The organism is Blastococcus sp. URHD0036 (assembly GCF_000701365.1).
Lineage (GTDB): Bacteria > Actinomycetota > Actinomycetes > Mycobacteriales > Geodermatophilaceae > Trujillonella.
In genome coordinates this window covers 450500-507059 of sequence record NZ_JNIK01000011.1, presented here as the reverse complement: position 1 = coordinate 507059, position 56560 = coordinate 450500, and the positions used below count along the sequence as shown (strand labels likewise).

The 56560-nt window shown below is 73.9% G+C and carries 58 protein-coding genes and 2 tRNA genes (1 of these 60 only partly in view); 40 read left to right on the top strand and 20 right to left on the bottom strand.

From position 1 onward, the window contains the following. A protein-coding gene (locus N555_RS0109530; protein WP_081866091.1) for an SGNH/GDSL hydrolase family protein crosses the window boundary here: on the top strand, window positions 1-29 show its end. The gene continues 655 nt to the left of window position 1, outside the view; 29 of the gene's 684 nt are visible here — the last part of the coding sequence; its start codon lies beyond the left edge, outside the window; the stop codon is at window positions 27-29. Window positions 30-1469: 1440 nt separating this feature from the next. Further along, window positions 1470-1613, top strand: coding sequence for a GPGG-motif small membrane protein (locus N555_RS28250; protein ID WP_197028945.1), 144 nt, complete (start codon window positions 1470-1472; stop codon window positions 1611-1613). A gap of 290 nt (window positions 1614-1903) precedes the next feature. Here N555_RS28250 and N555_RS0109505 read toward each other — a convergent pair whose 3' ends face one another. Together N555_RS0109505 and N555_RS0109500 are read right to left on the bottom strand one after the other, a co-directional pair. Then, complete coding sequence (locus N555_RS0109505) at window positions 1904-2950, bottom strand: PHP domain-containing protein (protein ID WP_029431280.1); 1047 nt, start codon at window positions 2948-2950, stop codon at window positions 1904-1906. Then, window positions 2947-3507 (bottom strand): DoxX family membrane protein, encoded by a 561-nt coding sequence (locus N555_RS0109500; protein WP_029431256.1) that lies wholly within the window; start codon window positions 3505-3507, stop codon window positions 2947-2949. The genes N555_RS0109505 and N555_RS0109500 overlap by 4 nt, the downstream gene beginning before the upstream one ends. 177 nt (window positions 3508-3684) lie before the next feature. Between N555_RS0109500 and N555_RS0109495 the strand changes: the two genes are divergently transcribed. Both N555_RS0109495 and N555_RS27855 read left to right on the top strand, forming a co-directional pair. Beyond that, the gene (locus N555_RS0109495; RefSeq protein ID WP_029431255.1) at window positions 3685-3870 is read left to right on the top strand and encodes a hypothetical protein; all 186 of its coding nucleotides are present in this window, start codon (window positions 3685-3687) and stop codon (window positions 3868-3870) included. A gap of 111 nt (window positions 3871-3981) precedes the next feature. Further along, window positions 3982-4122, top strand: a complete 141-nt coding sequence (locus N555_RS27855) for a hypothetical protein (RefSeq protein WP_156036285.1) — start codon at window positions 3982-3984, stop codon at window positions 4120-4122. Between the two features lie 46 nt (window positions 4123-4168). Here N555_RS27855 and N555_RS0109485 read toward each other — a convergent pair whose 3' ends face one another. From N555_RS0109485 to N555_RS0109460, 6 genes are all read right to left on the bottom strand, one after another. Further along, window positions 4169-4393 (bottom strand): helix-turn-helix domain-containing protein, encoded by a 225-nt coding sequence (locus tag N555_RS0109485; RefSeq protein WP_029431254.1) that lies wholly within the window; start codon window positions 4391-4393, stop codon window positions 4169-4171. A 37-nt stretch (window positions 4394-4430) separates the two neighbouring features. Further along, a complete protein-coding gene (locus N555_RS28650; RefSeq protein ID WP_231502673.1) occupies window positions 4431-4919 on the bottom strand; it encodes a hypothetical protein in 489 nt (162 codons plus the stop codon). Between the two features lie 413 nt (window positions 4920-5332). Beyond that, window positions 5333-5914 (bottom strand): DUF6318 family protein, encoded by a 582-nt coding sequence (locus tag N555_RS0109475; protein ID WP_029431252.1) that lies wholly within the window; start codon window positions 5912-5914, stop codon window positions 5333-5335. A 241-nt stretch (window positions 5915-6155) separates the two neighbouring features. Next, on the bottom strand, window positions 6156-7592 hold the full coding sequence (locus N555_RS0109470; RefSeq protein ID WP_029431251.1) for a bifunctional phosphatase PAP2/diacylglycerol kinase family protein: 1437 nt from the start codon (window positions 7590-7592) through the stop codon (window positions 6156-6158). Between the two features lie 9 nt (window positions 7593-7601). After that, window positions 7602-7745 (bottom strand): GPGG-motif small membrane protein, encoded by a 144-nt coding sequence (locus tag N555_RS28245; protein ID WP_197028944.1) that lies wholly within the window; start codon window positions 7743-7745, stop codon window positions 7602-7604. Window positions 7746-7836: 91 nt separating this feature from the next. Further along, window positions 7837-8367, bottom strand: a complete 531-nt coding sequence (locus tag N555_RS0109460; RefSeq protein ID WP_029431250.1) for a CGNR zinc finger domain-containing protein — start codon at window positions 8365-8367, stop codon at window positions 7837-7839. Window positions 8368-8463: 96 nt separating this feature from the next. Here N555_RS0109460 and N555_RS0109455 point away from each other — a divergent pair, with 96 nt between their 5' ends. The 3 genes from N555_RS0109455 to N555_RS0109445 all read left to right on the top strand — a co-directional run bounded on the left by N555_RS0109455 (window position 8464) and on the right by N555_RS0109445 (window position 9923). Then, window positions 8464-9669: an MFS transporter gene (locus N555_RS0109455; RefSeq protein ID WP_029431249.1), complete on the top strand. Its 1206-nt coding sequence runs from the start codon at window positions 8464-8466 to the stop codon at window positions 9667-9669. Between the two features lie 72 nt (window positions 9670-9741). After that, a tRNA-Ser gene (locus N555_RS0109450) sits at window positions 9742-9830 on the top strand. Window positions 9831-9850: 20 nt separating this feature from the next. Further along, window positions 9851-9923, top strand: a tRNA-Arg gene (locus N555_RS0109445). A gap of 321 nt (window positions 9924-10244) precedes the next feature. Here the strand turns inward: N555_RS0109445 and N555_RS0109440 are convergent. After that, a complete protein-coding gene (locus tag N555_RS0109440) occupies window positions 10245-11603 on the bottom strand; it encodes a right-handed parallel beta-helix repeat-containing protein (protein WP_197028943.1) in 1359 nt (452 codons plus the stop codon). On the opposite strand from N555_RS0109440, the gene N555_RS28240 reads away from it, so the two are divergent. Together N555_RS28240 and N555_RS0109435 are read left to right on the top strand one after the other, a co-directional pair. Continuing rightward, the gene (locus N555_RS28240) at window positions 11596-11745 is read left to right on the top strand and encodes a hypothetical protein (protein ID WP_197028942.1); all 150 of its coding nucleotides are present in this window, start codon (window positions 11596-11598) and stop codon (window positions 11743-11745) included. The genes N555_RS0109440 and N555_RS28240 overlap by 8 nt on opposite strands. A 702-nt stretch (window positions 11746-12447) precedes the next feature. Then, window positions 12448-14673 (top strand): MMPL family transporter, encoded by a 2226-nt coding sequence (locus N555_RS0109435; RefSeq protein ID WP_029431247.1) that lies wholly within the window; start codon window positions 12448-12450, stop codon window positions 14671-14673. A gap of 72 nt (window positions 14674-14745) precedes the next feature. Here the strand turns inward: N555_RS0109435 and N555_RS0109430 are convergent, their stop codons facing one another. Continuing rightward, window positions 14746-15255, bottom strand: coding sequence for a MarR family winged helix-turn-helix transcriptional regulator (locus N555_RS0109430; protein ID WP_029431246.1), 510 nt, complete (start codon window positions 15253-15255; stop codon window positions 14746-14748). Between the two features lie 106 nt (window positions 15256-15361). Here N555_RS0109430 and N555_RS0109425 point away from each other — a divergent pair, with 106 nt between their 5' ends. The 21 genes from N555_RS0109425 to N555_RS0109325 all read left to right on the top strand — a co-directional run bounded on the left by N555_RS0109425 (window position 15362) and on the right by N555_RS0109325 (window position 33738). Then, on the top strand, window positions 15362-16495 hold the full coding sequence (locus tag N555_RS0109425) for an FAD-dependent monooxygenase (RefSeq protein WP_029431245.1): 1134 nt from the start codon (window positions 15362-15364) through the stop codon (window positions 16493-16495). Window positions 16496-16544: 49 nt separating this feature from the next. Then, window positions 16545-17774, top strand: a complete 1230-nt coding sequence (locus N555_RS0109420) for a purine-cytosine permease family protein (protein ID WP_029431244.1) — start codon at window positions 16545-16547, stop codon at window positions 17772-17774. Between the two features lie 150 nt (window positions 17775-17924). Further along, window positions 17925-18716 (top strand): ABC transporter permease, encoded by a 792-nt coding sequence (locus tag N555_RS0109415; protein ID WP_029431243.1) that lies wholly within the window; start codon window positions 17925-17927, stop codon window positions 18714-18716. Beyond that, the gene (locus N555_RS0109410) at window positions 18713-19627 is read left to right on the top strand and encodes an ABC transporter permease (RefSeq protein ID WP_197028941.1); all 915 of its coding nucleotides are present in this window, start codon (window positions 18713-18715) and stop codon (window positions 19625-19627) included. The genes N555_RS0109415 and N555_RS0109410 overlap by 4 nt, the downstream gene beginning before the upstream one ends. After that, window positions 19620-20432, top strand: coding sequence for an ABC transporter ATP-binding protein (locus N555_RS0109405; RefSeq protein ID WP_051683872.1), 813 nt, complete (start codon window positions 19620-19622; stop codon window positions 20430-20432). The genes N555_RS0109410 and N555_RS0109405 overlap by 8 nt, the downstream gene beginning before the upstream one ends. A gap of 98 nt (window positions 20433-20530) precedes the next feature. Continuing rightward, complete coding sequence (locus N555_RS0109400; protein ID WP_034509436.1) at window positions 20531-21532, top strand: ABC transporter substrate-binding protein; 1002 nt, start codon at window positions 20531-20533, stop codon at window positions 21530-21532. A 6-nt stretch (window positions 21533-21538) separates the two neighbouring features. After that, window positions 21539-22387, top strand: a complete 849-nt coding sequence (locus tag N555_RS0109395) for an aspartate dehydrogenase domain-containing protein (protein WP_051683871.1) — start codon at window positions 21539-21541, stop codon at window positions 22385-22387. Between the two features lie 112 nt (window positions 22388-22499). Further along, window positions 22500-24065: an aldehyde dehydrogenase gene (locus tag N555_RS0109390; RefSeq protein WP_081866090.1), complete on the top strand. Its 1566-nt coding sequence runs from the start codon at window positions 22500-22502 to the stop codon at window positions 24063-24065. Beyond that, window positions 24062-24433 carry a RidA family protein gene (locus tag N555_RS0109385; protein ID WP_029431237.1) on the top strand — a complete coding sequence of 124 codons (372 nt, stop codon included), beginning with the start codon at window positions 24062-24064 and terminating at the stop codon, window positions 24431-24433. Before N555_RS0109390 ends, N555_RS0109385 begins: the two co-directional genes overlap by 4 nt. 36 nt (window positions 24434-24469) lie before the next feature. Then, the gene (locus N555_RS0109380) at window positions 24470-25015 is read left to right on the top strand and encodes a cupin domain-containing protein (protein ID WP_029431236.1); all 546 of its coding nucleotides are present in this window, start codon (window positions 24470-24472) and stop codon (window positions 25013-25015) included. 40 nt (window positions 25016-25055) lie between these two features. Further along, window positions 25056-26027, top strand: a complete 972-nt coding sequence (locus N555_RS0109375) for a PDR/VanB family oxidoreductase (protein ID WP_081866089.1) — start codon at window positions 25056-25058, stop codon at window positions 26025-26027. A 26-nt stretch (window positions 26028-26053) separates the two neighbouring features. Then, window positions 26054-27067: a VOC family protein gene (locus tag N555_RS0109370; protein WP_156036282.1), complete on the top strand. Its 1014-nt coding sequence runs from the start codon at window positions 26054-26056 to the stop codon at window positions 27065-27067. Between the two features lies 1 nt (window position 27068). Continuing rightward, on the top strand, window positions 27069-27857 hold the full coding sequence (locus N555_RS0109365; RefSeq protein WP_034509434.1) for an alpha/beta fold hydrolase: 789 nt from the start codon (window positions 27069-27071) through the stop codon (window positions 27855-27857). Next, window positions 27854-28597: an SDR family oxidoreductase gene (locus N555_RS0109360; RefSeq protein ID WP_029431232.1), complete on the top strand. Its 744-nt coding sequence runs from the start codon at window positions 27854-27856 to the stop codon at window positions 28595-28597. Before N555_RS0109365 ends, N555_RS0109360 begins: the two co-directional genes overlap by 4 nt. An 11-nt stretch (window positions 28598-28608) precedes the next feature. Further along, entirely contained in the window at window positions 28609-29391 is a 783-nt protein-coding gene (locus tag N555_RS0109355) for an SDR family oxidoreductase (protein ID WP_029431231.1), read from the top strand. A gap of 12 nt (window positions 29392-29403) precedes the next feature. Next, a complete protein-coding gene (locus tag N555_RS0109350; RefSeq protein ID WP_029431230.1) occupies window positions 29404-31080 on the top strand; it encodes a thiamine pyrophosphate-binding protein in 1677 nt (558 codons plus the stop codon). A gap of 1 nt (window position 31081) precedes the next feature. Next, on the top strand, window positions 31082-31648 hold the full coding sequence (locus N555_RS26740; RefSeq protein WP_051683870.1) for an alpha/beta fold hydrolase: 567 nt from the start codon (window positions 31082-31084) through the stop codon (window positions 31646-31648). Beyond that, window positions 31641-31859, top strand: coding sequence for a recombinase-like helix-turn-helix domain-containing protein (locus N555_RS0109340; RefSeq protein ID WP_029431228.1), 219 nt, complete (start codon window positions 31641-31643; stop codon window positions 31857-31859). Before N555_RS26740 ends, N555_RS0109340 begins: the two co-directional genes overlap by 8 nt. A gap of 1 nt (window position 31860) precedes the next feature. Continuing rightward, a complete protein-coding gene (locus N555_RS0109335; RefSeq protein WP_029431227.1) occupies window positions 31861-32973 on the top strand; it encodes a Rieske 2Fe-2S domain-containing protein in 1113 nt (370 codons plus the stop codon). A 61-nt stretch (window positions 32974-33034) separates the two neighbouring features. Further along, window positions 33035-33346: a hypothetical protein gene (locus N555_RS0109330; RefSeq protein WP_029431226.1), complete on the top strand. Its 312-nt coding sequence runs from the start codon at window positions 33035-33037 to the stop codon at window positions 33344-33346. Next, the gene (locus N555_RS0109325; protein ID WP_029431225.1) at window positions 33343-33738 is read left to right on the top strand and encodes a RidA family protein; all 396 of its coding nucleotides are present in this window, start codon (window positions 33343-33345) and stop codon (window positions 33736-33738) included. The genes N555_RS0109330 and N555_RS0109325 overlap by 4 nt, the downstream gene beginning before the upstream one ends. A 48-nt stretch (window positions 33739-33786) precedes the next feature. Here N555_RS0109325 and N555_RS0109320 read toward each other — a convergent pair whose 3' ends face one another. Next, on the bottom strand, window positions 33787-34353 hold the full coding sequence (locus tag N555_RS0109320; RefSeq protein WP_051683869.1) for a MarR family winged helix-turn-helix transcriptional regulator: 567 nt from the start codon (window positions 34351-34353) through the stop codon (window positions 33787-33789). Window positions 34354-34654: 301 nt separating this feature from the next. Between N555_RS0109320 and N555_RS0109315 the strand changes: the two genes are divergently transcribed. Beyond that, window positions 34655-35863 carry a glycosyltransferase gene (locus N555_RS0109315; protein WP_197028940.1) on the top strand — a complete coding sequence of 403 codons (1209 nt, stop codon included), beginning with the start codon at window positions 34655-34657 and terminating at the stop codon, window positions 35861-35863. A 36-nt stretch (window positions 35864-35899) separates the two neighbouring features. Here N555_RS0109315 and N555_RS0109310 read toward each other — a convergent pair whose 3' ends face one another. Next, window positions 35900-37378 carry an NAD-dependent succinate-semialdehyde dehydrogenase gene (locus tag N555_RS0109310; RefSeq protein ID WP_034509431.1) on the bottom strand — a complete coding sequence of 493 codons (1479 nt, stop codon included), beginning with the start codon at window positions 37376-37378 and terminating at the stop codon, window positions 35900-35902. 227 nt (window positions 37379-37605) lie between these two features. After that, complete coding sequence (locus tag N555_RS0109305) at window positions 37606-38937, bottom strand: alpha-hydroxy-acid oxidizing protein (protein WP_029431221.1); 1332 nt, start codon at window positions 38935-38937, stop codon at window positions 37606-37608. Window positions 38938-39173: 236 nt separating this feature from the next. On the opposite strand from N555_RS0109305, the gene N555_RS0109300 reads away from it, so the two are divergent. From N555_RS0109300 to N555_RS0109260, 9 genes are all read left to right on the top strand, one after another. Further along, entirely contained in the window at window positions 39174-40058 is an 885-nt protein-coding gene (locus N555_RS0109300; protein WP_029431220.1) for a hypothetical protein, read from the top strand. A gap of 25 nt (window positions 40059-40083) precedes the next feature. After that, window positions 40084-40578: a MarR family winged helix-turn-helix transcriptional regulator gene (locus tag N555_RS0109295; protein WP_051683868.1), complete on the top strand. Its 495-nt coding sequence runs from the start codon at window positions 40084-40086 to the stop codon at window positions 40576-40578. A 99-nt stretch (window positions 40579-40677) separates the two neighbouring features. After that, the gene (locus N555_RS0109290) at window positions 40678-42183 is read left to right on the top strand and encodes an HAD-IIIA family hydrolase (protein ID WP_051683867.1); all 1506 of its coding nucleotides are present in this window, start codon (window positions 40678-40680) and stop codon (window positions 42181-42183) included. Further along, window positions 42180-43181, top strand: a complete 1002-nt coding sequence (locus N555_RS0109285) for a glycosyltransferase family 9 protein (RefSeq protein ID WP_029431217.1) — start codon at window positions 42180-42182, stop codon at window positions 43179-43181. Before N555_RS0109290 ends, N555_RS0109285 begins: the two co-directional genes overlap by 4 nt. Further along, window positions 43178-44158, top strand: coding sequence for a glycosyltransferase (locus N555_RS0109280; protein ID WP_029431216.1), 981 nt, complete (start codon window positions 43178-43180; stop codon window positions 44156-44158). Before N555_RS0109285 ends, N555_RS0109280 begins: the two co-directional genes overlap by 4 nt. Next, on the top strand, window positions 44155-45381 hold the full coding sequence (locus N555_RS0109275) for a glycosyltransferase (protein ID WP_029431215.1): 1227 nt from the start codon (window positions 44155-44157) through the stop codon (window positions 45379-45381). The genes N555_RS0109280 and N555_RS0109275 overlap by 4 nt, the downstream gene beginning before the upstream one ends. Beyond that, a complete protein-coding gene (locus N555_RS0109270) occupies window positions 45378-46043 on the top strand; it encodes a D-sedoheptulose-7-phosphate isomerase (protein ID WP_029431214.1) in 666 nt (221 codons plus the stop codon). The genes N555_RS0109275 and N555_RS0109270 overlap by 4 nt, the downstream gene beginning before the upstream one ends. After that, entirely contained in the window at window positions 46040-47410 is a 1371-nt protein-coding gene (gene rfaE2, locus N555_RS0109265) for a D-glycero-beta-D-manno-heptose 1-phosphate adenylyltransferase (protein ID WP_029431213.1), read from the top strand. The genes N555_RS0109270 and rfaE2 overlap by 4 nt, the downstream gene beginning before the upstream one ends. A gap of 89 nt (window positions 47411-47499) precedes the next feature. Continuing rightward, window positions 47500-48408, top strand: coding sequence for a glycosyltransferase family 9 protein (locus tag N555_RS0109260; protein ID WP_029431212.1), 909 nt, complete (start codon window positions 47500-47502; stop codon window positions 48406-48408). Here the strand turns inward: N555_RS0109260 and N555_RS0109255 are convergent. The 7 genes from N555_RS0109255 to N555_RS0109225 form a co-directional block, all read right to left on the bottom strand. Beyond that, window positions 48405-50057: a substrate-binding domain-containing protein gene (locus N555_RS0109255; protein ID WP_029431211.1), complete on the bottom strand. Its 1653-nt coding sequence runs from the start codon at window positions 50055-50057 to the stop codon at window positions 48405-48407. The two genes, N555_RS0109260 and N555_RS0109255, sit on opposite strands and share 4 nt — an antisense overlap. 97 nt (window positions 50058-50154) lie before the next feature. Continuing rightward, window positions 50155-51132 carry a UDP-glucuronic acid decarboxylase family protein gene (locus N555_RS0109250; RefSeq protein ID WP_029431210.1) on the bottom strand — a complete coding sequence of 326 codons (978 nt, stop codon included), beginning with the start codon at window positions 51130-51132 and terminating at the stop codon, window positions 50155-50157. Between the two features lie 168 nt (window positions 51133-51300). Beyond that, window positions 51301-52674: an ABC transporter substrate-binding protein gene (locus N555_RS0109245; RefSeq protein WP_029431209.1), complete on the bottom strand. Its 1374-nt coding sequence runs from the start codon at window positions 52672-52674 to the stop codon at window positions 51301-51303. Window positions 52675-52787: 113 nt separating this feature from the next. Beyond that, window positions 52788-53966 (bottom strand): branched-chain amino acid ABC transporter permease, encoded by a 1179-nt coding sequence (locus N555_RS0109240; protein WP_156036280.1) that lies wholly within the window; start codon window positions 53964-53966, stop codon window positions 52788-52790. A 2-nt stretch (window positions 53967-53968) separates the two neighbouring features. Beyond that, window positions 53969-54856: a branched-chain amino acid ABC transporter permease gene (locus N555_RS0109235; RefSeq protein WP_029431207.1), complete on the bottom strand. Its 888-nt coding sequence runs from the start codon at window positions 54854-54856 to the stop codon at window positions 53969-53971. Between the two features lie 29 nt (window positions 54857-54885). Further along, the gene (locus tag N555_RS0109230; RefSeq protein WP_081866086.1) at window positions 54886-55674 is read right to left on the bottom strand and encodes an ABC transporter ATP-binding protein; all 789 of its coding nucleotides are present in this window, start codon (window positions 55672-55674) and stop codon (window positions 54886-54888) included. Next, window positions 55667-56560, bottom strand: coding sequence for an ABC transporter ATP-binding protein (locus N555_RS0109225; RefSeq protein WP_051683866.1), 894 nt, complete (start codon window positions 56558-56560; stop codon window positions 55667-55669). The genes N555_RS0109230 and N555_RS0109225 overlap by 8 nt, the downstream gene beginning before the upstream one ends.

Sequence of the window (56560 nt, the reverse complement as noted above, 5' to 3'; positions counted from 1 at the left end):
AACTGGTCGCGAAGGCGCTCGGGGCCTAGACCCGGAAGGGCGGCGTCGAACCGGTCTGGGGTCGGTCGCCCACCCACATGGGCGACGTCGTGATCTTGCGAATGCGCAGGTGGGGGACCGGCGTTACGGTCGATCCGCTACGCCAGCGGGGGCTGTGTCGTCGTGTGGCGGGAGGAGGTCGACGGGTGCCCCATGCCGTCGCGCGCTCTTCCCGGGACGGGCTGCTGATCCTCCAGCGCCTCCTGCTGCTGATCGCCTTCCTCTTCACGCTGGCCGTGCTGTACCTGCTGGCGGCCGGCGCCGCCCGTGCCGACCAGCCGGATTCCGTAGGCCCTCCGGACGGCGCCGCCTCGGCTCCCGGCCACGAGCAGGGACCGCCGGCGTCGCACCCGGGGCCGGACGCGCGTGCCGCAGGTGGCAACTCCGCTGCGGCCGACCAGACGCCGGCCGCGCAGCCCCCGGCCCAGCCCGTGCCGCCGCCGGCCGCGCAGCCCCCGGCCCAGCCCGGGCCCCCGCCGCACGCACAGGGCGGGCCGCCGCTGCACGCACAGGCCCCCGCCGAGTCCGGCCCTCCGCCGCAGGCCCAGGGCGGCAACCGCCCGGCCCAGCCCGGCCCTCCGCCGTCCGCGCAGGCCCCCGCCGAGTCCGGCCCTCCGCCGCAGGCCCAGGGCGGCAACCGCCCGGCCCAGCCCGCCGCCGCGTCGTCGCACGGCAATTCCTCCGGTGCATCGCACTCGGGGCCGCCCGCAAATGCTGCAGCGGACCAGTCGGACGAAGCGGAGCACGGGGAGCCCAGCGGCCCCGGGCCCCAGCCCGCCACGCCGCCGGCCGCGCCCGCCGCACATGCCGGCCAGGGCGCGATCGCCGTCGTCGATCCGGTGGTGCACGGCTCGCCAACTGCCGCAGGTCCTGCTCCGGCCGACTCCGCTGCTGTCGATCCGGCGCCCGCGCCCAGCGACCGAGCTCCCGCTCTGGCGGGTCCGGCCCGCGCCGCGGATCACCCGGCGCCGCCCGCAGCCCCTGCCGCGGAGGACTCCGCAACTCCGACTGCGTCGTCCGGCACGCCGTACGCGCCGCTGCCCGTTCCCCCTCCCGCACCCGCAGCGCCGACGGCGTCGGCCACCACGGGCGGCGTGACCGGCGGGCACCCCGGCGGTACCGATCTGCCGCTCGCCTGGTCGGCGCCGTCCGACCGGACTCCCGCCGGTGCCGTTCCGGCGTTCCGCCCGCCGGCCGATGGCGGAGCTCTGCGCGCCGGCGCCGGCGGCATCCTCCCCGCGCCCGACTGACGCGCGTTCCCGGGGCGTAGTCCGCCCTGCGCCGGCCGATGAGCCGGCGCCTCTCCGGCGCATTCCCGCGCCACTTCGACGACCGTCCGCTCCCGGCGATCTGCCCGGCGACGGCGGTTGCTGGCACTCCGGCACACCGGGTGTCAGTGCTCGCTCACCACCAACACGGAGGTATCTCTCATGGACACCCTGCTCTGGATCATCGCCGTCGTCCTCGTGATCGCCGGCATCGTCGCGATCGTCCGCAAGGAGCTCCTGTGGGGCATCGTGCTGATCGTCGTGGGCCTCCTCGTGGGCCCGGGCGGGGTCAGCATCTTCAACTGACGTCGCCCGAGGGGGTGGCACACCTCACGGTGTGTCACCTCCTCGGGGGCGGTTTCACCACGTCGGTTGCAGTTCGGCGCCGTTCGGGGGACTGTGTCGCCGATGAACGGGGTCCTGCAGTGGACGGCGCGGGTGCTCGACACCCGACGTCGGTGCGAGTGGTGCGGCCGTGAGCTGCCGTCGGCCCGCCACCGGGTCCGCGGCCGCCGGGTCTGTTCGGTCGAACACGCGCATGCGCTCGACGACTGGTGGTCCCTCGGCCCCAGCTGACCGAGCGGGTCCGGGCGAGGTCACCCGAGCCGGTCGAGGAGCTCCTCGGCGGTCAACGTGTTGATGACCCGCTCGGCCGGGACGCCGGTCTCCACCGCGCGCTCGCAGCCTCCTGCCTGCCAGTCGAGCTGACCCGGGGCGTGGGCGTCGGTGTCGATGGCGAAGTCGCAGCCGAGCTCCACGGCGAGGGAGAGCAGCCGCAGCGGCGGGTCCAGCCGCTCGGGCCGGGAGTTGATCTCGACGGCGACACCGTTCTCGACGCAGGCGGAGAACACCGCCTCGGCGTCGAACTGGCTCTCCGGCCGCGGCCGCTGGGTGCCGTTGCGCTGCGTGCGCCCGATCACCAGCCGTCCGGTGCAGTGCCCGAGGACGTCGGTGTGCGGGTTCGCGACCGCCGCCAGCATCCGCTGCGTCATGGCCGAGCGCTCGGCCCGCAGGTCGGAGTGCACGCTGGCCACGACGACGTCGACCCGCTCCAGCAGTTCGTCGGTCTGGTCGAGGCTGCCGTCGACGTTGATGTCGCACTCGATGCCGGTGAGGATCCGGAACGGCGCGAGCTCCTCGTTCAGCTCGGCGACGACGTCCAGCTGCCGCTCCAGCCGGGCCGCCGTCAGCCCGTTGGCGACCGTCAGCCGGGGCGAGTGGTCGGTCAGGGCCAGGTACTCGTGCCCGATCGCGATCGCGGCCTCGGCCATCTCGCGGATGGGGCTGCCGCCGTCGGACCAGTCGGAGTGGCTGTGCAGGTCGCCGCGCAGCAGGGCGCGGAACTCGGCGACGTCGTCGGCCATCGGGACGAGGTCCGCGTGGGTCTCCTCGAGCTTGGCCAGGTACTCGGGCACCTCGCCCTTGTGCGCCTGCACGATCGCCGTCCCCGTCTTGGGCCCGATGCCCTTGAGATCGGTGAGCGTCTTCGTGCGGATGCGCCGCTCGAGCTCGGCCTCGTCGAGGCCGTCCAGGACGGCCGCGGCAGTGCGGAACGCGGCGACCCGGTGCGAGGGCTCGCGGGCGCGCTCCAGGAGGAAGGCGATCCTCCGGAGCGCGGCCGCGGGCGGGAGTGGCTCGGTCAGCTCTTCGCCTTCTTCTGTGCCTTCTTGGCCTTCTTCGCGGCCTTCTTCTGGCTCTTGGCCGCGCGCTTGCTGGCCTTCTCGTAGCCCTCCTCGGTCGCCTTGGCGGCGAGCTTGGCGGTCTTCCGCGCCCGGTAGCCGACGGACGGCTTGCCCTCCGTGTCGACGGCGGCCAGCAGCAGCCCGCCCAGCAGGCCGGTGTTCTTGAGGAAGTTGGAGATCTGGCCGAACTTCTCGGTCGGGTCGTCGTGCTCCCAGAAGCGGTGGCCGGCCAGCGTGGTCGGCACGATGGACGCCGAGAGCACCAGCGCGGTCAGGCGCGGCGCCTTGTTGAGCGCGAACAGCGAACCGGCGGCCACCTTCACCGCGGCGTCGATCTTGACCCACTGCTCGACGTCCCGCGGGACCTCGACCGGCAGCTGCTTGTCGGCGGCCCCGGCGATCTTCTCCACGACGGGAGCGGCGCCGGGCACGCGGTCCTGCGGCTTGCGCAGCGTGCTGATCCCCCCGTAGACGAAGGGTGCGGCGAGCAGTGGCCGGGCGATCCGGCGGACCAACATGAGCAGACCTCTTCCGTGAGCGGAACCGTGTCGATGTCCTCATGCCCAGCTGAGCAGGCGGGACACCCCACCCCGGACCGTAGTGAGGGTTCCCGGCCGCCGCACGGTCGGCGGCACCCTGCCCGGGCGGGTGAGGGCCCCTGTCGTCCGGCGGCCGCACCCGGCACGCTGGGCGGCATGGGGAAGGCGCTGCTGGGGCTGCTGCTCGTCGTGGTCGCCGTCGAGATGATCGCGGTGGTGGTCGTCGGCGTCGTCCTCGTGCTGCTGGGCACCACGCAGACCACGCTCATCGGTGTCGGCATGATGTTCGCCGCCGTGCTGGCCGCCATCCTGACCTGGTGGTTCGCCCGCCGGCGTGTGTGAGGGGACTCGCCGTCCCACCTCGCTCGTCCTGCGGCACGAAGTGCCAGCATGGGATGGGTGGAGACGAGGCGACGCAGGACCTCCCTCGGTCCCGGCTCGCGTCCCTGTGACGTGTGCGGGAGCGAGGACGTCTCGCTGACCGAGTCCCGCCGCGTGCGCCAGGGGCTGGACCGGCTCAACCCGGCGTTCAAGGCCGAGGCGCGCCGGTACGAGCTGTGTGCCGGCTGCGGGTCCAAGCGCGAGCCGGCCTGACCCCCGCGCTGCCGCCCCGGTCTGCCGCCCCGGTCTGCCGCCTCTGTCAGCCGAGCAGGCGGGCCGCTGCGCTGATCAGGTCGGTCAGGTCGACGCTCAGCGCGTGGGCGATGGCCTGCAGGTCGTCGAGGTCGAACGGGCTGTCCTCGCGCAGCTTGCGGGCCACGCTCGCCTGGTTGATCCCGGTCTCGCGGGCCAGCTGCCGCCCCGACCAGCCCCGGTCGGACAGCAGCGACCGGATGACGTCGGCCATCGCGGTGGAGAGCTGCACGGTGACACGGTATTGCAGCGCGTCGCGGCTCTGGTGCTCAGTCGTACGGGTTCGTCAGGACGGCGCGCGCCTCGACCACGGTGAAGGTGACGGGCGGGCCATCGGTGGTCGTGCTCCCGGGGACGTCGACGGCGGCGCTGCCGTCGACGGTGAAGGTCCCGCCCCACGTCGTGGTGAGCGAGGCGGTGTAGGTGCCGGAGGCGTAGTCGTGCGTGATCGTGTGCGCCGGGTACGGGGCGCCCCGGTCGATCGTGGTCAGGTGCGCGCCGTCGCCGGTGTGCCAGGTGAAGCCCTGAGCGGTGGCGACGATGTCGACGGTGAAGCCGCGGATGTCGAGGCTGTAGGTCTGCGTGGTCGGACCGTCGGTGAAGAAGATGACCGGCAGTCCGACGAGGCCGTTCCCCGGCGGCTGCTGGCGGGTGGGCAGCTGGGGGAGCGGGAGCCGCTCGAAGTAGCGGAACACCTCGTCCGGCGACGGTGCCGGGTTCAGCGCCGTGATGTCGATGCACTCCCGCGGAAACGCCAACCAGTCCCCGAACTGCGTCCCTGCCGGGACGCCTGCCGGCACCGGAAGGCCGTCGATCTCCGTGAGGCCTGGAACGACTACTCGGCGCTGCTGGACCACGAGCTCACGGACCAACTGCTCGGGTCCAGATGGGCAGGCGCGGTCATCCGAGTCCTGGCATGGCTCTCCGGCGGCCTCGGCCGCGGCGCACGGGCTCAGCAGTCGGTAGGTATAGGGGTGTGCCTCCGGTGCGGCATTGCTCGCAATGCGGAGACCACCGACGTCCGCGGCGACATAGGCCGCGGTGAGGCTTCCCTCGCCGACACCGACGCTCGGCTCTTCGCATAGCCGCCGGCAGTCGTCCGCTCGCGCGGACAATGCCACGACAGAAGGGAAGAAGGCTGCCGCGGCTATCACGAGCACCAGGCGGCGGCTCATCCGAGCGTCAGGCTGATGAGAACCCACGTCGATCGCTCAGCGTCCCACCTCATGGTGGCGCCGCACGACGCCTGTTCTTGAGCGGTGAACGTCAAGTCGGGGACCGGCTGTCCAGAAGCATCGACCACGCTGAGGGCCGCTTGATCGACGAAGAATGCGACCTCCGTCGAAGAGCCCGATGACGAAGACTGCATCGAGGTGACCGTCAGATCGCCGCCCTCGTAGTGGTAACCGGCTGCTGCGTCTTGCTCCGTGTCCGAAGCAATGCGGATGCAGTCAGCGCAGCCGTCGCTGAATTCGCGCAACGGGGCAGCGTCCATGACGGCGGAGGTCCGATTGATGAGGTCGATGTAATAGCGAGTAAAGGCTTCTGCCCCGGCGGCGTCCCGGGTGCGAGCCTCTGCGGGCATCGGGAAATCGCTCGGGCCCAGGGGTGGGAGCGCCTCGGACGAGGTCGACGCACTGCTGCTCGCGTCGGGCAGCGTCTCGGCGGGCTTCTGCTCGTCGCTGCAGCCGCACAGCACCGCCGCGCTCACCGCCAGCACCGCCGTCGTCCGTCGGGTGAACCCCGCCGCCATGCGTTGCCTCCCCGTCCTCACGGACTGGGGACACTAGCTACTGCCCTCGCGCCGGCGCAGTCATCACTGTGGACAACCGCCCGATCGGGCCCATTGCGGGTCGAACTCGCGGGTCGAGTGCCCTGCAGGACCGGTAGAGCACGGGGAACACCCGCATTGGCTCGCTCTTGCGGTCGAACTCCCGCCTCTGCGGCGCTGCAGCACCGCAGGAGCACGGGGAACACCGCAGAAGCGCCGCCCCTCACGAGGTCCGGCAGCAGTACACGGTCAGCGAGCCGCTCTTCGCGAAGAGGAACTCGGTCGCGGCGTCGCCCATCTCGCCGTCGTAGGCCACCTGCTGCGGACCCGACAGCGAGCGCACCTTCACCGACGTCCCGCTCGACTCCGCGTACCCGGACACCCGGTCGGAGACGCCGAGCAGCGTTCCCAGCACCGCCCGGGTCCGGCTGAACGGGATGTCGGCCCGCAGGTACTGGACGTCGAGCAGCCCGTCCTCCAGCCGCGGGCGCCAGGCCGGCGCCAGCCCCCGCGGGGTGTAGAGGCAGTTGCCGATGAAGAGGATCCAGACCTTCACGTAGCGGCCGTCCAGCGAGAGCTCCACCGGCGTCCCGACGCGCAGGGTCCGCGCCGCGGCCACGGTCATCGCCGCCCACTTGCCCATCCGGCCGGCCAGCGCGTCGCGGCGGCGCACCATCTCCGGGTAGCTGCCGATCGCCGCGGTGTTGAGGAACGGCGTCCCGTTGAGCGAGGCGACGTCGACCTTCACGGCGGCGCCCGAGGTCACCGCCCCCGCGGCCTCCTCGGCGGTGTCCACCCCGACGTCCCGGGCGAAGTGGTTGAGCGTGCCGGCCGGGATGACCGCCAGCGGCAGGCCGTGCTCGAGCGCGATGGCCGCGGCTGCGGCGACCGAGCCGTCACCACCGGCCACGCCGAGGGCCTTCGCCCGACCGGAGGACGCCGGCTCGCCCAGGAGCTCGGCGACCCCGCGGTCCTCCGACATCTCGAGCACCTCGGCCTTCGGCAGCAGCCGGCGGATGTCGGACGCGGGGTCGTAGTTCTCGTCGCCCGACCGCGGATTGACCGCGATGAACAGGCCCTCACCGTCGGCCAGCGCCGGTGCGGAGAAGGCCGGTCGCACCCGGGCCGGCGTCCGCGGCCGGACCGCCCACCACTTCCGGCTGGCCGCCGCAACCGCCGTCCCCACCGCGAAGCCGGCGACCACGTCGCCCGGGTAGTGCACGCCCACGTGCACCCGCGAGTAGCCGACGCCGAGCGCCAGCGGCGCGAGCGCGGCGCCGGCCAGCGGGCTCTCCAGGGCCACCCCCGTGGCGAAGGCGGCGGCCGACGCCGAGTGCCCGCTCGGGAACGAGTGCGTGGTCAGGTCCCGCCGCAGGAGCCGGTGCGGGCCGTGCCGGCCGAGGTCCGGACGGCGACGCGCGAACACCTGCTTGAGCAGGGCGTTCACCACCGAGCTGGTCACCGCGAGCGAACCGAGCCCCCGGATCGCCGCACGCCGGGTCTCGCCCTTGCGCGTCGCCAGCAACGCCGCGATGACGAACCACAGCTTGCCGCGGTCGGCGAAGGTGGAGAGCCGGCGCAGCCAGCGGTCGGCGGGTGAGGCCGGGATCGTGCCGATGGCAGCGTGCAGACGGGCGTCCCAGTGCCGCGGTGACTTCACGCGGCGACGCTAGTTGAAGACGCTCACCCCGCCGGGGCCGACGAGCAGCCCGACGACGATCAGCACGATGCCCCAGAGCAACTGCTTGCGGACGATCGCCACGATGCCGGAGACGACGAGGACGACGGCGAGGATCCAGAGGAGCAGGTCCATGGTGTTCTCCGATGCTGAGAGGGGGCCCCGCGGAGGTGGTCACTAGGCAGCGGCCGGGCTGCCCAAACCTCTCCGACCAGGAGTCACCCGTTCAGGCCTTGCGGCGCGCGCGGTAGGCGGCGACGGTCGACCGGCTCGCGCAGGTGTTGGAGCAGTAGCGCCGACTGGCGTTGCGGGAGGTGTCCACGTACACGTCGTCGCACCCCTCCGCCGAGCAGACCCCGAGCCGCTGCCACCCGTGCTGGGTCACCACCTGCGACAGGCCCATGGCCACCGTGGTCGTCATCTGGTCGAGCACCGGGGCGTCGTCGGGCGTGTAGTGCAAGTGCAGGTCGCCGTCGTGATCGGTGGCGTACGGCTGCGGACGGGCGCGGGTCAGCAGCGCGTTCAGGCCGTCGAGGACCTCGGCCGGGCTCTGCGCCAGGGCGACGGCGCGCACGAGGTCGGCGGTCTCGGCGGCGGCCCGGGCCTCGCCGGCGTCGAACTCGAGGACGGCGCCGGGGGAGAACCACTCGTGGTGTGCGCGGAGGAAGTCCGGCGCCCACGACTCGACGTCGCGGTCGGTGTTGGCCAGGTCGATGGCCAGCTCGACGGCGTTCGACGCGTAGGTGTCATAGTTCATTTGACTCCCTACCCCTGTCTCGATACCGTGGCTCGTAGGTGGTCAACGTCGAATGACCGCCTACATCTTCCTCGAACTCCTGAAACGAGCTCCACCGTGCGTGCGTACCTCTCCGTCTGGCGGCTGCCGTCCGCCCCGGCCCTCCTGGTCGGCGGCTTCGTCGGCCGTCTGCCCTCCGCGATGGTGCCTCTGGCGCTGCTGCTCATGGTGCAGGAGCGAACCGGGTCCTACGCGGTGGCGGGCCTCGCGTCGGCCACGCTCGGCATCGCGATGGCGGGCATGGCGCCGGTCCTCGGTCGTCTCGCCGACCGCCGCTCGCCGCGTCCGATCCTGCTCGCGCAGGCGGTCGTCTACCCGCTGCTGCTCGCCGTCCTCGTCGCCGTCGTCCTCGCCGGCGCGCCGGCACCGGTCGTCGTCGCGGCGTCCGCCGCGGCCGGCGCCGCGACGCCGCTGGTCAGCGGCACGGTGCGGGCGCTGTGGTCGCGCACCGACCCGCGGGTGCGCCAGACCGCCTTCGCGCTCGACGCCACGACCACCGAACTCGTCTTCGTCGTCGGCCCGGCGGTCGTGGCCGCGCTCGCGGTGCTGGCTGCACCGGCCGTCGCCGTGGGGACGGCGGGGCTGCTCGCCGTCGCCGGGGCCGTGTCGATCGCCACCTCGCGTGCGATGCGCGCCTGGGAGCCGGCACCGCACGTGCAGTCCGGCGTCTTCTCCACGGTGCGCGCCCCCGGGATGCCGCGGGTGCTGATCAGCGGCGCCGCGCTCATGGTCGGCTTCGGCGCGATCGAGGTCGCCGTCCCGGCGTTCGCCCAGGACGCCGGCTCGCCCGGCATGTCCGGCGTGCTGCTGGCCGTCTGGTCGCTCGGTTCGGTCGCCGGAGGGCTCTGGTTCGGCGCGCGCGTGCTCAGTGCCTCGCTGCCCCGCCAGTACCGTTGGTTGCTGCTCGGCACGACCATCGGCCTCGCACCGCTGGCCGCCGTCTCCAGCCCGTGGGTGCTCGGTCTGCTGCTGTTCCTCGGCGGCTCGGTGGTCGCGCCGACGCTGACGGTGCAGAACTCGCTGGTGGGGTCGATCGCCCCGGCGCAGGCCACCACCGAGGCGTTCACCTGGCTGTCGACGGTCACGGTGGGGGCCTCGGCGGTCGGTGCGGCGCTGGGTGGTGCGCTGATCGAGGGGTCCGCCGGTGTGCCCGGGGCCCTGGTGCTCGCGGTCGCCGGGGCCGCGGTGGCGGTCGCGGTGACGCTGGTGCCGGGTCGCCGCGTCGTCGTCCCCGCCGTGTCGCGGGAGCGGCTCGCGGCCTGACGGGGGCCTGCGAGGAGCTGTCGGGCCGCTGGTAGTCTCTTCCCCGGTGGTTCCGAGGGGACTCGGACCCCGGGAGGCTTCGCCTAGTCCGGTCTATGGCGCCGCACTGCTAATGCGGTTTGGGTTAATCCCCATCCCGGGTTCAAATCCCGGAGCCTCCGCGCGACACAACTGAACACAGGCACCCGTAGCTCAACGGATAGAGCATCTGACTACGGATCAGAAGGTTAGGGGTTCGAGTCCCTTCGGGTGCACGTCTGGTTGAGACACCGATCTGCCGCGCCGCCCCGACGGGGGAGGCGCGGCAGATTCGTCTCCGGGACCACACGAGCCTCGCGACGGAGAGCGTGCCCGCCGGAACCCATGGCCTCACCCGCGGCGGGCGCCCGGAAGGGCCGGGAGGCATGGCCCGCCCGCCGGCTCCCGTGGTCGACCGGTGACGGCCGTTCGCGACCTCGACGGGCCGGGCATGGCGGGCAACCTGCACCGTAGCGCCACGGGCCTTCGAGCCGCCGGTCACGACCGGCGCCCCCGGGACAACGCATCCGGGGGCGCCGGTCGTCCGACGGCCGAGCTCAGGGCGCGAAGGCGAGGCTGCCCATGGACGGCCCGCACGTCGGCAGCCCGATCCCGGCGAAGGTGTTGCCGGCGACCGTCGGCGACCCGACGGCCCCGCCTTCGAGGTAGACCGCACAGGCCGAACCGCTGCCGGCGGTCCGGGTGATCCGGTTGCCGTCGACCCGGATGCCCGAGGCCGCGTAGCTCTCGAAGCTCAGGGCGATCGCCGGTGCGCCGGTGCTGCCCACCCAGGTGGCGCTGTTGTCGGTGAACGCGACGTCCCGCGTGTCCCACGGCGAGCCGCCCAGCTGGAAGACGGCGCTGGACATGTCGTGGAAGCGGTTCTGCTGGATGACCCCGCTGTGGATCTGCGACAGGCGGATGCCGGCGTCGCTGCGTCCGTCGGTGTCGTAGAAGTCGTTGTCGCGGACCGAGAGCTCCGTGATGATGTGGTGGTAGGTCCAGTCGCCGTCCGGCGGGCTGTCCTGGTCGATGCCCCGGCCGGCGCCCAGCTCGGGGAACGACGTCATCCGCACCGTGTTCCCCGAGAAGTCGACGCCGTCGATCGCGCCGGTGCCGCCGGCGTGGAAGATCAGCGCGCGGCCGGCGTCGAGGAACTGGTTGCCGGTGACCACGGTGTTCTCCATGACCTCGAGCCCGGACGTGACGTCGGGCCCGACGTAGACGCCCGGCCAGCTGCGCTCGATGACGCTGTTGGTGACGGCGTTGTGGGTCCCGTGCAGCTCGATGCCCCCGCTGTAGAACCACGGCAGCCGGTCATGGGAGATGTGGACGCGGTCCACCACCACGTTCGACCCGGTGAAGTACATCGCCGAGAAGTCGACCTGCTCGCGGTTGGCCGACAGGGAGGTGCCGCCGTTGAGGAAGGTGGAGTTGTCCACGCGGAAGTCGTCGCCGCGGTTCTGCATGACGATGTAGTTCTGCCCCGGGGTGTTGCGCATCGTCAGGTCACGGACGGCGATGTGGCTGGCGCCGTAGGTGTAGACGCCGTAGCCGGTGATCGTGCGGCCGGCCGGGACGAGGTTGTTGGCGCCGTTGAAGTCCCAGGTGCCGCCGGAGATGGTCACGTCCGACGCGCCGTCGATCATGAAGAGGTTGCCGCCCCACAGCGTGGGCGAGCCCGCGATGATGCCGTCGGCGAAGGTGAGGACGGCGCCCGGGTCTGCGGTCACCGTCTGGCCGCTGCGCAGCGAGAACATGAAGTCGGCGTTCAGCCGTGTCTGCCGCGGGCTCTCGAACGTCCGGAGCACGTACCTCCCGGCCGGGATGTAGACGTGCTGATTGGCCGCGAGGGCCGCCCGGATCGCCGGGGCGTCATCGGTCCGGCCGTCACCGCGGGCGCCGTAAGTGGCCACGCTGACACCGGTCGGCGCAGGGGCCGCGGCCGGTGCCGGCGGCGGGCTGCTGCTGCTGGACGGCGCCGACGCGGGCGCAGGCGGAGGCGACGCGGGAGCCGGTTCGGAGGCCGTCGCCGGCGGTGCTGTGGCCGGCGGCTGAGCGGTGACCACGCTGCCGGCGCGGGGGGCGTGGGGGCGCGTCGCGCGTGCCCCCGACCATGCGCGGTGGCGGGCGGCGTCCGACACGCTGGTCCCGCCGTCGTCCGCCGGGTCCATCCGCGTGACCAGGAAGGACGCCCCACCCAGGACCGTGAGGGTGGCCAGCACCAGGGAGATGAGCCGGCTCCTGCGTCGGCGGGTCTGCGCCCGGCGGACGCTGGCCCGCGAGGTGGTGTTGCGCACGGGGTCCACATCCCGGCGGCTGGGCCGGGGGGGTGCTGTCGTCGACACTCGCCGTACGTCCTCTCGATCCTGTCTCCTGGCCGGACGCCGGATACCAGAACTTTCGGGGGCAGACGGTAATCACACCGCTGTAATGCGTCACGAACTAGTTGGCTGATCGCCAGCTCAGCCCCTTCCGTCACACCCGTCACACGAACGTCGCCGGCGGCTCCTCGCCCGCCGTCCCCGCACGGGCCCACCCGAGGGGAGACCCCCAGCCCCCGCGGCGCAGGACCAGGGACGGATGGGGGCACTCCCCGATGGGCGAGCGGCTGTCCCGTCGACAGGCTCGTCGCGGCGCGCGGTCCGGAGGTTGTCGGGCTGGCCCGACACCGTCTCCGCCAGCTGGCGGGATGGGTCCGCGCGCCCGTGACCAGCAGATTCAGGGCGGAAGATCCCGCACCCCAGACAGGAGACGGCCATGCAGAGATCGGGCAACCTCGCCGGACGGGTCGGGCGGTGGAGCGCCCGGCACCGCAAGACCGCGATCCTGGGCTGGCTGGCCTTCGTCCTGGCTGCCCTCGCCGTCGGTGCGCTCGTCCCCCAGGGCGAGGTCACCGACAGCGAGGACAGCCTCGGCTCGTCCCGGCAGGCGCAGCAGATCCTCGACGACAACGGCTGGGAGGACCCGGCCGCGGAGATGGTCCTCGTCCAGCGGGACGCCGACGTCCCCCAGGCCGCCTCCGACGCCGCCCTCGCCGACCTCGTGGCCGCCCTGCGCGCCACCCCCGAGGCCACCAACGTCGTCAGCCCGCTCGACGGGGCGCCGCTGGTCTCCGAGGACGGCCGATCCGCGCTGGTCACCCTCGACATCACCGGTGACCCCGAGACGGCCGACGAGCGGCTCGCGCCGATCCAGGACGCGGTCGCGGCGGTCGCCGCCGACCACGGCGACGTCCGCATCGAGCAGTTCGGCGACACCAGCGCCGACGTCGCGATCGGCGACACCCTCGCCGACGACTTCTCCCGCGCCGAGCTGCTGTCGATCCCCATCACGCTGCTCGTCCTGCTGCTGACCTTCGGCGCCGTCGTGGCCGCCGTCGTGCCGCTGCTGTTCGCCCTCAGCGCCTTCATCGCCGCGCTCGGGCTGCTCAGCCTGACCAGCCACGTCTGGCACGTCGACGACAGCGCGCAGATCGTCATGCTGCTCATCGGCCTGGCCGTCGGCGTCGACTACTCGCTCTTCTACCTCAAGCGCGAGCGCGAGGAGCGGGCGAAGGGCGCCGGCCCGGTCGACGCCCTCGACATCGCCGCCGCCACCTCCGGCCGGTCGGTGCTGATCTCCGGCATCACGGTCGTCGTCGCGATGGCCGGCATGTTCCTGACCGGCTTCTCCGCCTTCACCGGCATGGGGTCGGCGACCATCCTCGTCGTCGCCACCTCGGTGCTCGGCTCGCTCACCGTCCTGCCGGCGACCATGGCGTGGCTCGGCGACCGGGTCATGAAGGGCCGGATCCCGTTCCTGGCCCGCCGTGATGGCCGGCCCGGCCGGTTCTGGCCCGCGGTGCTCGGCGTCGTGCTGCGCCGTCCGCTGGTCGCCGCGCTCGTCGCCGGCGCGGCGCTGATCGGGCTCGCCGTCCCCGCGCTGTCGATGGACCTGCGCAACGAGAGCGTCAACGACCTGCCGCAGGACCTCCCGATCATCCAGACCTACAACCGGATCACCGAGGCGTTCCCCGGCGGCCCGTCACCGGCCGAGGTCGTCGTCCAGGCGCCCGACGTCGACGCCCCCGAGGTGCAGGCCGCGCTCGCCGACCTGCGCGAGCAGGCCCTGGCCAGCGGCCAGATGAACGACCCGATCGACGTGGAGACCAACGACGCCGGCACCGTCGCGGTGGTCAGCGTGCCGCTGGTCGGCGACGGCGAGGAGCAGGCCTCCCGGGACGCCCTCGAGACGCTGCAGGAGGACGTCGTCCCCGCCACGATCGGCGCGGTCGACGGGGTGACGGCTGTGGTCACCGGTGACACCGCCGAGTCCGTGGCGTTCGAGGACCTCATGACCGAGCGGACCCCGTGGGTCTTCGCGTTCGTGCTGGTCCTGGCGTTCCTGCTGCTCCTGGTCTCGTTCCGCTCGGTCACGGTCGCGATCACCGCGATCGTGCTCAACCTGCTGAGCGTGGCCGCCGCGTACGGCGTGCTGGTGCTGGTCTTCCAGGAGGGCGTCGGCGCCGACCTCATCGGCCTGGACCGCACCGACGGCATCGTGAACTGGATCCCGCTGTTCCTCTTCGTGATCCTGTTCGGCCTGTCGATGGACTACCACGTCTTCATCCTCGGGCGGATCCGCGAGGGTCACGACCAGGGGCTGCCCACCCGCACGGCGGTCGCGCGGGGGATCACGGCCTCGGCCGGGACCGTCACCAGTGCCGCGGTGATCATGGTCTTCGTCTTCCTCACCTTCGTGACGCTGTCGATGACCTCGATGAAGCAGGTCGGGCTCGGCCTGGCGATCGCGGTGCTGCTCGACGCGACCGTGGTCCGGGCGGTGCTCCTGCCCGCGGTGATGCGGCTGCTGGGCGACGCGAACTGGTACCTGCCGCGGTGGCTGCGCTGGCTGCCGGAGCTGCGGCACGAGGACGCCGTCCCGGTCGCCGTCCCCGCGCCGCGGCCGGTCGACGAGGTGCCGGTCCTGGTGGCCCGCGACTGACTCGCGTGGCATGGGATCCCATGCCCACGTGTCCGGCGCCAGGACGTGGGCATGGGATCCCTTGCCGCGAGGTCAGGGGGCGGCGACTCCGCTCATCGAGCGGCCGAGCGCGCGCAGCAGGTCGACCAGCTGCGCGCGCTCGGCCGTGTCCAGGCCCGCCAGCAGCCGGTCCTCCAGCGCGATGTGGTCGGCGTAGACGGCGTCGATGCGCGCCAACCCCGCGGGGGTGAGCTCCGCGTGGACGACGCGCCGATCCCCGTCGGACCGGACCCGGCGGACCAAGCCCTCGACCTCGAGGCGGTCGATGCGCATCGTCGTCGCGGCCGAGGTGAGCAGAGTGGCCTCGGCCAGTTCCCCGATCGTCCGCCGGTGCGGGGGGCCGGCGCGGCGCAGCTGGGAGAGGAGGTCGAACGCGGCCGTCGTGATCCCGTGCCGGTCGTGCAGGCGGCGCACCGCGGCCCGCCGCATCAGGTCCAGCCGCGCGATCCGGCCGAAGACGCCGATGCTCGCCGGATCGATGTCGGGCCGCGCCGTCCCCCAACTGTCGAGGACCGCGTCGACCTCGTCGGATGCCTGAGCCACGACGCCCTCCGGAGATCCCTTGCCGCAAAGATGACTATGGGCTAACAATGTAAGAACTTACACATCTCGCGGCCGACCCGCCGTCGAGGAGCTCCGAGGGGTGCCCATGGGCGAGCAGCAGGTCATCGGGATCGTCGGCGGCGGACCCGGCGGGATGGCTGCGGCCATCGCGCTGCGGCAGCTGGGCCGCGAGGCGGTCGTCTTCGAGCAGGCCGCGCGGCTCGGCCGGGTGGGTGCGGACATCAACCTGACGCCCAATGCCGTCCGCGCCCTCGACCAGCTCGGCGTGGGGGAGGGGCTACGCCGGACGGCCGCCCGGCCCTCGCACCGGATCAGCCGCACCTGGGACACCGGTGAGGAGACCTCCCGGCTGGAGATGGGTGCAGCCGCCGAGCAGCGCTACGGCTCCCCGCAGCTGACGATCCACCGCGCGGACCTCCTGGACGCACTCGTGCCTGCCCTCCCGGCCGACGCCCTGCGGCTCGGCTGCACGCTCTCGGCGCTGCGCGAGGACGGCGACCGCACCGTGCTCGAGTTCGCCGACGGCGGGTCTGCGGCGGTCGACGTGCTGGTCGGCGCCGACGGCATCCACTCCGTCGTCCGGGAGGCGCTGTTCGGCCCCGAGCAGCCGGAGTTCACCGGGGTCGTCGCCTACCGCGCCGTCGTCCCCGCGGCGCGGCTCGAGGGCGTGCCCAACCTCGGCGCGTTCACCAAGTGGTGGGGCCCCGACCCCGCCACCCAGATCGTCACCTTCCCGCTCAACCGCGGCGAGGACGTCTTCGTCTTCGCCACCCGCCCACAGGACTCGTGGCGCGAGGAGTCGTGGACGGCGCCCGGTGACGTGGCCGAGCTCCGCCGGGCCTATGCGGCCTTCCACCCCGAGGCTCGCGCCCTGCTGGACGCCTGCGACGCGGTGCTCAAGTCGGCGCTCTATGTCCGCGACCCGCTGCCGCGGTGGTCGGTCGGGACGCGCACGCTGCTCGGCGACGCCTGCCACCCGATGATGCCGTTCATGGCCCAGGGGGCCGGCATGGCGATCGAGGACGCCGTCGTGCTCGCCCGCGCGCTGGCCGCGCACGAGCCGGCGGACGCCGCCGCCGCACTGCGGGTGTACGAGGCTGCCCGCCGGCAGCGCACCGCCGACGTGCAGGTCGGCTCGCGCGGCAACGAGTGGCTGAAGGTCGCCGGCAACGCCGACTGGGTCTACGGCTACGACGCCTGGACCGTGCCGATCGGCTGACCGGCCAGTGACCTCTTGCCGGAAAGTCCCTGAGCGCTAAGTTTCTCCTGTGGCCGACGGATCCGTCCCCTGGACGCGGTACGCGGGCGCCTGGCTGGCGATCGGCAGCTCACCGGGTGCGCTCGTGCTCGGGGCCCAGCTGGCCGACGAGGGCGGGCCGCTTCCCCTCGTGTGGCTGCTCCCCGCGGCCGGGCTCATGGCGACGCTCCTGCTGCTGCAGGGCCGGCTGGGCATGCGGCCGCCGCAGGGCGCCGGGCAGGGCTTCGCGGAGCTGAGTCGCGGCTACCTCCCGCCCGCGGCGCGGACGGCGGTCGGCGTGCTCATCGCCGCGGGCATGGTCGGCTGGGTCGGCTTCAGCCTGGGCATCGGAGGCGAGTCGCTGGGCCGGGCTCTGGACGCCCCGGCCTGGCTGTGCGTGCTCGGGCTGGGTGCCGTGGTGGGCCTCCTCGCGCTGAGCGACGTGCGGTACTGGAACCGCGTCGCCGTCGCGACCACCGTGCTCACGCTGCTCGCCGCCCCGCTGCTGCTGCTGGGGGTGGACGGCGTCCGGGCGCCGGTGACCGCCGGCCCCGGCGCCGGGGCGCAGGCCGTGGTCCTGCTCGGCGCGTTCGTCGGCTACGTCGCCGTGTTCATGCTGCGGTCGCCGGACTTCACCGCGGGGCTGGCGCACCGCGGCGGGCTCGTCGCCTGCGTCGCGGCGCTCGTCCTCCCGGCACTCGGGCTGGTCCTCGTCGGCGCGGCCCTGCGCCTGTCCGGTGACACCGGGGGAGAGGCCGGCCTCGCCGCGGTCGCGGCGATGCGGCTGGGCGGGGTGCCGGTGGGCGACCTGCTCGTCGTCGTGGCCGTCGTCGCCCCGGCCATCGCGGCCGCCTACTCCGGCGGGCTGGCCCTGAAGACGTTCACCGGCGTCCGTCCCCGGATGGCGACGTCCGTCGTCCTGGCCCTCGGGCTCGTCCTCGGGGTGCTGGGCTTCCATCGCGGGCTCGTCGACTGGCTCTCCCTGCTGGCCGGCATCGGGCCGCCGATCGCGGTGCCGTTCTGGGTGGAGGCCGCCCGCCGGCGCCGTGGGTACCGGCCGCGGAGGATCCCGACGGTGGTCTGGCTACCGCCCGCGCTCGCCGGTGCCGCGCTCATGGCCGCCGGCGTTCCCGGCGCCCCGCTGCTCGCGCTCGCCTCGGCGGTCGTCGTCGCGGCTGTCTGGGGAATGTCCGGTCGGACGGCTGACGAACCCGCGAACGGGTACACCCTTCCTCGGCACCAGGGCCCGCCTGTGCGCTGAGTCACCCTCCTGACGCGCTGCGTTGCGAGGCTGTTAATAACCAAGACTCTTTGCGCTCAGCTATTGACGGCTCGCGGATCCCCCGGCGACCATCGTCCACGGATGTGGCCTTCCCCACTCGGGGTGCAGGGCCACGGAAGGGAGATCCGGGTGAAGCTCCTGCACGAACCCCTCAGCGGCCAGCGGCAGGTCGTCCTCGGCGTCGTCGGCGTCGTCGGGACCGCGGCGGTCTGGGAGGGGGTCATCCGCTCCGGCCTCCTCGACGTGCCGGGCCTGCCGCTGCCCTCCGGCGTCGTGCGCGGTGTCGGCGACCTGCTCCCCGACAGCACCTTCTGGGATGCGGTCGTCTTCACGCTCGGCGAGTGGATGCTCGGCCTGGCGATCGCGGCCGTGGTGGGCGTCCTCGTCGGCGGCCTGATGGGCGCCTTCCGCAGCGCCTTCCTGGTGTTCGAGTGGCCGGTGGAGGCGTTCCGCGTGCTGCCGTCGGTCGCAGTCGGGCCGATCCTGGTGCTGGTCATCGGCCAGGGCCGGCTGCCGCTGTCGCTCACCGTGGCGCTCGCCTGCGTCTGGCCGGTCCTGCTGAACACCATGTACGGCGTTCGCAGCACCGACACCACCGCGGTGATGACGGCCAAGACCTTCGGCTACGGCGGTCTCGCCGTGCTGCGGTCGATCAAGATCCCCAGTGCGCTGCCGTTCGCCTACACCGGCGTCCGGATCGCCGCCTCGATCGGCCTGCTCGTCGCCGTCAGCGCCGAGCTGCTCATCGGCAACGGCTCGGGCATCGGCGGCTACATCCTGTCCAACACCGCCAACGCCACGAATCTGGACCTGGTCTACGCGGCCACGCTGGTGGCCGGCGTCCTCGGCGTCACCGTGAACCTGGTCATGGCCAAGCTCGACGACGTCCTGTTCGGCTGGAAGAAGGGGCTGGCCCAGTGACCCTGTCCCAGCACGGCACCGAGGTGCACGTCCCGCTCAGCGCCCCCGAGTCGGAGGCGGTCGAGGAGCGCGCCGCCCAGCCGCTCGCCCCTCGCCGCCGGATCCGCTCCGGCATCCCGTGGCCGGTGCGGGTGGTCCTGCGCGTGCTGGCGCCGGCCGCGATCCTGCTCGTCTGGTGGCTGCTGTCGCAGTCGCCGCGGATCGGGCTGTTCGTCAAGGACCCGAAGACGGCGTTCCAGCGGTTCGTCGACGAGTTCCTCTCCGGCGACCCCTCGCGGCTGTTCCTCGGCGACGCGACCTACGACCACCTGGTCCCCAGCGTCGGCCGGGCGCTCGCGGGCCTGGGCATCGCCATCGTCGTGGGGGTCGTGGTCGGCGTGGTCCTGGGCCTCTCGCCGGTCCTCACCGCGCTCTTCCAGCCGATGGTGCACCTCGGGCGCTCGCTGCCCAGCCCGGCCCTGCTCGGTGTCTTCTTCTTCCTGTTCGGCACCGGGGCCTCGCCGAAGATCTTCCTCATCGCGTTCAGCGTGGTCTGGCCGATCCTGCTCAACACCATCGACGGGGTCAGTTCCATCGGGCAGACCCGCGCCCAGGCCGCGCAGGTCTTCCGCATCCCGGGGCGCGACGTCCTCTTCTCCATCGTCCTCCCCGGGGCGTCCCCGAAGATCTTCGCGGGGATCCGGACGTCGCTGTCCTTCGCCCTGATCCTGATGATCATCTCGGAGCTGCAGAAGTCCGAGAACGGCCTGGGCTACCTGCTCATCCAGTCCCAGCGCACCTTCGACTACGCCGGCTTCTGGGCGGTGCTCATCGCCCTCGTGGTCCTCGGCGTGGCCTTCAACTTCATCTTCCTGGCGATCGAGCGCCGCGCGCTCGCCTGGCACCGAGGAGCGACACAGCAGAATGACTGAGGCCCGAGTGACCGAGAACCCCGTGCCCCCGACCGGGACCAGCGCCGAACTGCTGCTCGACGGCGTCTCCCGCAGCTACGGCGACAACCTCGCCGTCCGCAGCATCAGCGCCGAGGTCCCCGCCTCGAAGATCAGCGTGATCGTCGGCCCGTCCGGCTGCGGCAAGTCCACGCTGCTGCGGATCATCTCCGGCCTCGACGAGCCCACCGCCGGGCGCGTGGAGTTCGAGGGCGTCCCCGTCAAGGGCGTCCCCGAGGGCCTGGCGATGGTCTTCCAGGACTACTCGCGCTCGCTGTACCCCTGGATGCGGGTGGACAAGAACGTCGCCTTCCCGATCAAGCACCTGCCGGCCAAGGAGCGGGCCGAGCGCGTGCGGTTCGCCATCGACGAGGTGGGGCTGTCGGGCAAGGAGAAGCTCTACCCCTGGCAGATGTCCGGCGGCATGCAGCAGCGCGTGGCCATCGCCCGCGCGCTGGCCAGCCACCCGAAGCTGCTGCTGATGGACGAGCCGTACGCCTCGGTCGACGCGCAGACCCGTGCTGACCTCGAGGACCTGCTCATGCGGATCCAGGCCGAGCTCGGCATCACGGTCCTCGTGGTCACCCACGACATCGACGAGAGCGTGTACCTGGCGGACCGCATCATCGTGCTCTCGGCGCCGCCCAGCGTGGTGGCCGAGGTCATCGACGTCGACCTGCCGCGGCCGCGCGACCACATCGCGACCAAGACCGACCCGCGCTTCGTCGAGATCCGCGGGCACGTGACCCGGCTGCTCCGCAGCAAGGAGCAGGCGACCTCCGCCTGACCCCGGGAGGTCCCTCGGACCGCCGATCCCGTACGGAGCCGCCGGCTCCCGTGCGTCCATTCAACTCAGTGCTCAGATTCTTACGCCGGAGGTATTCGATGAGGTTCCGTGGTGCGGTCGCAGGTGCCACCGCGTTCGCCATGCTCGGTCTGGCCGCGTGCGGCGGGGACGACGACAGCAGCAGCAGCGACTCCGGGGGCAGCGGTAGCGGCTCCTCCGACGGGGAGCTGGAGACCACCGAGCTCACCGTCGGCGCCCTGCCGCTGGCCGACTACTCCGCCCTGTACTGGGCACAGGAGAACGGCTTCTTCGAGAACGAGGGGCTGACCGTCACCCTCCAGCCGGTCCAGGGTGGCCCGCAGGCCGCGCAGAGCGTGGCCACCGGCGAGCTGGACGTGAGTTTCTCGAACACCATCTCGACGTCGATCGCCGCGCAGAGCGGGCTGCCGATCAAGACCGTCGTCCTCACCAGCGCGCTGGGGCCCGGCGGGCTGTCGGTGTACGTCAACCCCGACTCCGACGTCCAGGACCTCGAGGACCTCGACGGCGCCACCATCGGGATCAACGCCACCAACAACATCGGCGACGTGACCCTGAAGAACCTGCTCAAGGAGGAGGGCCTGGACGACGTCGAGCCGACGTTCGTCGAGGTGCCCTTCCCGGAGATGCTCTCCGGCGTCCAGGCCGGGTCCATCGACGTCGGCTACTCGCCCGAGCCGTTCTCCTCGGCGGCCCTCGCCGCGGGTGAGCGGGAGATCGTCGACCTCGCCGACCCGGACGGGCCCAACGCAGGCCTCGCCGTCTCCAACTTCATCTCCAGCGACCAGTTCATCTCCGACAACCCGAACACGGTCGCCGCGTTCGCCCGGGCGATGTACGCCGCCGGCCAGGACATCGAGGCCCACGAGGCCGACTGGCGCGCCTGGCTGCCGACCATCGCCCAGGTGCCTGCCGAGGTCGCGGCGAACATGGCGATGCCGGACTTCCTGCCGGAGACCGACATCGACGCGATCCAGCGGGTCGACGACATCCTGGTCGACCAGGACCTGCTCCAGGACGGCTACGACCCGGCCGACGACACCTACGTGCCGGAGAGCTGACCGCCCATGACCACCCGAGCCGCTGACGCCTCCGACCTCCCCGAGATCGCCGGTCCGTCCGGCGCCCCCGGGCTCCGGGTGGCCCTGCTGGGCCACGGCGCCATCGGCCGGGTGGTCGCCCGGGAGCTCCTGGCCGGGGCAGTGGACGGCGCCACGCTGGTGTGCGTCGTCAACCGCTCCGAGGTCCCGGAGCTGCCCGTCCCCCGGCTGTCGCTGGCCGAGGCCCTCGAGGTCGCCGACGTCGTCGTGGAGTGCGCCGGCTCGGCCGCGCTGGTCGAGGCGGTCGAGCCGGTGCTCTCCGCGGGGCGCGACCTCGTCGTGAGCTCGGTCGCGGGCCTGCTGGACCCGGCACTGTCCGGGCGGCTCGGCGAGCTGGGCCCCGGCCGGTTGCGGTGCACCCACGGTGCGCTGGGCGGCCTGGACCTCCTCGCCTCGGCGGCGGCCGTCGGTGGCCTGGACCGCGCGGTCCTGCGCACCACCAAGAAGCCGGCGGCGCTGGTCCAGGACTGGATGGACGAGGCCGAGTCGCGCCGCGTCGCCGACGCCGTGGAGGACGTCCTCGTCTTCGCCGGCACCCCGGCCGAGGCGGCGCGCCTGTTCCCCCAGTCGCTCAACGTGGCCGCCGCGCTCGCACTGGCCGTCGGCGACCCCGACGTCGTGCGGGTGGAGCTGCACGCCGACCCGGCCGCCGACCTGACCACGCACCGGATCGAGGCCTCGGGGTCGCAGGGCTCCTACGTCTTCGAGGTCCAGAACCGCCCGACGCCGGGCAACCCGCGCACCAGCGCGGTCGTGCCCTACTCGATCCTGCGGACGCTGAGCGGGCTGACCGCCCGCCCCCCGATCATCGCCTGAGTCCCGGGGGCTGGGGCCTCTTGACCGTGGCTCGGGCCACACCTACATTCGTACACATATCTCTGAGCGCTAAGAAGATGAGTACTCAGATGAGATCCACCGAGGAGATCCCATGACCGATCGGCTGGAGCTCGAGCGGGACGTGCCGAACGCCCCCGCCGAGCGGCCCCCCTCCACGGCGGGCCTGCAGGCGTCGCTGCGGGACGAGATCCCCGTGGCCGGGCGCTGGCAGCGGGGGAGTGGGGCGCCGATCGAGTCGGTCGACCCGGCCACCGGCAAGGTCTTCGCCACGCTGCACGGCGCGACCGAGGAGGACGTCGACCGCGCGGTGCGCGGCGGGCTCCGCGCGGCCACCGAGTCCGGCTGGACGGCGATGCTGCCGCACGAGCGGGCCCGCGTCCTGTACCGCATCGGCGAGGCGATCGAGCGCGACGCCGACACCATCTCGGCGCTGCAGACGCTGGACACCGGCAAGACCCGCGGCGAGACCCGGGCGCTGGCCCTGAGCGCCGCCAACACCTTCCGCTACATGGCCGCGACGTTGGAGACGATGGTCGGGGACATCACCCCCTCCCGCGGCTCCTACCTCACCTTCGCCACGTGGGAGCCGATGGGCGTCGTCGGCGCCATCACCCCGTGGAACTCCCCGATCGCCAGCGACGCGCAGAAGATCGCCCCCGCGCTGGCCGCCGGCAACGCCGTCGTCTCCAAGCCGCCGGTCTGGGCGCCCTGGGTGACGCTGCACCTGGCCCGCCTGGCCGAGGAGGCCGGCCTGCCGGCGGGCCTGCTGTCGGTGCTCCCCGGCCCGGGCCGCACGGTCGGCGAGGCGCTGGTCGCGCACCCGGAGATCTCGAAGATCAGCTTCACCGGCGGCACCACCACGGGCAAGCACCTCGGGGAGGTCGCGGCCCGCAAGGTCATGCCCGTCACGCTGGAGCTCGGCGGGAAGTCGCCGACGATCGTCTTCCCCGACGCCGACCTCGATCAGGCCGTCGCCGGCGTCGTCTACGGCATCTTCAGCTCGACCGGGCAGAGCTGCATCGCCGGCTCGCGCATCTTCGTGCACCGCGACGTCGCCGAGGAGTTCACCGCCCGGCTGGTCGCCGCCACCGAGCGGCTCGTCGTCGGCCCCGGCGACGACCCGCGCACCCACGTCGCGCCGATGATCACGCACTCGCACCGGGACGGCGTCGCGCGCATGGTCGACGACGCCGTCGCCGCCGGCGCCACCGTGCTCACCGGCGGCCGGGTGCCCGAGCACGAGGAGCTGGCCGACGGGGCGTACTACCTGCCGACCGTCCTCACCGGCGTCGCCAACGCCGACCGGATCTGCCAGGAGGAGGTGTTCGGCCCGGTCGCGGTGCTGCTGACCTTCGACGACGAGGGCGACCTGGTCGCGCAGGCCAACGACACGGTCTTCGGCCTCGCCGCCGGCGTCTGGACCCGCGACTTCCCCCGCGCCTGGCGGATCGCCCGCGCGATCAGGGCCGGGACGGTCTGGGTGAACACCTACAAGCAGTTCAGCATCTCCACCCCGTTCACCGGGCTCAAGGAGAGCGGCATCGGCCTGGAGAAGGGCCGCGACGGCATCCGCTCGTACATGCACCAGAAGTCCATCTACGTCGACGTCAGCGGACGCCCGATCGCGTGGGGCGCCCCGGGAGGGTTCGAGCGATGAGCACGAGCACGCAGATCAGCGGCGCACACCCCTACAGCCCCGCCTTCGCCGTCGGCGACCTCGCCTTCGTCTCCGGCGCGCTGTCGGTGGACGCCGACGGCGTCGCCGTCCCCGGCCGCACCGAGGCCCTGGAGGCGGCCACCGCCCGGCTCGCCGAGCGGCTGGAGACGGTCGGCATGACCCTGGAGGACGTCGTGAAGACGACGTACTTCGTCACCGACCTCAGCCTCCGCGCCGAGGCCAACGCCCACTACCAGCAGGTGTTCGCTGACCCGCGGCCGGCGCGCAGCTTCGTCGAGGTGGCGGGCCTGCCCTACGGCGCCACCGTCGAGATCGAGGCGATCGCGCACCGCGGTCGCGCCCACTGAGCCCCACACACCCGACACACCCCGGAGGAGAACGCAGTGACCACCGAGCAGACCACCAGCACCGAGCAGACCGTCCCCGCCGCGGGCGCCGACCTCGAGGCGCTCATCGACTCCGGCCTCGCCACCGCCGACAGCCGCTACGAGGACTGGGACACCCTGGGCTTCCAGGCGGCCAAGGGCGGCGACAAGTTCAAGCGCGCGCAGATCCGCTACATCGGCTCCGGTGCGACCGGCGACCACACGACCGACGACCGCATCCTGCAGGCCGATCACTTCACCTTCTCGAACATGCTGCTGCCGTCGGGGTCCGTCGGCCCCGAGCACACCCACCACGACGTGGAAGAGGTCTTCTACGTCCTCCAGGGCCGCGTCGAGTTCGCCGTCCACGACGTCGAGGACGGCACCAAGAAGGCCACCCGCGTCCTGGGTTACCGCGACCTCCTGCGGGTGCCGGCCGGCGTGCCCCGCTCGCTGCGCACCGTCAGCGAGGAGGACGCGCTGATCTGCGTGATCATCGGGACCCCCAAGCCGCAGCTGCCGACCTACCCGCCGTCGTCCGAGATGTACGGCGTCACGCGCTGACGCGCACCTGATCCACCACACCGAGCTGGGGAGTCCGGGCATGGAGAGGAACCTCGCGGGCGAGGACGGGCCGCACACACTGCGCGTCCAGCAGAAGACCTGGGAGGCCGACGGCATCACGAGCGTGACGCTGGTCGACCCCTCGGGCGGCGCCCTGCCCACCTGGAAGCCGGGTGCGCACCTGGCCCTGCACCTGCCCAACGGGCTGGTGCGCGAGTACTCGCTGTGCTCGGATCCCTCGGACTCGACCCGGTGGACGGTCGCGGTGTTGCGCACCCCCGACTCCCGCGGCGGCAGCACCTGCGTTCACGACGCGCTGTCGGTGGGTGCGCACGTCGCCGTCGACGGGCCGCGCAACGCCTTCCACCTGGAGGAGGCGCCCAAGCACTTCCTCATCGCCGGCGGCATCGGGATCACCCCGATCATCACCATGGCCCGTGAGCTGCAGGCGCGCGGCGCGGACTGGGCGATGCTCTACACCGGCCGCAGCCGGCAGACGATGGCCTTCCTCCGCGACGTCGAGGCACTCCCGCGCGAGCGGGTGCACGTGCACGTCGACGACGAGAACGGCCGCTACCCCGACCTCAAGGCGATCCTGCACAGCCAGGACCCGCGGACGCTCGTCTACTGCTGCGGGCCCACCCCGCTCATGGACGCCGTCGCCGAGGCCATGGAGGACCCGTCGCTGCTGCGGCTCGAGCGCTTCAAGGCGCCGGAGCGGGTCGTCCCCGACGACGAGACCGACGAGGCCTTCGACGTCGTCCTGCAGTCCACCGGGGAGCGGATCCCCGTCGGCCCGGACACCTCGGTCCTGCAGGCGCTGGAGGACGCCGGCGTGCCGGTCCTCTCCTCCTGCACCGAGGGCATCTGCGGCACCTGCGAGACCGGCGTGATCAGCGGCGACGTCGACCACCGCGACTTCCTCATGAGCCCGGAGGAGCACGAGGCGGCCGGGACGATGATGGTCTGCGTCTCCCGCTGCCGGTCCCGCGAGCTCGTCCTCGACCTCTGAACCAGCACCTCACCATCGGAGACACCATGAGCACCGACCGCATGCACTACGCCGACGAGCCGGTGGTCCGGTTGCGGGCCCTGCGCTCGGTCACCCTCGGGGTGCCCGACCCGGTCGCCTCGAAGGACTTCTACAACGAGGCATGGGGCCTCGGGCTCAGCGACGCCGACACCGACCGCTTCTGGCTGCGCGGCACCGGCGAGGAGCACCACGTCCTCGAGCTCCAGAAGGCCGAGCAGAACTCCCTCGGCGGCGTCAGCTTCGCCGTCGCGACCCGGCGCGAGATCGACGACGCGGCCCGCCGCCTCACCGACCTCGGCATCCCGCTGCTGCGCGAGCCCGGTCCCTACGACGACGCCGCGGGCGGGTACGGCCTGGCGCTGGTCGACCCGGAGGGCCGGGTCGTGGAGCTGGCCGCCGACGTGCACGCCGTCGTCCGGCAGGACCAGGGGGGCTACGCGGCGCTGCCCAAGAAGCTGGCCCACGTGGTCCTCAACACCGTCGACATCGACCGGGCCACCGCCTTCTACAGCCAGGTGCTGGGCATGCGGGTCTCCGACTGGTCGGAGCACCAGATGTCGTTCCTGCGCTGCAACCCCGAGCACCACGTGATCGCCTTCAACCAGGCGCCGTGGACGTCGGTCAACCACGTGGCCTACGAGATGGCGTCGGTGGACCACTTCATGCGCGGCATCGGCAGCCTCAAGGTCCACGGCGTCACGCCGCAGTGGGGCCCCGGCCGGCACGGCCCGGGCGACAACACGTTCTCCTACTACACAGACCCCGCGCAGCTGGTCTGCGAGTACACCTCGGAGGTCATCCAGGTCGACGAGGACTCCTGGCTGTGCCGCACCTGGCGGCGCACCCCGGAGCTCTCCGACCAGTGGCGGACCGCAGGACCGCCGAGCACGTCGGTCCGCTCCGCCATGGCGGGGATCCCCGACGCGGGGGCGCGGGCGCGCGTCGACGCCAAGCCGGACTACTTCCTGCCCGTCGCCGAGGACAACGGCGCCGGGCTCGGGGTCGGGGTCGAGGCCTGACGTGTCCGCTCCCGTCCGCACCCGCCTGGCCGGTGGCCTCGCCGTGACCGACGAGGGCGCCGGCCGCCCGGTCGTCCTCCTGCACGGCATCGGCGGCAGCGCCGCGTCCTGCGCGGGGCTGTCCAGCGAGCTGGCCGTCGCGGGCGCCCGAGCGATCGCCTGGGACGCCCCCGGCTACGGGGAGTCCGCCGACCCGGCCGGGGGGGAGGACGTCGACTACTCCGCGCGCGTCCTGGCCCTGCTCGACGAGCTCGGCCTGGACCGTGTGGACCTGTTCGGCACCTCGTGGGGCGGCGTGATCGCCACCCAGGTGGCCGCGCGGCACCCCGAGCGGGTCCGCACCCTGGTGCTGGCCGACTCCACCCGCGGGTCGGCCACCGCTCCGGAGAAGGCCGCCGCCATGCGCGCCCGGGTCGCCGACCTGGCCGAGCAGGGCGGGCGTGTCTTCGCCGCCGCCCGCGCGCCGCGGCTGGTCGCGCCCGGCTGCGACCCGGTGGTGGCCGACGCCGTCCGCGCCGAGATGGCCGAGGTGCGGTTGCCCGGCTACCAGGCCGCCGCCGAGTTCATGGCGGCCACCGACACCGCCGACCTGCTGCCGGGAATCGCCGTCCCGACGCTGGTCGTCGTCGGCGAGCACGACGTCGTCACCGGCGTCGACGAGTCGCGGCTGCTGGCCGAGCGGATCCCCGGCGCCCGGCTGGTCGTCGTCCCCGGTGCGGGCCACGCGGCGCTGACCGAGAAGCCGGCCGAGGTGGCCCGGGCCGTGCTCGAGCTGTGGGGGACCGTATGAGCCGGCTGAGCGTCGTCACCGGTGCCGCCCGCGGGCTGGGCCGCGTGATCGCCGAGACCCTCGCCGCGGAGGGGGACCGGCTCGTCCTCGGCGACATCCGGGGCGAGCTGCTCGAGGAGACCGCCGCGGAGCTCCGGGACGGCGGCGCCGAGGTGTACGCGCTCGCCCTCGACATCGCCGACCCGCGGTCGGTGGCGGAGCTGGCCGAGTGCACGGACTCCCTCGGCGGCGTCGACGCCCTGGTGAACAACGCCGCCCTCGCCGACGGGGTCGGCGGGGACGCGTTCTGGGAGCTCGACGTCGAGGCGTTCCGCCGGATCATGACCGTCAACGCCCTCGGCACCTGGCAGGTGGCGGCGCGGCTGGTCCCGCAGATGCTGGACAAGGGCGCCGGCGCGATCGTCAACGTCGCCTCCGACACGGCCATCTACGGCTCGCCGAAGCTGGTGCACTACGTCGGCTCCAAGGGCGCGGTCATGTCGATGACCCGGACCATGGCCCGCGACGCCGGCCCGCGCGGCGTCCGGGTCAACGCCGTCGCGCCCGGCCTCGTCCGGGTCGAGGCCACCGAGACCGTGCCCGACCACCGGTACCGGCTCTACGCCGAGAACCGGGTGCTCCCGCGCGAGCAGACCCCGCAGGACGTGGCCGATCTCGTCGCCTACCTGCTGTCCGACAAGGCCGGGTTCATCACCGGCCAGGTCGTCGCCGTCGACGGCGGCTTCACGATGGTGCAGTAGGGAGCCTCGAGATGGACCTCCAGTTGAACGGTCGCACCGTCCTCGTCACCGGGGCGAGCTCCGGCGTCGGCCTGGCGACCACCCGCATGCTCGTGGCCGAGGGTGCCGCCGTGGTCGCCTCGGCCCGTGACCTGGACCGCCTGCAGTCTGCCGTCGGCGCGCTGCCCGGCCCCGGCAAGGTGCACGCGGTCGCGTGCGACGTGGTGGACCGCGCGTCGGTCGAGGCGATGGTCGCCGAGGGCGTCGAGGTGTTCGGCGGGGTGGACGGCGTGGTGTGCAACGCCGGCCGGTCGCTGATGGCGCCGATCAGCGAGACGACCGACGAGCAGATCCGCGAGGAGCTCGACCTCAAGGTGTTCGGCGCGTGGAACGTCGTCCGCGCCGCGCGCCCGCACCTGGCCGCCTCCGACGCGGCCTCGGTGGTCAACGTGAACGCCATCCTGGCCAAGCAGCCCGAGGCGCGGCTGGCCATCACCTCCGCAGCCCGCGCGGCGCTGCTGAACCTGACCCGGACCCTGGCCGCCGAGCTCGGCCCCGAGAGCATCCGGGTCAACTCGGTCGCCCTCGGCCTCGTCGACACCGGCCAGTGGCGGCGGCGCTACGACGCCGCCGGCACCGGCTCGAGCTACGAGGAGTGGAGCGCCGAGATCGCCGCGGACCGCGGCATCGCGCTGGGCCGGTTCGGCCGCGCCGACGAGGTCGCGTTCCCGATCGTCAGCCTGCTGTCGCCCCTGTCCTCCTACTGCACCGGCGCCACGATCGACGTCGGCGGCGGCATCTCCCGTTACCTCTGAGTGAGGACCCCCATGTCCAGCACCGAACGACAGCCCACCGGCGGCGACGTCCTCGTCGCCGTCATGAAGCGGCACGGGATCGACACCGCCTTCGGCGTGATCAGCGTGCACAACCTGCCGCTGGTGGAGGCCGTGTCCCGCGAGCTCCGCTTCGTCGAGATGCGGCACGAGGCCGCGGTCGTCAACGCCGCCGACGGGTACGCCCGCGCCACCGGGGGGATCGGCGTCGCGCTCACCAGCACCGGGACCGGGGCAGGCAACGCGGCCGGCTCGATGATCGAGGCGCTCACCGCCGGCAGCCGCGTCCTGCACGTCACCGGGCAGATCGACAGCGAGCACTACGACCCGGCCGCCCCGGGCTCCCCGCGCGGGGTCATCCACGAGTTCCCCGGCCAGCGGAAGATGCTCGAGGCGATCTCGGCGTTCGCCGCCACGGTCCCGTCGGCCGACCGCGCCGAGGCCACGCTGGAGGAGGCGATCGCCGCGATCAGCGGCACACCCGGCGGTCCGGCCAGCGTCGAGTGGCCCTCGGACCTGCAGTACCTGGCCCGTCCGGACGCGCAAGAGGCGTACACCGCCGCCCCGGCCCCCGTCCCGCACCCCGATGACGACGCCCTCGACGCCGCCGCCGCGCTGCTGGCCGCCGCGCACCGCCCGCTGCTCTGGGTCGGCGGGGGCGCCGCGGCCGCGCCGGCGGAGCTGGCCGAGCTCGCGCACCGGCTCGGCGCCGGCGTGCTGACCAGCAACTCCGGGCGCGCGATCGTCCCCGAGGACGACGACCTGGTCATCGGCAACTTCGCCGCCACCCCCGCCGTCGCCCCGCTGCTGACCGAGGCAGACCTGCTGGTGAGCATCGGCAGCCACTTCCGGTCCAACGAGACGAAGGGCTACTCGCTCGAGTTGCCCAAGCGGCACGTGCAGATCGACGTCGACCCCGCCGCCGTCGGCCGGGTGTACCCCGCCGAGGTCGGGCTGGTCGGCGACGCCCGCGCGGTGCTGTCCGCGCTGCTGGACCGGCGACCGGCGCCGTCCACCGAGGCCGGCTGGACCGACCGGGTGCGGGCGGTGCGCGACCAGGTCCGCGACGAGCTGTCCGCCTACATCGGCGGGTACGCCGAGATCTGCACCGGGCTGCGCAGCGTGCTGCCGCGCGAGTCCGTCGTCGCCCGGGACGTGACCATCCCGTCGAGCCAGTGGGGCAACCGGCTGCTGGAGTTCTACGACCGGCGCTCGAACGTCTTCCCGCTGGGCGGCGGCATCGGCCAGGGCCTGGCGATGGGCATCGGCGCCGCGGTGGGGCGACCGGAGTCGCCGACGGTCGTCATGGCCGGCGACGGCGGCCTGGCCGTGCACCTCGGCGAGCTCGCGTCGCTGTGCGGCACGGGGGCGTGGGTCGTCGTCCTGGTGTTCAACGACGGCGGCTACGGCGTCCTGCGCAACATGCAGCGCGCGAACGGCTTCGACGTCACCGGCGTGGACCTGTTCACCCCCGACTTCGGGAAGCTCGCCGACTCCCTGGCCATGCCGTACTGGCTGGTGCAGGGCCCGGGCCGGTTCGAGGACGTGCTCCGCGAGGCCGTCGCCGCCCGCCGCCCGGTGCTCGTCGAGGTCGACGTGACCGCGCTCGACCCCGTGCCCGGCGCCTTCACCCCGCCGGTCCACGTCCCGTCTCCCGAGGGGGGCCACTGAGATGCCCGTCGACGACGAACTGGCCGCCGGCGTCCTGTGCCTGCGCTCGGGCTCGGACCCCGCCGACTGGTTCCTGGACCAGGTCCACGCCCTCGGCGCGGTCGAGTGGGGCCCCGACGGCGACCCGGACCATGAGACCTGGCTCGCGCAGGCCGCCGAGGCGATCTCCCGGCAGGCCGACGGCGGCCCGGTGCACGTGCTCGCCTCCGGGACGGCGGTGCCGCGGGCGCTGCTGCTGGCCGCGCGCCGTCCCGAGCTCGTGGTGAGCGTCCTGGCGGCCGACCCCGAGGTCGACGAGGCCGACCCCGCGTACTGGGAGCTGCTGCGCCAGGTGCACAGCCCGACGCTCGTCGTCGTCGCGGCGCCCCGCCCGGACACCGACACCTCGCAGGCCCAGACCGTCGCCGGCGGCGTCGCCAACGGCGTGATGGTGATCGTCGACGGCACCGCCGCCCCCGTGCACCGCAGCAACCCCCGCTCGTTCGCCGAGTGGGTCACCGCGTTCATGTCCATCGCCGAGGGGCTGTCGTCCCTCGTGCCCCCGGCCAGGGAGGAAGCGCATGCCTGAGCAGTACCTGGAAGAGCACCAGACGCACCCGCACCCCATCAGCCCGTACGAGCAGAAGCTCTCCGGCGCGATCATGGAGGTCTTCGGGCGCGGCGTGCACGACCTGCCCGGCCTGGTCGACGGACTGAACGGGCTGGGCCTCAACGCCCCCGACGGGGGTCCCTGGACCGCGGATTCGCTCCGCGACGAGATGCGCCGACTGGGAGACTGAGATGACCACACCCTCAACCGCGCCCGCCACCACGCCGGTGACCGCGCCGGCCCGCCCGCGGCCGGTCAAGACCCCCAAGGTCGTCGGCACCCGCCGCACCCTCTCGGCCGACGAGCTCGCAGCCACCGGCCTGCGCGACCGCTGGTACCCGATCCTCCCCTCGCGCTTCGTCGGCGCCGGCGAGATGGTCAAGGTCACGCGCCTGGGCGTCGACTGGCTGCTGTTCCGCAACGCCTCCGGCACCATCTCGATGCTCGAGGACCGGTGCCCGCACCGCAGCGCCCCGCTGTCGGTCGGGCAGCACCTCGGTGACCGGGTGGCCTGCCGCTACCACGGCGTCCAGGTCGACGGCACCGGGACCGTCGTGTCGGTCCCCGGCATGCCCGGGTGCGCGCTCGAGGGCAAGAAGGCCACCGTCTCGTTGAGCGTCACGGAGGCGGCGGACACGATCTTCGCGTTCGTGCCGCTCACCGAGGAGTCACGGCCGACGGAGTTCGCGCTGCCGGATCGGCTTGCCGACCCCGCCGTCTCCTGGTTCTCCAACTACGCCGAGTGGGCCGGGCCGTGGCGGTTCTACATGGACAACGTCCTCGACCCCATGCACGGCGCCTTCCTGCACCGGGACTCGCACTCGATGTTCGGCGGTGACACCTCCGCCCGGTTCCGCATCCGGGAGACCGACCGCGGGTTCTTCTTCGAGAAGACCGATCAGCGCGGCGTGAACTTCGACTGGGTGGAGTTCGCCCGCGGCGCGATGGACTACGTCGACCTCGAGATCCCCTACGGCCAGAACGCCGGGCCCGGTGGGGTCTTCGGCATCGTCGGCATGGCCACGCCGATCGACGAGACCCACTCGGCGATCTTCCACTGGCGCACGCGGAAGGTGGAGGGCTGGGAGCGCGAGGTGTGGCGGTTCCTCTACCGGACCCAGCTCGAGGCCAAGCACTGGGCGGTGCTCGAGCAGGACCGCATCGTCCTCGAGGCCCTCGCCGCCGACGCCGACGTCGACGAGCACCTGTACCAGCACGACCTGGGCGTCTCCCGGATCCGCCGGATGTACCGAGCCGATGCCAAGGAGCAGGCAGCCCAGCTGGCGACTCCGGCCGATGCCTGACGGGTCAAGCCCGGCGGGGGAGGGTGCCTCTCCGGAGGAGCCCGCCCCCGCCGGGGAGACCATGCTGCTGACCGTCTTCCTGCGGCACGACCAGACGCAGGACCTGGTGCAGCAACGGGACAGGCTCGACGCGGTCGACTGGTGGAACGGCTTCCCGCCCGAGGGGTGCGAGGTCGTCTCCTGGGTGGTCGCGATGGGCGTGGGCCAGATCGTGACGCTGCGACTGCCGCCCCGCCTGCTCCAGGTGGTGAACGTCGAGCTGGAGCGCCGCGCGTGGGGCGTGTTCCAGACCGACTTCTACCCGACGTACGACTTCCTCGAGACCCGGCAGCGCCTTGTCCGCGAGGCCAACGAGAGGACGGGACGGGCGTGAGGGTCGCCGCGGAGTCGGTGCCGGAGCCGCCGCGGCCCGGGATGTTCAGCAACGCCCGGGTGCACGGCGACCACTTCTTCCTGTCCGGCATGCACGCCGGCGGGCCCGACGGTCCGGTCGGTGGGGGCGACGCCTACCTGCAGGCCGTCGAGACCTTCCGCCGGGTGCGCGAGCTGACCGAGGCCTGCGGCGCCTCGGTGGACGACATCCTGGTGCTGCGCGTCTACCTGACCGACGTCGCCGACAAGGTCGCCGTCGGCCGGGCGCGGTCGGAGGTCTTCTCCGGGGACTTCCCGTGCTCGACGCTCGTCGGGGTGGCCGCCCTGGTCGACCCCGGCCTCAAGGTCGAAGTCGAGGCGCAGGGCATCAGGGGCAGCGCCTCCGGGGCCTGACGGCTGCACCGACCAGACCGTGCCGATCGTCGGCCGGGTGCGGCCGCGTCAGCGTTCGCCGACGGCGGCTGCCTCGGCCAGGTCGAGACCCGGCGTGGCGTCCTGCAGGCAGTCGAACAGCCGGCCGAGCAGGCGTGCCAGGTCGTCGCGCTCCGCGTCGGTGAGCCCCTCGAGCATCCGCGCCATGTTGACGAAGTGCAGGTCGGCCGTCCGGTCGACCAGCTCGCGGCCGGCGTCGGTGAGGGACACGTAGACCATCCGGTGGTCCTCGGGGTCGCGCTCGCGGCGGACGAGGCCCTCCTTCTCGAGACGCTTGACGCGCAGCGTCAGCCCCCCGGTCGTGACCAGCGTCTGCCGGGCCAGCTCGCCGGCGGACAGGCGGTGATGGGACCCCGACCGGCGCAGCGCGGCGAGCACGTCGAAGCCGGGCTCGGTCGTACCGGCCTCCGTGAAGCGCTCCCCGATCGCGGACCGGTAGAGCAGGAAGCTGCGGTGCAGGCGGCCGAACACCTGCATCGCCGAGACGTCCAGGTCCGGGCGGACCCGAGCCCACTGGCCGATGATCTCGTCCACGGCGTCCCGGGGGTGGGTGCCGACGGCGTCGGTCGCGGTCATGGTCCTCCTCGTGCCGGGCGGGCCGGTGTGTCCGCAGCAACATCTTGGCACTGAGAATCTTTCCCCGTTCTGTGATCCGGGCCTCAATCCGGAGGCGCATCCGCCCCCGTCGTCGGGACCGTCCCTGACGTCGCCGGGCCGACCACCGTCCCGGGGCGGGTGGGGCGTGCGGTCCCGGTGGGGTCGGCGCGGCCTCCGGCGCCGGGCCGTCCGGCGCAGCACCCCCGAGGCGTGGCACCCTCGTAAGGTCACACCCGGTCTGGCCCCTCTCCGACCGGCCGGACCGTGGGAGGCATCGCGCGTGGACACGACCGTCGTGGTGCCGACCTTCAACGAGCGCGGGAACGTCCCCGAGCTCGTGCGGCGGCTGGATGCGGCGCTGGCCGGTCGGGACGCCGAGATCCTGTTCGTCGACGACTCGAACGACGACACCGCCGACGTCGTGCGCGAGGTCGCGCAGACCAGCACCCTCCCCGTCCGGCTGCTGCACCGGGAGCGCGACCAGCGCGAAGGCGGGCTGGCCGGTGCCGTCGCCGCCGGGATAGCGGCGGCCCGCGGCGAGTACGTCGTCGTGATGGACGGCGACCTGCAGCACCCGCCGGAGCTCGTGCCGCTGCTGCGCGACAACGCCGACCCGGTCGACATGGTCGTGGCCAGCCGCTACTGCGGTTCCGGCGACTCCTCCGGCCTCTCCTCCTCGTGGCGGCGCGCGGTCTCCAGCGGCTCCACGCTGCTGGCCCGCTCCTGCTTCCCGCGCCGGGTCGGCCGGGTCTGCACCGACCCGATGACCGGCTTCTTCTGCGTCCGCCGCAGCGCCGTGGAGCTGGACCGGCTGCGCCCGCGCGGGTTCAAGATCCTTCTCGAGATCCTCGCCCGCCACGACCTCGCGGTCGCCGAGATCCCCTTCGCCTTCGGCGAGCGGCACGACGGCGAGAGCAAGGCCTCCTGGCGCAACGGCGCCCAGTTCCTCTACCAGATGGCCGCCCTGCGGATGGGCAAGATGTCTCGGTTCGCCGCGGTCGGGGCGCTCGGGACCATCGTCAACCTGCTGATCATGTGGCTGCTGCTGCGCGACACGAGCCTGCACTACCTGCCGGCGGCGGTCATCGCGACCGAGATCGCCATCGCGCACAACTTCGTGCTGCAGGAGCGCTTCGTCTTCGCCGACCTGAGGGCCGAGAACCGGCACCCCCGGTGGCTGCGGTTCCTGCACTCGCTGCTCTACAACAACGTCGACACCCTGGTCCGGCTGCCGGTCCTGGCGTTCCTGGTCGAGGCCGCGAGCGTGCCGTCGGTCCTGGCCCAGGGGCTGACCCTGGCGGTGGCCTTCCTCGCCCGGTTCCTCTTCGTCTCCACCTTCGTCTACCGCCCGCGCCGGTCCCCCGAGGAGGCCCTCGCCGACGCGCCGCCGGTCGACGTCATGGCGATCGCCCCGCTGCAGGGCGTCTCGACCCCCGGACCCGAGGCGGGCCCGGGCGCCGAGGACCGCCCGCCGACCTCTCCGGCGTAGTCCCGCGAGGGCGAGCGCCGGGCCGCCCCCACGCGCTCAGAGCGGGAAGGAGATGTACTTCGTCTGCAGGTACTCGGCCAGCCCCTCGTGCCCGCCCTCGCGGCCGATGCCGCTCTGCTTGACCCCGCCGAACGGCGCCGCCGGGTCGCTGACGACGCCGCGGTTGAGCCCGACCATCCCGGACTCGAGGGCCTCGGCCAGGCGCAGCCCGCGGGCCAGGTCGCCGGTGAAGACGTAGGAGACCAGCCCGAACTCGGTGCCGTTGGCGAGCGCGAGCACCTCCTCGTCGGACCCGAACCGCACGATCGGCGCGACCGGGCCGAAGATCTCCTCCTCGGTGGCGGGTGAGCCGGCGGGGACATCGACGAGCACGGTCGGCGGGTAGAAGTACCCCGGCCCCTCGGGTCGCTCACCGCCGATGACCACGCGCGCCCCGGCCTCGACGGTCTCCTTCACGATCCGCTCCACCTTGCCGACCGTGTCCTCGTTGACGAGGGGGCCGAGTCCGACCCCCTCGTCGTCCCCGCGACCGAGGGTCAGGGTGCCCATCCGGTCGGCGAGCCTCCGGGCGAACTCGTCGGCGACGGCGTCCTCGACGTAGAAGCGGTTGGCCGCGGTGCACGCCTCGCCGCCGTTGCGCAGCTTCGCCACCATCGCGCCCTCCACCGCGGCGTCCAGGTCGGCGTCGGCGCAGACGATGAACGGCGCGTTCCCGCCCAGCTCCATCGAGCTGACCAGCACCTGGTCGGCGGCCTGCTTGAGCAGCCCGCGGCCGACCTCGGTGGAGCCGGTGAAGCTGACCTTGCGCAGCCGCGGGTCGGCCATCGCCGTGCCGGCGACGTCCTTGGCGCTGGTCGTCGGGAGCACGCTCAGCACGCCGTCCGGGAGCCCTGCCTCCGCCAGCAGTTCCGCGAGCAGCAGCGCCGTCAGCGGCGTCTCCGACGCCGGCTTCACCACCACCGGGCACCCGGCGGCGAACGCCGGGCCGAGCTTGCGGGTGAGCATGGCTGCCGGGAAGTTCCACGGCGTGATGGCCAGCGAGATGCCGACGGGCTGGCGGACGACGACCGTGCGGGTGCCGCCGGCCGGGGCCACGCGGTAGTCGCCGTCGATCCGCACGGCCTCCTCGCTGAACCAGCGGAAGAACTCCGCGGCGTAGGTGAGCTCGCCCCGGGCGTCGGTGAGCGTCTTGCCGTTCTCCCGGACCATGAGGAGGGCCAGGTCGTCGGCCCGCGGGCCGGTCATCGCCTCGAACGTGCGGCGCAGGATCTCACCCCGCTCCCGCGGCGCGGTGGCGGCCCAGGCCGGTGCCGCGGCGGCGGCGGCGTCCATGGCCGCGCGGGCGTCGTCGGCCGTCGCGTCGGCGACGCGAGCCAGGACGGAGGCGTCCGCGGGGTCGCGGACCTCGAACGTCGCACCGCCCCCGGCCGGTTGCCAGGTGCCGCCCACGAAGAGCTGGACGGGAACGGGGCGGCTCAGCCCCTCGATGGTCGCGGTGGTCTCGCTGCTGGTCACGGCCCCATCCTGCGCTCGCCCGCCGGAGCCTGCAGGGGTGTTCCCGGCGTCCTCGTGCTCTGCCCCGTACCGATGGGCAGAGCACGAGCGTGCGCGGAGGAGGTTGTGGGGCGGGGGGCCGGCTCTGGCGGTCTGGCCGCGTTGGTCGGTCCATCCAGCGGTGGATGGCCAATGGTTTCCCGGCTGCCCCCGCCCAGGAACACTGTGACCCAGGCCACACGGAGGGGTCAACCCCCGGTCGGCGTGTCCCATCGGTCGACGCGCCGGAGGATCTCCGGGGACAGCTCGGACACCGAGGTCAGCCCGGCGAGACCCAGCGTCAGGTCGAACTCGCCCAGCACGTCGGAGACGACCTGCTGCACGCCCTCCTCGCCGGCGAGCGCCAGGCCCCACGCGAACGGCCGGCCGAGCAGCACCGCCCGGGCGCCCAGCGCGACCGCGACCAGCGCGTCGGCGCCGCTGCGCACACCGCTGTCCAGCAGCACCGGCGCGCGGTCCCCGATGGCGGCGACCACGCCGGGCAGCGCGTCGAGCGCGGCGATGGAGCGGTCCACCTGGCGCCCGCCGTGGGTGCTGACCACCACGCCGTCGACCCCCTCGTCCAGGGCGCGGCGGGCGTCGTCGGGGTGCAGCACGCCCTTGAGCACGATCGGCAGCCGCGTGCGCGACCGCAGCCACGCCAGGTCCGCCCAGGTGATGGAGGGCCGCGAGTAGATGGACAGGAAGGTCTCGACGGCGGCGCGCGGCAGCGGGGAGCGGAGGTTCTCCAGGAGCGGTCCGGGCCACGCCCGGGCCATGCCGACCAGCGCGCGGACGGCGGCGAGCGTGGGCCGCGGCTGCCGGTCCCGCTCCGCCGAGGCGCCCGGCTGCACCGGCGCGGGGGCCTCCGCACGGGCCTCCACCAGCCGCCGGAACACCGGGTCGGACGTGTACTGCGCGATGCCCTTCCCCAGGGCGAAGGGCAGGTGCCCGAGGTCGAGGTCGCGGGGGCGCCAGCCGAGCATCGTGGTGTCGAGCGTGACCACCAGCGCCTCGCAGCCCGAGGCCTCGGCGCGGCCGACCAGGCTCTCCACCAGCTCGTCCGACGTCGACCAGTACATTTGGAACCAGCGGGGGGAGTCGCCCATCGCGTCGGCGCAGGTCTCCATCGGCACCGACGCCTGGTTCGAGAACACCATGGGCACGCCCAGCCCGGCGGCGGCGCGGGCCACCGCGAGGTCGGCCTCCGGGTGCACCAGCTCCAGCGCGCCGACCGGCCCCAGCAGCACCGGCGCGGGCAGCCGCCGGCCGAACAGCTCCACCGAGGTGTCGCGGACGCTCACGTCGCGCAGCACCCGGGGCACGATCGCCCACCGGTCGAACGCGGCACGGTTGGCCCGCTGGGTGGCCTCCTCGCCGGCGCCCCCGGCGACGTAGGCGTAGGCCCGCGCGTCCAGCCGGCGGCGGGCGGCCCGCTGCAGTCCGCCGAAGACCGTCGGCACGCGGGGCAGGCGGCCGTACACCCCCGCGCGGTAGATCTCGTTCTGTCGACGGCGTCCGGTCCCGGCTGCAGATGTCACGCCCGTCACGCTAGGACGCCGCGCGATCGGCGGCGCCTCGGCCCCTCGGCCGGACTTTCTCCCGACACGCCGCGCCGACACGCCAGAACCGTCCGTGACGGACGGTCGGGGAGCCCTCACGGCAGCCATCATGTGGAGGCCGCCGTGGAGACGCTCGATCGCCACCGGCAGTACGACTGCTTGGGGGGAACTGCGTGCCTTTCGGTGCCTCGCCGAGGGTCGTCCGCAGGTCCGCCGTGCTCGGTGTGCTCGTGGGCGGCCTCATCACTCTGGGATCGGTTCCCGCGCTCGCGGTCGACGACCCCACCCGGCCCGACGTCCGGGTCACGCAGGGGCCCAGCTGCCGCCCCGGTGGCGTGGCCGTCGAGGTCACCGGTGCTCTGGTCGCCTACGACGTCGTCCTCGCCACCACCCGCCGGCCGGGCGGGGAGGACCGTGCGCGGGTCGATCCCGGGCAGACGGTCCAGCTGACCACCGGGGACGTCGCCTGGGGCGAGACGATCGACTCCCGCGTGCTGTTCACCGCGCTGGACGGCAGCGGCGCCACCTCGGTCGACGAGCTCGAGGGCTTCGAGTTCACCCGGCCCGCCGAGGCCGACTGCGCCGCCATCGCGCCGCCGACCGGCCCCGCCACGGTGCCGCCGGTGGGCGGACCGTCGGACGCCGGCACCGACGACCTGCCGCCCGACGGCGTGCTGCCCGAGCCGCCGGCCCGCCCCGCGGTCTCCGTCGCCTCGTCGGACCGCGCCACCGGTGTCGCCGCGGGGGAGGTCCTCACCGTCACCGCGTCCGGGTTCGCCGCCGGGGAGGACGTGGTCCTCCGGCTGGCCGACGGCACGGAGCTCGGCGCCTCCGTGGCCGACATCGACGGGCTCGTCGTCGCCGAGGTGACCATCCCCGACGGCGCGCGGTCCGGCGCCACGAGCCTGGTCGTGGTCGGCGCCGTCACCTCCACCACCGTCGCCGTCGACCTGCAGATCGCCGCCGCCACCACCCCGGTGGCGGGCGGCGCCGTCTGGCCGCTCGCGGTCGCCGGCGTGGCGCTGGTCGCCGCGGTCGCCGGGCTGGGCCTGTCGACGCTGCGCCGGCGTGCCGCCCGCCCGCCGTCCGGGAGCGCCTGAGGCCGCGGTCGGTCACCATGGTCCGGTGCCCCCGGACAAGGCCCTGGCGCCCGCCGTCCCCGACGTCGCCGAGCTGGCCGGGGCGCTCCCGCGGCCCGAGGAGACCTGGCTGCGCATCGTGCAGGTCCACGACCGCATCACCCGCCGGGTCGACTCCGCGCTGCACCGCCAGCACGGCATCTCGCTGACCGGGTTCGAGGCCCTGCGGCGGATCGCTGAGGCGCCGGGGGAGCGCGCGAGCATGGGCGAGGTGGCCGAGGCGCTCGGCCTCTCGCGCGCCGGCGTGACCAGCACCGTCAGCCGGCTGGTCGACCAGGGGTACGTCGTGCGGGAGCGGTCGAGCGGCGACCGTCGGCTGCTGCACGCCCGGCTGACCGAGGCCGGCCGGGGCAGGCTCCGGGAGGCGGCGCCCACGCACGACGAGCTGGTGGCCCACCTCCTGGCACACCTGGGGAACGACGCCGCGGCGGTCACCGACGCACTGGCACGGGTCTCCGCGGCGGCCCGGCCCCGCCGCTGACCGACCCGGGGTGGCGTCTGCTCACCAACGGCTCACGAACGGTCGAAACTTCAAGCCCGTAGTGTTTCCGGCCCGGATCGGTAGGGCACGACCTAGATCGTGGGAGGGGTACTCGCGCGCGTCTCGATCGTCGTGCCGACCATCGGCCGGCCGTCGCTGGACGCGCTGCTCGACGCCCTCGCCGCCGCCCCCGGGGACCGGCCCGCCGAGCTGGTGCTCGTCGACGACCGCCCGACCGGCGAGCCGCTGCGGCCGGACCGGCCCGGCCTCCCCCCGGTCCGGGTCGTCCGCACCGGCGGCGGTGGCCCCGCCCGGGCGCGCAACCTCGGCTGGCGGGTCGCCCGCACCGAGTGGATCGCGTTCCTCGACGACGACGTCGTCCCGGACGCCGACTGGTACCAGACGCTCGCCACCGACCTCGCCGACCTGCCGCCGGAGGTCGCCGGCAGCCAGGGCCGGGTGCGGGTGCCCCTGCCGGAGGACCGCCGCCCCACCGACTGGGAGCGCGGCACCGCGGGCCTGGCCACCAGCGCCTGGATCACCGCCGACCTGGCCTACCGGCGCAGCGCGCTGGCCGCGGTCGGCGGGTTCGACGAGCGCTTCCCCCGCGCGTTCCGGGAGGACTCCGACCTCGCCCTGCGGGTGATGGACACCGGCGCCCGGCTGGTCCGCGGCGAGCGGTGGATCACCCACCCCGTGCGGCCGACCGACCGGTGGGTCAGCGTCCGCGTGCAGGCCGGCAACGCCGACGACGTCCTCATGCGCCGCCTGCACGGGCCCGACTGGCGGGCGCCGCACCGGGCCGACGCCCCGCTCGGCCGCCGCCCGCGGCACCTCGCCGTCACGGCTGCCGCCGTCGGCGCCCTCGGCCTGGCCCTCGCCCGCCGGCCCCGCGCCGCCGCGGTCGCGGCGCTGGCCTGGGGAGCCGGCACCGCGGAGTTCGCCCGGGCCCGCATCGTGCCCGGCCCGCGGGACCGCGCCGAGGTGACGACGATGCTCGCCACCAGCGCCGTCATCCCGCCGCTGGCCACCTGGCACTTCCTCCGCGGGGTGGTGCAGCACCGCCGCGTGACCCCGTGGAAGGGCCTGCCCGATCTCGTCCTGTTCGACCGCGACGGCACGCTCGTCCGCGACTACCCGTACAACGGAGACCCCGCCCTCGTGAAGCCGGTGCCCGGCGCCCGCGAGGCCGTCGACGCGCTGCGCGCCCGTGGCGTGCGCGTCGGGGTGGTCAGCAACCAGTCCGGCGTGGCCCGCGGGCTGATCACCCGGGAGCAGGTCGACGCCTGCATGGCCCGCCTCGAGGAGCTGCTGGGCCCGTTCGACACCGTCCAGTGGTGCCCACACGGCCCCGACGACGGCTGCGCCTGCCGCAAGCCCGCCCCCGGCATGGTGAAGACGGCCTGCGCGGAGCTCGACGTCGACCCGGCCCGCTGCGTGGTGATCGGCGACATCGCCGCCGACGTGGAGGCCGCTGCCGCCGCCGGCGCCGTCGGGATCATGGTGCCGACGCCGGTCACCCGGAAGTCCGAGGTCGCCGCCGCGCCGCACGTGGCCGGGACGCTGACCGGCGCGGTGGACGACGTCCTGGCCGGTGCGTGGTGACGCGCACCGTGCTCGTCGCCCGGCTCGACAACGCCGGGGACGTGCTCCTGCAGGGGCCGCTGGTCCGGGCCGTCGCGGCCGGGGCGGACCGGGTCGTGTTCCTCGCCGGGCCGGCCGGGGCCGCGGCCGCCGAGCTGCTGCCCGGGGTCGACGAGGTCTGGACCTGGGCCTGCCCGTGGATCCTCGGCGATCCGCCCGCCGTGGACCCCGGCGACCTGGCCGAGCTGACCGGGCGCCTCCGCGCTCTATCGCCGGCCGAGGCCGTGGTCTCCACCTCGTTCCACCAGTCGCCGCTGCCCCTGGCGCTGGTCCTCCGGGGCGCCGGTGTCCCGCGGATCTCGGCGATCAGCGTCGACTACCCGGGCAGCCTGCTCGACGTCCGGCACAGCGTGGACGACGACCTGCCCGAGCCCGAGCGCGCGCTGTCCCTCGCCCGCGCCGCCGGCTTCGAGCTGCCCGACGGCGACGACGGCCGGCTGGCGGTGCGCCGGCCCCTGCCCCCGGCCGCGCACGCCCCCGGCTACGTCGTGCTGCACCCCGGCGCCTCCGTCCCGGCGCGGGCCTGGCCGGCCGGGCACTGCGCGGAGGCGGTCGAGGCCCTCGCCGACGCCGGCCACCGGGTGCTGGTCACCGGCGGGCCGGGGGAGCGGGAGCTGACTGCCGCCGTCGCGGGCACCCGCGGCGAGGATCTCGGCGGCGCCACCAGCCTCGCCGAGATGGCCGCCCTCCTCGACGGCGCCGCGGCCGTCGTCGTCGGCAACACCGGACCGGCGCACCTGGCCGCCGCCGTCGGCACGCCCGTCGTCTCCCTCTTCTCCCCGGTCGTGCCGGCCGCGCGGTGGGCGCCCTACGGCGTCCCGAGCGTGCTGCTCGGCGACCAGTCCGCACCCTGCCGCGACACCCGGGCCCGCGTGTGCCCGGTGCCCGGCCACCCCTGCCTGACGTCGGTGAGCCCAGCCGACGTCGTCGCTGCCGTGGAGAAGCTGGTGAGTGGATGAGGGTTCTGCTGTGGCACGTGCACGGCTCCTGGACGACGGCCTTCGTGGCGGGCAACCACGACTACCTCGTCCCCGTCACCCCCGATCGGGGTCCCGACGGCCGAGGGCGCGCACGCACGTGGGACTGGCCGGCGTCGGTCCGCGAGGGAACGCCGGAACAGCTGCGGGACGCCGACGTCGACGTGGTGGTCCTCCAGCGCACGCGTGACCTGGAGCTCTGCCGCGAGTGGCTGGGCCGGGAACCCGGGCGCGACCTCCCGGCGGTGTTCCTCGAGCACAACGCCCCCGGCCTCGAACCCGGCGACGGGCCGGTGCCGCACACCCGCCACCCGCTGGCCGACCGCGACGACATCCCGGTCGCGCACGTCACGCACTTCAACCGGCTCTTCTACGACAACGGCCGCGCACCCACCACGGTGATCGAGCACGGCATCGTCGACCCCGGCGACCGCTGGACCGGCGAGCTGGCCCGGGCCGCCGTGGTCACCAACGAGCCGGTGCGCCGCGGCCGCACGGTCGGCGCCGACCTGCTGCCCGGCCTCGCCGGCGTCGCCCCGGTCGACGTCTTCGGCATGGGCCTGACCGGGCTGCACGAGCGGTACGGCCTCGACCCCGACCGGGTGGCGCTGTTCGACGACCCGCCGCAGGCCGCCATGCATGCCGAGCTGGCCCGCCGCCGGGTCTACGTGCACCCGGTGCGCTGGACCTCGCTGGGCCTGTCGCTCCTGGAGGCGATGCACCTCGGCATGCCCGTGGTCGCGCTGGCGACCACCGAGGTCGTCGAGGCGGTGCCCGCGGACGCCGGCGTCATCTCCACCCGCCCGGAGCGTCTCTGGGAGGGGGTGCGCCGGTTCCTCGACGACCCGGACGCAGCCCGGCTCGCCGGCAAGGCCGCCCGTGCGGCGGCGCTCGAGCGGTACGGCCTGGCCCGCTTCCTGGCGGACTGGGACCGCCTTCTCACGGAGGTGACCCGATGAGGATCTCCCTGGTCAGCGAGCACGCCTCGCCCCTCGCCGCGATCGGCGGGGTCGACGCCGGTGGGCAGAACGTGCACGTGGCGGCGCTCGCCGCGGGCCTCGCCGCCCGCGGCCACGACGTCACGGTGCACACCCGCCGCGACGACGTCGCGCTGCCCGACGAGGTCGTCGTCCAGGACGGCTACCGCGTGCGGCACGTCGCCGCCGGCCCGGCGGAGAACCTGCCCAAGGACGACCTGCTGCGGCACATGCCCGAGTTCGCGCGGGTGCTGCGCCGCGGGTGGGCCGCCGAACGCCCCGACGTCGTGCACGCGCACTTCTGGATGAGCGGGCTGGCGTCGGTCGCGGCGGCCGGGACGATCCCCGTCCTGCAGACCTTCCACGCCCTCGGCTCGGTCAAGCGCCGCCACCAGGGCGCCGCCGACACCTCGCCGCCGCAGCGGGTCGCGCTGGAGCGCGCGCTGTGCCGCAACGTGCGCCACGTCGTGGCCACCTGCTCCGACGAGGTCTTCGAGCTGCGCCGACTGGGGCTGCCCCGCGAGCGGGTGTCGATCGTCCCGTGCGGCGTGGACACCTCGGTGTTCACCCCGAGGGGCCCGGTCGCGCCGCGGACCGACCGGCCGCGGCTGCTCGTGCTCGGCCGGATCGTCGAGCGCAAGGGCCAGGACGACGCCGTCCGCGCCCTGGCCGCCGTCCCCGACGCGGAGTTGGTGGTCGTCGGTGGCCCGCCGGCCGACGAGCTGCACCGCGACCCCGAGGTGCAGCGGCTGCGGGCCGTGGCCGCCTCGGCCGGCGTCGCCGACCGGCTGACCTTCACCGGCTCGGTCGCGCGGCCCGACGTCCCCGCCTGGATCCGCTCCGCCGACGTCGTCCTCGCCGTGCCCTGGTACGAGCCGTTCGGCATCACGCCGCTGGAGGCCATGGCCTGCGGCCGCCCCGTCGTCGCGACCGCCGTCGGCGGGCTCGTCGACAGCGTCGTCGACGGCACCACGGGCGACCTCGTGCCGCCCCGGGACCCCGGCCGGCTCGGCGAGGTCGTGGCCGCGCTGCTGGCCGACGACGCACGACGCGCCGCCTACGGCGCCGCCGGTGTGCGGCGGGCGCGCTCCCGCTACCGGTGGGCGCGCGTCGCGGCCGACACCGAAGCCGTCTACGCCTCGGTCGTGGGCACCCCGATCGAGTCCGAGAGCCGCACGACGCGCGCCGTGGAGGTCGCCCGATGACTGTCGCCCCGCACTCCGCCGGCGAGGTCGTCTCGCCCGACACCTGCACCCACCTCACCGGGCACGACCACGTCGCGTCCCTGACCGCGGCACTGCGGGACGTGACCGGCCACGTCGACACCCTCGACCGGTGGGGCCGGCTGCTGGCCGACGTCCTCTGCGGCGAGCGGCGCGGCCGCCTGATGGCCGCCGGCAACGGGGGGAGCGCGGCCCAGGCCCAGCACCTCACGGCCGAGCTCGTCGGCAGGTACCGCGCCGACCGGCCGCCGTTCTCGGCGATCTGCCTGACCGCCGAGACCTCGTCGCTGACCGCGATCGCCAACGACTACCCGGCCGACGAGCTGTTCGCCCGCCAGGTGGAGGCGCACGGCCGGGCCGGGGACGTCGTCGTGCTGCTGTCGACCAGCGGTCGCTCGCCCAACGCCGTCACCGCGGCCCGCCGCGCCCGCGAGTGCGGCATGACCGTGCTGGCGATGACCGGACCGGCCCCGAACCCGCTGGCCGCGGAGGCCGACGAGGCGGTGTGCATCGACTCGCCCTGGACGGCGACCGTGCAGGAGTGCCACCTGGTCGCGCTGCACCTGCTGTGTGCCGCCTTCGACGAGGCGGTGCTGACCGAGCCGGCGCGGGTCCCGGCGACTCGCCTCGGGGTCGCCCGGTGAGGCCGCTGGTCGTCGTCGGCGACGCCCTGCTGGACGTCGACCTGGTGGGCACGGCGTCCCGGCTCACCCCCGACGCACCGGTGCCCGTCGTCGAGGACGTCGAGCGGCGGGAGCGGCCCGGCGGTGCCGCGCTGGCCGCGGTCATCGCCGCGGCGCAGACGTCGCGGCCCGTGGTGCTGGTCGCCCCGATGGCCGACGACGACGGCGCGGACCGGCTGCGCGCCCTGCTGGCCGGCCGGGTCCGGCTGGTGGAGATCCCGGCGACCGGCGGCACGGCGGTCAAGCAGCGCGTGCGGGTCGGCGACCACTCGGTGGCGCGGATCGACTCCGGCGCACCCACGGCCGGCCTCGGCGCCCTGCCGGAGGAGGCGCGGGCGGTCCTCCGGGACGCCGCCGCGGTCCTGGTCGCCGACTACGGCCGCGGGACGACGGCGTCCGCGGAGGTCCGCGAGGCGCTCGCCGCCGCCGGCGGGCCGGTGGTCTGGGACCCGCACCCGCGTGGGGCGGACCCGGTGCCCTCGACCCGGCTGGTCACGCCCAACGGCGCGGAGGCCGCCCGGGTGGCGGCGGTGGACGTCGAGGGCGACGGGCTCGCCGCGGTCGGTGCCCGGGCCGAGGCGCTGATCCGGCGCTGGGGGGTCGGCGCGGTCGCGGTGACCCTGGGCGCGCGCGGTGCGCTCCTCTCCTACGGCGAGGGCGCCCCGATGGTCGTGCCCGCCGTCCCGGTGACCGGTGGGGACCCCTGCGGCGCCGGTGACTCCTTCGCCGCCGCGGCCGCGCTGCTGCTGGCCGACGGCGCCGTCACCGGGGAGGCGGTGGCCGGCGCGGTCGCCGCGGCGTCGGCGTTCGTCGGCCGGGGCGGCGCCACCGCCTGGGACGCGGGCCGGCCCGACGCCCCGGCCCCCAACGTCATCGCCGAGCCGGGGGTGGACTCCGTCATCGCCCGGGTGCGTGCGGCCGGTGGCGTCGTCGTCGCGACCGGTGGCTGCTTCGACCTCATCCACCCCGGGCACGTCGCGACCCTGCGGGCCGCCCGCGGGCTCGGGGACTGCCTGGTGGTCTGCATCAACTCCGACGCCTCCGTGCGGCGGCTCAAGGGGCCCTCGCGGCCGCTGGTGACCGCCGCCGACCGGGCCCGGGTGCTCGAGGCCCTCGAGTTCGTCGACGCGGTCGTGGTGTTCGACGAGGACACCCCCGCCGAGGTGCTCGACCGGCTCCGGCCCGACGTGTGGGCCAAGGGCGGGGACTACGCCGGCGCCGACCTCCCCGAGGCCGCGGTGCTGCGGACGTGGGGTGGCCAGGCCGTCGTCCTGCCCTACCTCGACGGGCACTCCACGACGGCGCTGGTCGAGCGCTCCCGCACATGAAGGACCCTGCTGCCCCCCACGCCTCGCAGGCTCGGCGCGGGCCCCTGCAGCAGGGCCGTTCCAGTGATGGGTCCGATCGACCTGTTGCGTTGATCTTGCGGCCGCTGGGGCTGGGGGACCTGCTGACCGGGGTGCCCGCGATCCGGGCGGTGCGGGCCGCCGTCCCCGACCACCGCCTCGTGCTCGCCACCACACAGGCGCTCGAGCCGCTCGCCGGACTCATCGACGCGGTCGACGAGGTGCTGCCCGCCCGGGAGCTGGAACCCCTGGACTGGACCGGCCCGCCGCCGGAGCTCGCCGTCGACCTGCACGGCAAGGGGCCGCTGTCGCACGTCGTCGTCGCCGACCTGCACCCCGGGCGGCTGCTCACCTTCGACAGCCCCGGCTACCCCGGACCGGCCTGGTACCCCGACGAGCACGAGGTGGCTCGGTGGTGCCGGCTCGTCGCCGAGGGGCTGGGCGTCGAGGCCGACCCGGACGCGCTCGACCTCGCCGTCCCGGACGTGCCACCACCGGTGGCCGGGGCCGCGATCGTGCACCCCGGCGCGGCGTTCCCCGGCCGGCGGTGGCCGGCGGAGCGGTTCGCGGCCGTCGCCCGGTACCTCGCCCGCGCCGGGCACGACGTCCGGATCACCGGGGGTCCTGCCGAGGAGGGCCTGGCCCGGGCGATCGCGGGAGCGGCCGGCCTGGGGGAGGACGCCGTCCTGGCCGGGCGGACGACGTCGCTGGAGCTGGCCGCCGTCGTCGCCGCCTCGGCGGTCGTGGTCAGCGGCGACACCGGGGTGGCGCACCTGGCCACGGCCTACCGGCGGCCCTCGGTGGTGCTGTTCGGGCCCGTGTCACCCGCGCTGTGGGGGCCACCGCCGCGGCCCCGGCACGTCGTCCTCTGGCACGGCGACGGCACCGGCGACCCCTGGGGCACCGAGCTGGACCCGGCACTGGCCCGCATCACCGTCGACGAGGTCCTCGACGCGCTGGAGCGGGTGATGGCCGCCTAGCGCTGGCGGATCGCCTCGAAGAGCACCGACTGCAGGTCGTCGGGGTCCTGCGCGGAGAAGGCGCCCCCGCCGGTGGCCTCGGCCATCTGCTGCAGTGCCGCCAGGTCGGCCTCGGGGCCGAGGGCGACCCCCACGAGGAGCACCGGACGGTCGGGGTCGGCCTCCGCGCGCAGTGTGTCGATCAGCCCCTGCAGCGAGATGCCGCCCGCGTCGTCGTCGTTGGTCCCGTCGGTCAGCAGGACGACGCTGGAGACCGCGCCCTCCTGGTACTGCTCGCGGGCGGCCCGGACCGCCGCCAGCGCGGTGTCGTAGAGGCCGGTCCCGCCTCCGGTGAGCGACGAGGGCAGGCCTTCGAGCTCGGCGGCCAGGGCATCGCGCTGGCTGGTGCCGTCGACGTCCGCGTCGAGCCCCCGCAGCGGCTCCCGCTCGACGTAGTCGTTCTCCCCGTCGACCTTGTACGCGAACGTCCACAGCCCGACGGAGAACTCGTCGGGCAGCCCGGCCAGCGCGGTCGCCGCGGCGTCGACGGCCAGCGAGATCCGGGTGCCGCCGGCGGCCGGCGCCTCCATGGACTTCGAGGTGTCGATGACCGTGAGCAGCCGGGACGGCGCGAGGATCCGGTTGGCCTGCTCGATGGCCGCGATCGCGGCGTCGGGCTCCAGCGGCAGGGGCGCCGGCTCCTCGACCTGGGTGCCGGTGTCCGGCCCCGCGGCGTCGGGGGCGTTCCCGTCGGCGTCGCGGAACCCGGCCGCGCGCACCGCGGCGGCCGCCTCGTCGGAGGTGAGCGTGGCCACCACGGCGTCGACGGCGGCGCCCCGGTCGCCGTCGGAGTCGGCGGCCCGCAGGACCGGGTAGTCCATCGAGGGCGAGCCGCCCTCGGGGTAGACGGCCACGGCCTGGGAGTCCCCGGCCAGGTAGGTGGCGATCACGTCCTGCTCGGTGGCGGCGAACAGCCCGGCGTCGGGGTCGCCGTCGATGGCGGCCTGGCGGACCTCCTCCAGCGTCGCGCCGGCCGCCGACAACGACAGCGACGCGCGGAGCTCGTCATCGGAGATCGGAGTGCCGTTGCCGGTCTCCTCGACGGCGAGGGAGACCCCGAGCTGCCGGGCCTGGCCGGTGAGGTCGGCGGAGGGGACCGAGCGCCCCGCGGTCAGGGCCTCGATGACGACGTCCAGCCAGCCGGGCGTGCCGTCCGTCCAGCCCAGCTCCTCGGCCGAGGCGCGGCTGGTGGCGAGGACGACGGGGGAGGTGGCCATCGACCCGGCGGACTCGAGGGTGGCGCCCTCGACCTGGGCCGGCCAGATGGAGGAGTCGGGCACCCACACGTCCGGGACGCCGGACTCGGCCCCGGCAGTGATCGCGGCAGAGGTCTGCAGCGGGTCCTCCGCGGTCACGTCGGCCGTGACGCACCCGCCGGGCGGGTCGTCGGCGAGCAGTTGCTGGGCGACGGGCGCGAGCTCGGGCGCCACGGTGACCCGGATGGACTGCGTCTGGTCACAGGCCGCCGCGTCGTCGTCGGAGCCGGTCAGCCACCAGACCAGCCCGCCGGCGACGAGCACGACCACGGCCAGCGCGGCGACGAGGACGACCGGGGATGGTCGCCAGCCGCGCTGGTCGTCGTCGCTGCTGGGGGAGGCGTGGCGGCCCATCGATACACTCCGTCGTCGTCCGGACACTCATGGCGACCCCGTGCGCCGACCCCACAGTAGAGGCACGAGGGGGTGTGCCGGTGCGACGACCGTGCGTTCAGCCGACGGCGAGCTGTGTTGCCTCCCGCTGGGCGGCGAACCAGGCGACGGTGCGCCGCAGCCCCTCCTCGGAGGGCACCTGGGGCCGCCAGCCGAGCAGCTGCTCGGCCCGGGTGGTGTCGGGACGGCGGACCTTCGGGTCGTCGACCGGCAGGTCGATGAACTCCACGGGGGACTCCGAGCCGGTCATCTGCACGATCCGCTGCGCCAGCTGCAGCATCGACAGCTCGTCGGGGTTGCCGATGTTGACCGGTCCCGCGTGCCCGGAGGAGGCGAGGGCGAGGATGCCGCGGACGGTGTCGTCCACATAGCAGATGGACCGGGTCTGCGAGCCGTCGCCGGCCACGGTCACCGGCCGCCCGGACAGTGCCTGACCGACGAACGCCGGGATGGCGCGGCCGTCGTCCGGCCGCATCCGCGGGCCGTAGGTGTTGAAGATCCGCACGATGCCGGTGTCGGTGCCCTTCGACGTCCGGTAGGCGGTGGTCATGGCCTCGCTGAACCGCTTCGCCTCGTCGTAGACGCCGCGCGGGCCGACCGGGTTGACGTTGCCCCAGTACTCCTCGGTCTGCGGGTGCTGCAGCGGGTCGCCGTAGACCTCGGAGGTCGACGCCAGGACGTACCTGGCCCCCTTGTCGTGCGCGAGCCCCAGGGTGTGCAGGGTGCCGAGGCTGCCGACCTTGAGGGTCTCGATCGGCATCTTCAGGTAGTCGAGGGGGCTGGCCGGCGAGGCGAAGTGCAGGACGAGGTCGACCGGGCCGGGCACGTGCACGAAGTCGGTGACGTCGCAGCGCACCAGCCGGAAGCCGGGGCGCTCCATCAGGTGGACGACGTTCTGTGGGGAGCCGGTGAGGAAGTTGTCGAGGCAGACCACCTCGACCCCGCGGTCGAGCAGGTGCTCGCACAGGTGCGAGCCCAGGAAACCGGCTCCTCCGGTCACCACCGCCCGCCGGATCGTCCGCGTCGCGTGCACCATCCCAGCTCCTCCTCGAGCCCCGGCCCGGCGCGCCCTGCTCACGCGCCTCCGCCCTCCTACCCGGGCGGCGGACGGCGACACTCAGCTCTCTAAGTGGTTTGCCCCGGGAACGCCGACGGGCCGCCGGCCTCCGCGAGGAGACCGGCGGCCCGCCGGGGGTGGTGCTGGTTATCCGACGGCTTCCTCGTCGGGGATGCCGCTCTCCGGCGGAGCGATGGGCTCGCCGTCGTACTCCTCGATGTCGGCGTCGCCGGTGTCGGTGACCAGCAGCGGCGTCAGTTCCTCGCCGACGCCCTGGTCGTTGAACTGCACCACGGACATGCCGCTGATGCCGGCGTGCCGGTCGGTCGAGAACCGGAACGGCGTGAACGACGGCCCGCGCCAGTCGCTCCCGGCCTCCTCCACCGCGGCGACCAGGTCGTCACCGGTGGGGTTGCGGCCGGCCGCCTGCAGGGCCTGGACCATCGTGTAGGCCTGGGCCATGCCGTAGACGCGGGTGTTGGTGAGCACGCCCTCCTGGCCCGACTCGTCCCAGATGCGCTGGAACAGCTGGATCCACGGGTTGTCGACCTGGTCCACCGTCGGGATGTACGCGGTGGTCATGATGCCCGCCAGGGCCGACGCGCCACTCACCGCGCCCTGCGAGAAGGCCCCGAGCAGCGAACCGACCAGGTCAGGGGCGGACCCGACGTTCGAGTACCACCACTGCGGCGTGTAGTTCAGGTTCCGGGCGGCCAGCTGGGTCAGCGCCGTGTAGGGCGGGGTGTTGAACCCGAGCACGAAGTCGGCCCCGGAGGACTGCAGCGCCGCCATCTGCGGCCCCACGTCGATGTTGCCGGACGTGTAGGTCTGCACCTCGACGATCTGGTCGTCGTCCAGGTACTGCCGGACGCCCCGCTCGCCGTCCTCGCCGAAGTCGTCGTCCTGGAGGAACAGCCCGACCTTCGCGTCGGGGTAGTTCTCGGCGATGTACTGGCCGATGATCTTCCCCTCGCTCTCGTAGTCGGTCTGCCAGCCGAACGTGTACGGGAGGTTCTCCGGGTCGTCCCACAGCGAGGAGCCCGAGGCGACGAAGAGGTCGGGGACCTCCTCGGTGTTGAGGAAGTCGAGGACGGCGTTGTGCGTGGCCGTGCCGAGGCCGCCCATGATGGCGAACACCTCCTCGTCCAGCACCAGCTCGCGGACCACGGTGCTGGTGTTGGTGGGGTTGTAGCCGTCGTCGCGGTAGACCCACTCGATCTGCCGGTCGTAGACGCCGCCGTTGGCGTTGACGTAGTCGAAGTACGCCTGCACCCCGGTGGGGATCTCGCTGTAGCCCGGCGCGGCCCGGCCGGTCAGCGGGTAGTGGGACCCGATGGTGACGGTGTCCTCGGTCATGCCCGGGCCGGTGGCCTCGTTGTCCGCGGCGGTGCCGGTGTCGCCACCTCCACCGCTGCTGTCGCCACCGCCACCGCTGTCGTCGTCGCCGCCACAGGCGGCCATGGTGGTGGCGATCGTCGCCGCGGCCAGGACGCTCACGAGGCGTCGGGAGTTTCGCGTCAAGGGTTCTCCTCGTGGATAGCCCGGGCAGCTCTGCCCGGGAGACTGGGGGATGCAGCGCGCGTGGCGACGAGGGATGCCGGCCACGGGGGAGATGACGGTCTCGTGGTGGCGGATCACCTCCCGCCGGCTGCGGCGGTCGCGCGAGCGGCACGCCGTCGGAGGAGGGCCAGCCGGACGGTGCCGACGAGCCCGGCGGGGGCGAAGAGCATCGTCACGACCAGCAGCAGGCCGTAGACGACGAAGGAGGCCTGCGAGGCCTGTGCCTCCTCCATGTCGAAGACGTCGCGGCCGATGTCGATGAGCCACGGCGGGAGGAAGACCAGCAGCGCCGAGCCCAGCAGCGCCCCGGTGAGGGAGCCGAGCCCACCGATAACCACCGCGGTCAGCAGCGACAGCGACAGGACCGGCAGGAAGGACCCCGGAGCGGCCAGCTGGACCACGATCGCCAGCACGGCTCCCGCCAGGCCCGCGGCGGCGGCGCTCACCACGAAGGCGAGCACGCGCCAGCTCCCGAGGGAGATGCCGGCGAGCTCGGCGGCCACCTCCTGGTCGCGCACCGCGCGCCAGGTGCGGCCCATCCGGCTGCGCATCAGGTTGGCGAGGAAGAAGTAGGTGACCAGCAGGCAGGCGACGGCGATGTAGGCGACCCACTTGTCGTTGAGGCCGCGCCCCGACGCGCCGGACAGCTGCTCGACGGCGTTGTCGAACCACTCCGGCCGCTCCGGCGGCCGGACGGTGATGCCCTGCTCGCCGCCCAGGGTGTCGCTGAAGTACAGCGCGAGCCCGGGGATGCCGACGGCGAGCGCGAGCGTCGCGCCGGCGAGGTACGGGCCGTGCAGGCGGGCGGCGGCGACCCCGACCAGGGCACCGACGACCGTCGTCGCGGCGATGGCGGCCAGGAAGACCAGGAAGAGGGACGGCGGCTCGTCGCCCCGCTCGACGTCGAGCATCAGCGCCGTCGTGTACGCGCCGACCGCCATGAGCGCGCCGTGGCCCAGGGAGATCTGCCCGGACAGGCCGGTGAGCAGGGTCAGCCCCCCGGCGGCGACGGCGAGGTAGGCGACGTTGCCCAGCTTGATGTTGGTGTTGAGCTCGGTGCTCTCGAGCAGCAGCACCGCCAGGGCGGCGCCGACCACCAGGATCAGCAGGTGGCGGAGGAGGGTGAGGCGGGGGAGGAACGACCGGCGTCCGGTCGCCCGGGCCGGCGACGCGTTCGCCGCCGCGGTGGCGGTGGACGGCGCGTCGTCGGACGCTGCGCCCGGCTCGCCGGTGGGGGTCTGGGTCTCGCTCACGGTCACGCCCTCCGCGCTGCGGTGGTGGAGAAGAGGCCGCCGGGGCGGACCAGCAGGACGACGACGAGGATCACCAGCGACGCCATGCCGAGCAGCGAGTCGTCGAGGTAGCCCCGCACGTAGTTGAGCGCCAGGCCCAGGAGCAGGCCGCCCACGACGGCGCCGATCGGCGAGTCCAGGCCACCCAGCACGGCGGCGACGAAGCCGAAGACGATCAGCGTGTCCATGAAGGTCGGGCCGACGAAGGAGACGTCACCGGCGATCAACATGCCCGCCAGCGCACCGACCGCCGCAGCGAGGGCCCACCCCAGGGTGAGCATCCGGCCGACCCGGACGCCGAGCAGCCGGGCGACCTCCTGGCCGAAGGCCGATGCGCGCATCGCCAGCCCGACCCGGGTGAACCGGAACAGCGCGGTCAGCGCCAGCATGGTGACGAGGACGGCGGCGACGGTCCAGATCGAGTTGGGCGACAGCGAGAGCAGGGTGAAGCCCTCGCGCACCTCGTAGCCGACCTTGCTGAACGGCGGGACGAACGCCCGCTCGTCGACGCCGGCGACGAGGGCGACGATGCCCTGGATGGCGACGAAGAGGCCCAGCGTGACGATGACGGCGTTGAGCTCGGGACCACCCTCGACGGGCCGGATGACGACGCGCTCGATCAGCGCCCCCATGACCAGGCCGGACAGCAGGGCGACGACCAGCGCGAGCCAGTAGGACCCGCCGGCGTCGATGACCGCCACCGCGATGAACGTGGTCGCGGCGGCCATGGAGCCCTGGGCGAAGTTCACGATCCGGGTGGACCGCCAGATCAGCACGAGCGCCAGGGCGAAGGCGGCGTAGACCGAGCCTGACACCACCCCGCCGAGGGTGAGGCTGAGGAATTGCTCCACGAGTGGACTGCCTCCAGAAGACGAGTGGGTCAGAAGCCGAGGTAGGCGTGCCGCAGGTCCTCGTCGGCGGCGAGGGTGCGGGCGTCGTCGGTGACGACGACGCGGCCGAGGTTGAGCACGACGCCGGTGTCGGCGACCGAGAGCGCACTGCGGGCGTTCTGCTCCACGAGCAGGACCGACAGGTTCTCGCTGTCGACCAGCTGCCGGACCAGGCCGAAGATCTGCGCCACGATCCGCGGCGCCAGGCCGAGCGAGGGCTCGTCGAGCAGCAGGACCCGGGGGCGGGCGAGCAGTGCGCGACCGATCACGAGCATCTGCCGCTCGCCACCGGAGAGCGTGTGCGCGGGGTTCTCGCGCCGCTCGGCGATCCGCGGGAACAGGTCGTAGACCCGGTCGAACTCCTCCCGGCCGACCTTGCCGCGGAAGAGGGAGCCGACCCGCAGGTTCTCGTCGACGGTGAGCTCGGCGATGACGCCACGGCCCTCGGGGACGTGCGCCATGCCCTTGTGCACCATGGCCTCGACCGGGGCGCGGGTGATGTCCTGCCCGTCGAGCAGGACCTGGCCCGACGTGGGGCGGACCAGGCCGCTGATCGTGCGCAGCAGCGTCGTCTTGCCCGCACCGTTGGCGCCGAGGACGGCGGTGATCCGGCCGGCCTCCGCGCGCAGCGACACCCCGTCGAGGGCGCGCACCGGCCCGTACGAGGTGGTCAGGCCCTGCACCTCGAGCAGCGCGCTGGCCGTGGCCGTGCCGCCGCCGGTCCCTGCGCCGGCCGGCGCTCCCTGACCGGATGCGGTGCTGCCGTGCGGCTCAGCCACGGGGGGCCTCCTCGGTGCCGGCCGGAGCCGGAGCGGTGTGCCGGCCGCCGGACAGCTCCGCGGCGTCGGCCTCGACGTCGACGTCGTCGCCCAGGTAGGCCTCGGTGACGGCGGGATCGGCGCGGATCTCCTCGGGCGTGCCGACGGCGATCTGCTTGCCCGAGTCCAGGACGGTGATCCGGTCGCAGACCCGCATGACCAGGTCCATGTGGTGCTCGACCAGCAGCACGCTCATCCGGCTGCACAGCACGCGGATGAGCTCGCCGAGCTCGTGCATCTCGTCCTCGGACAGACCGCTGGCCGGCTCGTCGAGCAGCAACAGCTCCGGCTCGGCGACCAGGGCCCGGGCGAGCGCCACCCGCTTCTGCACGGGGTACGGGAGGCTGCCGGGGTAGCGCTCGGCGTAGGCGACGGCGTCCAGTTCGGCGAGCGCGTCCAGCGCGCGCCGGCGCAGCCGCTCGTCGTCCTTGTCCGCGGTCGGGACGGCGAACAGGGCGGAGAAGAACCCGGCCTTGGCGTGCCGGTGCGCGCCGACCATGACGTTCTCCAGCACCGTCATGCCCGGGAACAGGGCGACGCCCTGCAGCGTGCGGGCGATGCCGAGCTTGGACAGCTGGGCCGGCCGGAGGCGGCGCAGCTCCTGGCCGCGCCAGGTGATGCGGCCCGACGAGGGCCGCACCAGGCCGCAGGCGACGTTGAACATCGTCGTCTTGCCGGCGCCGTTCGGGCCGATCAGCCCGTGGACCTGGCCCGGCTCGACGGTCAGGGACACGTCCTCGAGCGCGGTCACGCCGCCGAAGGCGACGTGGATGCCGGACATCTCCAGCCGCGCTGTGGGGGACCGGTCCGGTCGTTCGGTGGTGCGGTCGTGCGGCGGTTCCGCCAC

What these genes read in the sequence shown, in the direction of transcription:
- N555_RS28250 (WP_197028945.1), top strand. Translation starts at nt 1,470, where the DNA reads ATGGACACCCTGCTCTGGATCATCGCCGTCGTCCTCGTGATCGCCGGC.
- N555_RS0109500 (WP_029431256.1), bottom strand. Translation starts at nt 3,507, where the DNA reads ATGTTGGTCCGCCGGATCGCCCGGCCACTGCTCGCCGCACCCTTCGTC.
- N555_RS0109495 (WP_029431255.1), top strand. Translation starts at nt 3,685, where the DNA reads ATGGGGAAGGCGCTGCTGGGGCTGCTGCTCGTCGTGGTCGCCGTCGAG.
- N555_RS0109475 (WP_029431252.1), bottom strand. Translation starts at nt 5,914, where the DNA reads ATGGCGGCGGGGTTCACCCGACGGACGACGGCGGTGCTGGCGGTGAGC.
- N555_RS28245 (WP_197028944.1), bottom strand. Translation starts at nt 7,745, where the DNA reads ATGGACCTGCTCCTCTGGATCCTCGCCGTCGTCCTCGTCGTCTCCGGC.
- N555_RS0109460 (WP_029431250.1), bottom strand. Translation starts at nt 8,367, where the DNA reads ATGAACTATGACACCTACGCGTCGAACGCCGTCGAGCTGGCCATCGAC.
- N555_RS0109435 (WP_029431247.1), top strand. Translation starts at nt 12,448, where the DNA reads ATGCAGAGATCGGGCAACCTCGCCGGACGGGTCGGGCGGTGGAGCGCC.
- N555_RS0109425 (WP_029431245.1), top strand. Translation starts at nt 15,362, where the DNA reads ATGGGCGAGCAGCAGGTCATCGGGATCGTCGGCGGCGGACCCGGCGGG.
- N555_RS0109405 (WP_051683872.1), top strand. Translation starts at nt 19,620, where the DNA reads ATGACTGAGGCCCGAGTGACCGAGAACCCCGTGCCCCCGACCGGGACC.
- N555_RS0109400 (WP_034509436.1), top strand. Translation starts at nt 20,531, where the DNA reads ATGAGGTTCCGTGGTGCGGTCGCAGGTGCCACCGCGTTCGCCATGCTC.
- N555_RS0109395 (WP_051683871.1), top strand. Translation starts at nt 21,539, where the DNA reads ATGACCACCCGAGCCGCTGACGCCTCCGACCTCCCCGAGATCGCCGGT.
- N555_RS0109390 (WP_081866090.1), top strand. Translation starts at nt 22,500, where the DNA reads ATGACCGATCGGCTGGAGCTCGAGCGGGACGTGCCGAACGCCCCCGCC.
- N555_RS0109385 (WP_029431237.1), top strand. Translation starts at nt 24,062, where the DNA reads ATGAGCACGAGCACGCAGATCAGCGGCGCACACCCCTACAGCCCCGCC.
- N555_RS0109375 (WP_081866089.1), top strand. Translation starts at nt 25,056, where the DNA reads ATGGAGAGGAACCTCGCGGGCGAGGACGGGCCGCACACACTGCGCGTC.
- N555_RS0109370 (WP_156036282.1), top strand. Translation starts at nt 26,054, where the DNA reads ATGAGCACCGACCGCATGCACTACGCCGACGAGCCGGTGGTCCGGTTG.
- N555_RS0109360 (WP_029431232.1), top strand. Translation starts at nt 27,854, where the DNA reads ATGAGCCGGCTGAGCGTCGTCACCGGTGCCGCCCGCGGGCTGGGCCGC.
- N555_RS0109355 (WP_029431231.1), top strand. Translation starts at nt 28,609, where the DNA reads ATGGACCTCCAGTTGAACGGTCGCACCGTCCTCGTCACCGGGGCGAGC.
- N555_RS0109350 (WP_029431230.1), top strand. Translation starts at nt 29,404, where the DNA reads ATGTCCAGCACCGAACGACAGCCCACCGGCGGCGACGTCCTCGTCGCC.
- N555_RS26740 (WP_051683870.1), top strand. Translation starts at nt 31,082, where the DNA reads ATGCCCGTCGACGACGAACTGGCCGCCGGCGTCCTGTGCCTGCGCTCG.
- N555_RS0109340 (WP_029431228.1), top strand. Translation starts at nt 31,641, where the DNA reads ATGCCTGAGCAGTACCTGGAAGAGCACCAGACGCACCCGCACCCCATC.
- N555_RS0109335 (WP_029431227.1), top strand. Translation starts at nt 31,861, where the DNA reads ATGACCACACCCTCAACCGCGCCCGCCACCACGCCGGTGACCGCGCCG.
- N555_RS0109330 (WP_029431226.1), top strand. Translation starts at nt 33,035, where the DNA reads ATGCTGCTGACCGTCTTCCTGCGGCACGACCAGACGCAGGACCTGGTG.
- N555_RS0109320 (WP_051683869.1), bottom strand. Translation starts at nt 34,353, where the DNA reads ATGACCGCGACCGACGCCGTCGGCACCCACCCCCGGGACGCCGTGGAC.
- N555_RS0109280 (WP_029431216.1), top strand. Translation starts at nt 43,178, where the DNA reads ATGAGGGTTCTGCTGTGGCACGTGCACGGCTCCTGGACGACGGCCTTC.
- N555_RS0109275 (WP_029431215.1), top strand. Translation starts at nt 44,155, where the DNA reads ATGAGGATCTCCCTGGTCAGCGAGCACGCCTCGCCCCTCGCCGCGATC.
- N555_RS0109270 (WP_029431214.1), top strand. Translation starts at nt 45,378, where the DNA reads ATGACTGTCGCCCCGCACTCCGCCGGCGAGGTCGTCTCGCCCGACACC.
- N555_RS0109255 (WP_029431211.1), bottom strand. Translation starts at nt 50,057, where the DNA reads ATGGGCCGCCACGCCTCCCCCAGCAGCGACGACGACCAGCGCGGCTGG.
- N555_RS0109250 (WP_029431210.1), bottom strand. Translation starts at nt 51,132, where the DNA reads ATGGTGCACGCGACGCGGACGATCCGGCGGGCGGTGGTGACCGGAGGA.